Origin of the sequence: Empedobacter sp. GD03797, from assembly GCF_029842105.1 — a bacterium.
Classification (GTDB): Bacteria; Bacteroidota; Bacteroidia; order Flavobacteriales; family Weeksellaceae; genus Empedobacter; species Empedobacter falsenii_C.
In genome coordinates this window covers 1-57671 of sequence record NZ_JAOCFS010000015.1, presented here as the reverse complement: position 1 = coordinate 57671, position 57671 = coordinate 1, and the positions used below count along the sequence as shown (strand labels likewise).

The window sequence follows — 57671 nt, the reverse complement described above, 5'->3', positions numbered from 1 at the left end:
AATAATCGGACGACGATCGACAACAGTTGGACGAATTGACGCATGTTGCTCCACAACTTCAAAATGATCTTTGAAAAAATTCTGAACACCTTCAACCAAATATTTCTTAGCTTCTTCAGTATTTTCATAATTCACATGATCGCGATCGTAAGTTGCACCTACAAAATATTGATTATTTTCTAAAGGCATCAAAAATTCTTTTCCTTTCACAACTGCTTCGGGTAAATTGGCATCAATTTCAATTTTCAACACTTCGCCTTTTACACCAATTACAGGTAAATTTTTGAAATATGGATTGCTCAAAATATTATAACCTTCAGCAAAAATTATTTTAGTTGCCTCGATATTTTTATAGCTCGTTTGATTATCATTTAATTTTAACTCATTGAAATCAAAAGTCTCATCAAGAAACAAATCATTTTCAACTAAATAATCTTTAAAATCAGCCAGAAGATTTGTCAAATCGACACGACCTGTGTGCAAAACTTCGCCAGAACCAATCGGAGAATTGATTGAAGAAAAATCATTCAGTTGTTCTGTATCTGTTGCTAAATAATCAATCAAATCTGGATGAGTTGTCGCTTTTTTCAACCACGTTTTTTTCTCTTGTTCGTCATTAAAAATTCTATAAACTGGAAAATTGTAGATATATTTTTTGTTTAATAATTGTTCAAAATCACCAAAAACCTCGCGTAATCTTTCGATTTGTTTTGTCGCATTCCAAACAATTGAAAATCGTTTTAGCACTACAGGATTAAAAATTCCAGCAGCAATTGCCGATGCTTTGTGAAAATGATTATCAATTACCACAAAAGATTTATTTTCTTTCAACAATTTCATCGCCATACAACTCCCTGCAACACCTTGACCAACGATGATATATTCTACTTTTTTCAATTTCTAAAATTTGCTTACAAAGGTAAATAATGTTTCGGTTTTACTTATCTTTATTCTTAAAATCAACCGTTTTATGCAAATATTTTATACCATAATTTCTTGCCTTATTCTCCTTTCCGTCATTATTCCATTCATTAAACATACACATTGGACGGTTAGAGTTTTTGATTATCCACGATTTCAAAAATTTGCTTTGGTAATTGCTACTTGCATTTTATTCATTTTTGTACCTAAAACTTCAATTACAATAAGTCTATTTATTTGCTTAGTTTTTACGGCGATTTATTTGCTTTGGGTCATTATTCCTTATTCTCCTTTTGGTAAAAAAATGATTGAACAAGTAACCTTTAAACCAAATGAAAAACCGTTTGATTTACTTGTTTATAATGTTTTGCAAGACAATACGAAATATCAAAATTTGGTTGAATTAATTAAGAAAAGAAATCCTGATATCGTTTTTTTATTGGAAACAAACAACGAATGGATGGAACAAATAAAAGAGGCTACAAACGATTTTGAGTACAAAATAGAAGTTCCGTTAGAAAATACTTATGGATTATTGTTTTACTCTAAATTACCTATAAAATATCAAGAAATTAATTATTTAATCAGCACAGAAATTCCTTCTATCATTGCTGATATCGAATATAATAATCAAATTGTGCGTTTGTATGGTTTACATCCAACTCCGCCAGTTCCGCAAGAAAATGAAGAAAGTGCTGAACGCGATGCTGAGATTTTAACAATTGGCAAACAAGCGAAAGAATATGGAAAAGCGTGTATTGTTTTTGGCGATTTGAATGATGTTGCGTGGAGCAGAACAACACGTTTATTTTTGAAAACTTCGCAACTTTTAGATCCTCGTCGTGGTCGTGGAATGTTCAATACTTTTCATGCGCATCATTGGTTCTTACGTTGGCCTTTGGATCATTATTTTTTGAGTTCGCAGTTTCGATTAATTGATATGATACGAGAACCAAATATTGGTTCGGATCATTTTCCTATCAGTATTCAAGTTGTTTTACGTAGTGATGATGATTCGGGAGAAATGAAATTGGACCGTGAAGAAAAGGCAGAAGTTGAGGAAAAAATAGAGGAAGGAATTGAAAAAGGAGACGCGAATTAGATTTTAGAAAGTTAAATTCTTATAAATACAATACAAAAAAATCCAGTCAAATGACTGGATTTTATTTATTTTAATTCTATCATAACCATTCCAAATAATTCGCCTCTTCTTCCGTAAAGAGCTTCGATTGTTTTATCTTTTTTATACTCAAAAGATTTTAATTGACCTACAGAAATATCATTCAAATCTTTCAATTTCATCGATTCAAATTTACCAGAGTTTCTTTTTATCTGCACACTAAGCTCATCAGTGTTTATCAATAGTTTCTCTCCTTCAAAAGTATTTAATGAATTAATGTAAATGCTCTCTACAAACTCTTTTAAAGTTTTTCTATCTGAGCTTTCATCTAATTTTGTTGTTGTTTTTTTAATAGAGTTCGTTAAAACTTTTTGTTGTCCAAAACTATTAATTGATATTATTAGTAATGATAATAATAAAATATTTTTCATGGCTTTTATTTAATTTGAACTAAAGTTTAAACAAAAAATCCAGTCAAATGACTGGATTCTTTGTTTTGTATTCTGATTAGTAATTCCACATATCAGCTTCTGACTGAATGATAGAATTTCTAATTTTGTGATGTTCTTCTAATTGACCTTTCGCATCATTTGGAATGTAATCATCAATCATTTTCGTTCCATACATTGTTTGAGCTTTGTAAATAATAGAACTAAATCTACGTGCATTTAACATCTCATCATATGTAATTGCCGAATTTGAATTACTTGGATTGAATACCGTTGCATTCACCAAAACATTACGAGCATCTGGATACCAAATCCAGAACAAATCTACGAAAGCTCCGTCAGCAAACTCTGTTCCTAACGATTGCGCATCAGGTCCCATAATTGCTAAACCTAACAAACGATATTTTAATTCTCCTAAACGACGGTCGATGTACCATAGACCTTTCGTTTTTACCATTTTGATATCGTCAGATTTAATTTTATAATTAAAAATAGCAGCTTCGTCAGGAGTTTCTCCAGCAGCTTTCATATCGTAGTAATACTGTTGTGTATCTTTCTTCTCATTACGAGCCATAATTTGCTCATAACTCATTTTAGTTTGAAAGTACTCATCGTCGTAAACTTCTCTAATCTTTTTGCTACGAACTCCGTCAACCAATACATCGTATAATGATTTAGAATTTTGCACTAACTCATCACCAGATCTATAATAAGGTTGATTTAGACGCTCATTCAAATCAATTACTTCCCATACAACTTTCGACCATAAAACATCTTTATCTTCGATAAAGCCATATTTCATAGGATCTTGAGCCGTACTTACTGTATCTCCAGCTTCATCAACTCTTGTTTTATTTTCGCGGTCTTTTCTTAACTGTTCTGGCGAAACAGCATTAAGAACATTTTGCGCCATTGTAAGAGTTGAGAAAAAACTCATTAAACCAAACAAAAGATACTTCATATTTTAAATTTTTACTTTTTAAATTATTGTACTTGAATTGCGATAGATGATGCTTCTCCAGTTGCTCCAGAATTTGTACGATATTTAATATCGAACACACCAATAATATCACCTTTTTTCGCTTTCGAAATAACTCCAGCCGCTCCTGACATTTTATTTCCAGAAACACGAGCCGTTGCCTGACCAGGAACTTTTACATTGAAAGATGTTACTTCACCCGAAATTGGGAATAAGAAATCTGGCCAATCTACGCGAATTGTTTGTGCTGCAATTCCATTATCTGGAATAGCTGGACTTGTATTTCCTAAGATTACACCACGTGCTGGTGGAACTGGTTTGATACGGAACGTTTCTTTTACTGACAATGTTTTTCCTGAGCTTGCTCTCGCAGATGCAGTAAACACTACTTCGCTTCCTCCTCCAGGAGTATAATTCCATTTATTAGCTCCAGCAGAAGAAGGACTTCCAGAAGAAGCGCTCAAACTAACTGGTCCATTCGCTCCGTTAATTGTAGCAGAAATAGGGTTAGTTACTCCACGGTAAACTACACGTAAATTATCTGCAACAATAGAACCTCCTGTTGGATCATTCTGAATAACTTCTTTAAACTTAACATCCGATGTTTGCGCTACAACTTGGTAAGTTGATGGTGCAATCGCTACCGTTTTCGTTTGTCCATTAGACACATATGTGATGTTACCTGTTAATTGGTGCATACCAACTGATGATGTATTCAACTTAATAGATGCTTTACCATCAACAACAGCTGCAGAACCAACACTTGTAGAAACAGAACCTTTGATTGAATTATCGTAAGCTCCTAAAACTACATTAAGAACAGCTTCATCACCAACTTTCACAACACCTGGCGATAAGAATAAACCTTGGAAAGCATCCAACTCGATTTTTTCTTCTAATTTACCAGATAATAACGCTCTTACTAAGTTACCTTCTTCTGTACGTGCATCCATTTGCATTTTAGATAAATTCGTTAATGAGGCAACCATTGGTTGATCATAGAATTTCTCTTGCATCCAGCTTTGATTTTTCGTTTTTGGAGTTGTTCCAAAAAATTCGTTGATACGAGCTTCAGCATTTTTAGCATCTGGACTTTGCTTAGCGAAAGTCATTAAGAAATTTCTGAAACCATCAATTTTGTTTGTAAACTCTTGTGCTTTCTCATTTCCTTTATCACCTCCTTTTCCTTTAAAAAATAAAGAAACAACAGGCTCTGTATTAGACAATGCATTGTAATCTGTATCTTCTGATCCTGAAACAAAATCAGCACCAGCTAATTCTTTTTTCAATCCATCGATATAAGCAACAAAATCATTTGTTTGCTTTTTAACTTCTGCAGCATCTGCTTGAGTTTTTGCATAAGTTGGGTCGTCCTTCGCTTTTAGATCAATTTGACCATAGAAGGTATCGTTATTTGTTTTCGTTAAAGTCGTTGTTGACTCTAAAGAAGTATTTATCGTTTCGAAAGATCTCAACACCTCACGATCCACGTTCAAAGCCATCATTGCAATGAACACGAGATACATCAGGTTGATCATCTTCTGACGTCCGGTTAGTCTACCACCTCCTGCCATAATAATTTATAGAATTAATGAATAATTAGTTTAATTTATCGTACAATGATTAGTTGTTTTTCATTGCAGAAAGCATACCTCCGTATACTTTGTTTAATGCATTAATGTTAGCAGAAAGCTCTTGCATTTCTTTCAAGAATTGCTCTGAACTACCTGAAGATTTTTGCATTTCTTCGATAAATTGTTTATTTAATTCTACTTGTTTTTGGCTATTTACGATTTGCTCAGCATATACAGCGTTTAATTGGCTGATGTTAGTTGATGCTTTCGCAATTTCGTTGCTATATTGTTCTGTTGAAGCGACAGCAGATGTTGTTGTGTTTAATTCGTTAACAGCTGAACCAAATTTATCTAAAGAACCACGTAATCTTTCGAAAACTTCTTTATCTAATTTAGCATCTGCTAATACTTTGTCTAATTCTGCAGTTAAATTATTTCCTGCAGTTGCAACAGCAGCAGTTTTTCTTTGTACTGGCTCTCCACTTAATAATTCTGGATAAGCTTTTTCCCATTCGTAGCTTCCTTCTGGTTTATCGAAGAATGCTGAATATAAGAAGACGATTGCTTCAGCTACTAAACCTACTGTTAAGATTAAATTGGCTGATATTGGTCCTATATTCGTATGTGTAATTTTACATAATGCCCCGATAATTACTACTGCGGCAAAGAAATTATACAAAAAATTTGTAAGACGTTCTTGTTTTGAAGCTTGTACTGCCATAAGAGTGCTTTTTATTAAATTATTTTTTTAATAGGTTATTTGGTTTTTCTAAAATTTACTTTTGATCCTTCTGGGAATGATTGTACTGTACGGAATCCGATGAAACTTCTTGCAGAATCTTTGTGTTCCCAATCGCGAGATGATACCATCAATAAGTATCCAACATCTTTCCAAGATCCTCCTCTTACACTTCTGTTTACTTCTCCAGACATTGTAATTGACGGATTAAGTGATGAAGACATTGTGTAAGATGATCTGTTGTAAGGAGAGCTTGTCCACTCAGCTACGTTACCAGCCATATCATACAATCCGTATCCATTCGCTTTGAATGTTTTTACAGGAGCTGTATACATATAACCTGTTTTCTTACCATCGTTGATTTCTAAATAATCTCCACGTTTTGGCTTGAAATTCGCTAAATAACATCCTCTATCATCAGTTAAGTATGGACCTCCCCAAGGATAAGGTGCATTTTCTAATCCACCTTTCGCAGCGTATTCCCACTCAATTTCTGTTGGTAAACGGTAGCTAATTACTTTTACTTGACTTCCTCTTTTCTTTTTATTATTCAATGCTGTGTTATGATATCTCGTACGGAAATCACAAAAAGCAGTTGCTTGATTCCAGTTAACACCTACAACAGGATAATTTGCGTAAGCTTTGTGCCAAAAATAATCTTGGTGCATTGGATCGTTGTAAGAATAGTTAAAATCTCTTACCCAAACAGTTGTATCAGGATAGATATTTAAACTAAATTCTTTACGAAAATCTACACGGAAAGTCCCTTTCTTCTTTGCTGCAGCAGTTTGGTCAACTGTTACATAAGAGTAGTTTAATTTACGCGTGTCAATACGTCTTTCTCCATTCATACGCTCTTCTGGTGGATAATATAATCCTTCCATAACCTCAGCATAATCTACATCTGGATATTTGTATTTATCCCACTCCAAGCGCTGTTTCCAATTTAATTTCTTTGCATCTAATGATTGACCATCACGACCTGTATTACTATTTTTTAAATATTCGTCATATGGCGTTCCTTCTCCATCAGCAGATCCTGAAACGTAAGCATAAGCTCCAATTCCATCTCCGTCAGCCGAAGGATTCATTGGATCAAAACCTAAAGTTTCTGCCTTGTTTGCCAAAGCAGTACGAGCGATAGAATCTTTTACGTAATTTACAAAAATCTGATACTCAGAGTTTGTAATCTCTGTGTCATCCATAAAGAAACCTGTAACAGTAACCGTTTTTACTGGAGCATCATTTGTTTTTGTAAAATCGTAATCGGTTTGTCCTAAAACAAACGATCCACTCGGAATCGGAACCATTCCCTTTGGACGAACTGGCGTCCAAGCCGAAGATGTTTTCGAAACTATTTGTCCATCATTTCTATCACTACTCCCTCTGTTCTTCAACATTTTACATGATGATAAAGAAAGAGATAGCAACAATGCACTTACCAAAATTCTATTCATTCTGTTATAGATTTATTTTTATACAGGTTTTATACTTTTAGTTCTCAATTAATAAGGCTACAAATTAAGGCAATTTATTAATTGATTTTTAAAATTGTTCTTTATTTTTTAATAAAATTTTTTGAAATATTTCCACCACCTATTTGGTATTTCACCATTAAGTGCTTGTTCATAATCTTTTTCTGAACATGAAATAATTTCAAATTTTCGCTCTCCATCAAGGGTGTTATCAACTTCTATCCACAATTGATTGGTTAATATATTTCGATAAAAAATATAATTGTATCCTTCTGTAGGAACAAAAATTTTCTCAAAATATTGTGTATCATCAAAACTTTTTATCTCTGGACGATGATTTTTTCCATCAATAAAATACCAAATCATCTGCGAAATTAATAGATGATCTAATTTTTTATAATTTTCGATATAATCACAAACGTAAAGTGAAGTCAATTTATTGCTGAAACCTAAATATCTTGTCAACGCACAAATTTCGCGCGAAGTAAATCCATTTGGCGTCATATTTTTTGAAGAAGAGAAATCCGAACCTTGCAAACTCGATAAATTAAGCAAAGCTGCATTAGCATCTCGAGAATAAGGTTCTATTTCTTTTACATTTTCAGAAATCACACCCAAACGAACAGCATCAAAATTTAACTGATCCAACAAATCTAATTTTTCTTGCGCCACGAAATATGTTTGAAAACCAATATTCGTATAATCCAATAAATTGAAAGGCTCATTCGAAATAATTTTTGTTAAATAATTATTTTCTGTTGTTTGCGCTTCATCTTTACCTAATCGTAATTTATGATCGATTGTTAAGTAATAAACTTTATCAACAATTTCGTCATACGCACGATATTGTTGATAACCTAAACTTGGATTCCCTCCCAAAATAACAACAACATATCCATCACGAATTAATCCGTTTGTAACTTCTCTAAAAACTTTTTCGGTTTCGTGTTTATCATCATAATAAACAACATCACCAAAATCGTACAAATCGATCGACCAATTTCCCATTTGCAATTCGTACAATTGTGTACGAACAAGGCTAAAATCTACATCTTCAATCAAATCTTTTTGTTTCGAACGAGATTCTGTCACACCAATAATCGCGATTTTATCGTTCGATTTTTCATCGATTTCGATCACATCTTCGCGAAATTTTATTGTTTGTCCTAACGCAAAAGAATTACAAGATTTAGCAAAATCTTGTAATTCTTCAGAAACGGGTTTTAAAAAGTCTTTGTACATTACTTTTTAGTCGTTGTTTTTTTAGTTGTCGTTTTCTTCGCAGTTGTCTTTTTTGCTGGCGCTTTTTTAGCCGCTGCTTTCTTTTTAGGTTTCGCAGCTTCTATTAATTTTTCAACCTCAGCCAAAGTCAACGCTTCTGGATTCGTCTCTTTCGATAACTCAACTTTTACTTTTCCTTGAATCAAATTATAACGTCCCCAACGCGCTTTCTCCAAACGAATTTCCTGTTCTGGCCATTCACGAACAACACGTTCAGATTCTTTACGTTTTTTATCTTCAATCAATTCGATAATATCAGCTTGAGATAAATGATCGAAATCGTATTTTTTCGGAACATTAATAAACCATTCATTCCATTTGATAAATGGTCCAAAACGTCCTTTTCCTTTTGTTACATCATACCCTTCGTATTGTGCAATCGGTGCATCAGCTTTTAATTTTTCTTCAATTAATTCTACTGCGCGATCAAATGATAAATCCATTGGATCTTCCTCTTTCGGAATCGAAATATATTTATCATCAAATTTCACATAAGGTCCAAAACGTCCAATATTCACCTCAACTTCGTGCGCTTTATACTCACCTAAAGTTTTTGGTAATTCGAACAATTTCATTGCCTCTTCTAAGGTAATATTATGAATAGATTGATGTTTTTGTAGACTTGCAAAACGAGGTTTTTCTTCATCTTCTGCTTCACCAATCTGAATCATTGGTCCAAAACGTCCAATACGCGCATGCACTTTTTTACCCGAAACAGGATCAATTCCCAATTCGCGTTCTCCAGTTGCACGATCTGCATTTTCTTGAACATCTTCTACAACATGATGAAATTTCGTGTAAAATTCATCAATCATTTTTGTCCAATTCAATTTACCTTCTGCAATATCATCAAAACTATTTTCGACACGCGCCGTAAAATCATAATCCATCACATTCGTAAAATAATCAACCAAGAAATCATTTACCACGATTCCGATATCAGTTGGCATTAATTTACGACGATCAGCACCAAAAATTTCTTTTTGTTGTACTTTTTTGATTTGATTATCGATTAACGTTAAGGTATTATATTTTCGTTCTTGACCATCCAATTCACCAACTTCCACATAACCTCTATTTTGGATTGTAGAAATCGTTGGCGCATAAGTTGACGGACGACCAATTCCTAATTCTTCTAATTTTTTTACCAAAGATGCCTCTGTATAACGAGCTGCAGGACGAGAAAAACGTTCAGTACCGTTTATTTCATCTGCTTTCAATTGCTCATTTACTTTTACACTTGGCAATAATACTTTATCATCATCTGCATCTTCGTCGTCAAACGATTCTTGGTATACTTTTAAGAAACCATCAAACACAATTATTTCTCCTTTCGCTTGAAAAATAAAGTTGTTTTTGTTGTTATCAATATCAATGATAGTTCGCTCCAGTTCAGCATTTGACATTTGCGAAGCAACTGTACGTTTCCAAATTAATTCGTACAATTTACGCATTGAATCGTCTGCATTAATCGAATGATTTTCGAAATGCGTTGGACGAATCGCCTCGTGCGCTTCTTGTGCAGATGAATTTTTATTTTTGTATTTTCTTATCTCAACATATTTGTTTCCGTAAGCAGATTCTATCTCAGCTTTTACCGCTGTTAAAGCGTCATCAGACAAATTCACACTATCCGTTCTCATATATGTAATATGTCCAGATTCGTATAATTGTTGTGCAACACGCATCGTTCTCGAAACTGAAAAACCTAATTTGCGAGATGCTTCTTGTTGCAAAGTTGATGTTGTAAACGGCGCAGAAGGTGTACGTTTTGCAGGTTTCTTTTGTAAATCATTTACTTTAAAATCTGCTCCAACACACGTTTCTAAGAAATCTTCGGCTTCTTTTAACGTTGAAAATTCTTTTGTTAAAACTGCTTTTAATGTTCTTCCTTCATTCGTTTCGAAAATTGCAATGAATTTATATGATGAAACTGGAACAAAATTTTGAATTTCTTTTTCACGTTCAACAATTAATCGAACAGAAACTGATTGAACACGACCTGCAGATAAACCTGGTTTGATTTTCTTCCATAAAATTGGCGACATTTCGAAACCAACTAATCTATCCAAAACACGACGAGCTTGTTGCGCATCAACCAAATTTTCATCAATCTGACGTGGATTTTCTACCGCACGTTGAATCGCTTTTTTCGTAATTTCATTAAAAACAATACGTTTTGTATCCTTTTTTTCTAATCCAAGAACGTGATACAAATGCCAAGAAATTGCTTCTCCTTCGCGGTCCTCATCGGATGCTAACCAAATTGTTTGGGCTTTCGAAGACAATTTTTTTAGTTTACTTACAACTTCCTTTTTATCAGGTGTCACTTCGTATATTGGCTTATAATGATTCTCGATTTCGATTCCCATTCCTTTCTTTGGTAAATCGACCACGTGACCAAAACTTGATTCCACGATAAAATCATCACCTAAAAAACCTTGAATGGTTTTAGCTTTTGCTGGGGACTCAACAATAACGAGATTTTTAGACATATTGTTTTCTTAAAAAATTTCTGCAAAATTAATAACAAAAAAATGAAGCAGCCAAAAATGATTTTCAACTGCTCCGTATTTTTATCTATTTCATGTAAGGATTATCCTTGTAAATATCTGTTCCGATTTGGTCTATTTCTGATTGTTCGTCGTCAAAGCCAATAACTTCTTTATATAGGCAATACAATGCAATATAAACTAGTGGTATTGCAACAACCAATCCAACGACACAAGCTAAAAATCCCAAAACAATTACGCAAAATGTTAATAATCCGAAGACAAAAATACTTCCAAAATTTTTGAAAGAAACACTAATACTTGAAGTAATAGCTTCCCCTACTGTTGCCTTTGCAAACAAGACAAACGGAACTGATAATACAGTTGCCAGTTGAAAAACAAGCCCTGGAATTAAACATAAAACGAATCCTATACTTGCTACTATTTGAATTACTAAATAAGTCAAAAATATATTCATGAAATTACCATTAGAATAATGTTCAAAAATATCATTCATTCCTACTGTTTCACTTTTTTCAAATTTACGAGCCATTGTCACAATACTAAATAATATTGGAGCCGCCGCCGCATAAACTACAATACTCACTAAATTAGATACGAAGAACAATGGTGCTGTAAAAGTTTCGATATAATAATCTTCTAAATCATTAACATCAGAAATAGCCACTGCAGCTGGAGCATAAATAAGTTGCGAAACAAAAGACATTATCAAAACAACTACACCATACAATAACAACGCTACAATAGAATAAGCTGCTATACCCGAAAATATTTCCCAAGCACGACTAAACAAGGCGCCAGTCTCAACTTTAAAACCTTGTTGTTTGATTTCTTCTACACGTTGTTTTACATAATTATCCATAGTTTACTTTTTTAGATTTCCTCAAATCTACAAAATGTTAATAAAATGCAAAAGAAAATTTTACTGCCAATATGTCACATAGTTTTATTATTTTTGCACGATAAAATATCCATTTTAGAATGCATACAGAAGAAAAACATATAGATGAAGCAAGACAAGGAGAGGCTTTGATGACTGCTCCTACTCGTAATGCAACAAAGAAATTATTCTTAGAAAGTTACGGATGTCAAATGAATTTCTCGGATAGTGAAATTGTTGCATCTATTCTAAATAACGAAGGTTACCAAACCACTCAAAAAGTTGACGAAGCAGATTTAATTCTTTTAAATACTTGTTCTATTCGTGAAAAAGCGGAACAAACAGTTCGTAAACGTTTAGGAACATTAAACGCGATCAAAAAACAAAATCCAAGTCTTAAAATTGGTGTTTTAGGTTGTATGGCTGAACGTTTGAAACATAAATTCTTAGAAGAAGAACATTTAGTTGATATCGTTGTTGGACCTGATGCTTACCGCGATTTACCAAACTTAATCAACGATGTAGAAGATGGTCGTGATGCGGTAAATGTACAATTATCAAAAGAAGAAACTTACGCAGAAATTTCTCCTGTTCGTTTAGGAGGAAATGGCGTTACAGCTTTTGTTACCATTACTCGTGGTTGTGATAACATGTGTACGTTCTGTGTCGTTCCTTTTACACGTGGTCGTGAGCGTTCTCGTGATCCGCATTCAATTTTGAATGAATGTAAAGAATTAGCAGAATCTGGTTATAAAGAAATTACACTTTTAGGTCAAAATGTCGATTCATATTTATGGTACGGTGGAGGACCAAAAAAGGATTTCAAAAATGCAACTGATATTCAGAAAGCAACTGCTGTAGATTTTGCGCAATTATTAGACATGGTTGCTACGCAATTTCCTAATATTCGTTTACGTTTTTCAACTTCTAATCCACAAGATATGGAAGAAGGCGTATTACAAATGATGGCGAAACACAAAAATATTTGTAAATACATTCACTTACCTGTTCAATCGGGTTCTACGACTGTTTTAGAGCGTATGAATCGTCAACATACTCGTGAAGAATATTTCGAATTAATTGATAAAATTCGTCGTATCGTTCCAGATTGTGCTTTATCTCACGATATGATTGCAGGTTTCTGTGGCGAAACAGAAGAAGAACACAAAGATACATTATCGTTAATGGAATATGTGAAATATGATTTCGGTTATATGTTCGCTTATTCTGAGCGTCCTGGAACACCAGCGCACAAAAAAATGCCTGATGACGTTTTACCAGAAGATAAAAAACGTCGTTTACAAGAAATCATCGAAATGCAACAAAAACATTCTGCAGAGCGTATGAATAGTTATGTTGGAAAAACTCATGAAGTTTTGATTGAAGGTAACTCTAAACGTGACGAAAATTTCTGGTACGGACGTAATACACAAAATGCAGTTTTAGTTTTCCCAAAAGTGGAAGGAACTAAAGTTGGTGATTTTGTAAACGTAAAAGCAAATAGCTGTACAACAGCTACTTTGATTGGTGAAATGATTGAAGATTAATTTTTTCAACTTGTTATACTGAACTGATTTCAGTATCATTTTTCAAATCAAAAAACTGATGAGATTGAAAATTTCAATTTCAAAAACCTAAAAAATTAAAAAATGGATTCTTTACAAACTATCAAACAACGTTTTGGAATCATTGGAAATAATGTAGCCTTGAATCGCGCTTTAGAAAAGGCAATTCAGGTTGCACCTACCGACATTTCTGTTCTTGTTATCGGAGAAAGTGGTGTTGGTAAAGAATTTATTCCGAAAATTATTCATAATCAATCAGCACGCAAACACAACAATTATATTGCGGTGAACTGTGGTGCGATTCCAGAAGGAACAATAGATTCTGAATTATTTGGACACGAAAAAGGTGCTTTTACAGGTGCAACACAAACACGTAAAGGTTATTTTGAAGTAGCGGATGGCGGAACAATTTTCTTAGATGAAGTTGGTGAATTACCTTTAGCAACACAAGTGCGTTTATTACGCATTTTGGAGTCGGGCGAATTTATGAAAGTTGGTTCTTCAGAACTTCAAAAAACAAATGTTCGTGTTGTTGCTGCAACGAATGTAAAATTATTAGAAGCTGTTGAAAAAGGTAAATTTCGTGAAGATTTATATTATCGATTAAATACAGTTCAAATTGATATTCCAGCTTTGCGTGAGCGTAAAGAAGATATTAATTTATTGTTCCGAAAATTTGCTTCAGATTTTGCAAATAAATATCGAATGCCTCATATTGAGCTTTCTCCAGAAGCACAAAACTATATTGCAAATTATCCTTGGCCAGGAAATGTTCGTCAATTGAGAAATTTTGCTGAACAAGTTTCTGTTGTTGAAAAAGACCGTGTGATTTCCTTAGAAAAAATCATGGAATTATTACCTAATAATTCAACAATGTTAATGGTTACAAATAAATCGAAAGATGGAAGTTCTTCTGATTTTATGGAACGTGAATTATTGTTCAAGGTTTTATTGGACATGAAAAAAGATTTGAACGATTTGCGTGCTTTAACATTAGATTTGATCAAACACAAAGATGTAGAAGATTTTAATGGCAATACGCAAGAATTGATTCAGCGTGTTTATCAAGATCAAAACGAACCAGAAGAAGATTTTGTACCAAGTCAATATAATTTGGTTCCAACGAAATCTGCTCCAATCACACCAAGTTATCAACAACCGCAATACGATTATTCGAACGATGTTTATGATGTAAGTCCAATCGAAGAACCAGAGTCACTTTCGTTGCAAGACAACGAAAAAGAAATGATAAAATTGGCGTTAGAAAAACACAAAGGAAAACGTAAAATGGCGGCTGACGAATTGGGAATTTCTGAGCGTACATTGTACCGAAAAATCAAACAATATCATTTGTAATATGAACAAAATAAAACTATTCATTCTTAGTATTTTTGCTATTTTTAGTTTAACAGGATGTATAAAATATTCACTTTCGGGAGCTGCAATTCAACCAGATTGGAACACAATTTATGTGGCAACTTTCCCGAATTACGCACCTCAACAAAATCCTACTTTAAGTCAAGATTTAACGATTGCAATTCAAGATATTTTTAGAAGTAGAACGAAGTTGAAGTTAAATTCTAACGAAAATTCTGACTTAATTATCGAAGGTGAAATTACGGGATATGATGTTGTTCCAGAAGCTATTCAATCAAATGATATTGCAGCAAAAAACCGTTTGACGATTTATGTAAAAGTTCGATATATCAACAATAAAGACGAATCAAAAAGTTATGACAGAACATTTTCTGCTTTCCAATTATATGACGGAAATGCAATGTTAAGCGCTGTAGAATCGTCAATTGTTCCATTAATTATTGATGATATTCGCGACCAAGTTTTTGCGTCTATTGCGATGGATTGGTAAAAAAATAACCTTATATTTGAGCAATGACCAGAATTGAATATTTAGTAGCACATCCGTACGAAGTTGAGAAATCGGACATTCCACTTCTTAAAAAAGAGGTAGAAAAATATCCGTATTTCTACACATTGCGCGCTTTATTACTTTATGGTTTAAAAAAGGAAAATCATCCTTCTTTTGAGGATTATTTGAACAAAACTTCAATTCACAGTAGCAATCGTGTCGATTTGTATCATTACATCAATTCAGAACCAATTCAAAAAGAAATTCAAACAAAAACTGAAACTATTTCTCCTGAAATGGAAGAAGAAATAATGGAAGAATTAGTTGAAAACGAAATTATTTCTGAACCAATTTTAGAAAATTCTACTTCTGAAATCATCGAAAACAATAACGAAACAGTTGAAGTTATTGATGAAATCATTGAAGAAAAAGAAGAAGAATTAAACCAAGAAATTGAAGTTGTTTCTGAAACTAATTCAGAAGAAATCAATGAAGATATTGTAGACGAAATGATCGAAAATGATACAGAAGAATCTGAATTGAGAACAGATCATGTTGTTGATATTATTTCGGATGAAGAATTGAACGAAGTTGCTGAAATCACGAATAAAGTTGTGGTAGAAAATAATTCGAAAGAAGAAAATTTAACTTCTGAGAATGATATCGAAAATGCTGTTCAACAAACTTCTGGAATTGAAATTATTGAATCTGAACCTCAGCAGGTAATTGAAACAATTGAAGATAATCAGGAAGAAGAAATTATAGAAGGATTGTCTGAAAATGCGGAGGTAATTGAAGAATCTGAACCTGAAACGATTGAAGAAAAAGTAGAAATCATTGAAAATAATTCGGATGATTCGACGTTCTCTTTTTCGGATTGGTTGAAGAAAGTTCCTTCTCAATCAAAAACTCAACAAGAGATTGAGGAAGAGCAAGAAATTGCAGAAAGAGAAATAAAATACAAGTTGATTGATGACTTTTTGGAAAAAAATCCGAAAATCGTTCCGATGAAAAAAACGGATATTACACCAGTCAACACACCATCAAATTTCGTTCAGAATACGGAAGAATATTCGGATTTGATGACCGAAACTTTGGCTCAAATTTATATTGAGCAAAAAAAATATGATAAGGCAATTAAAGCTTATAAGATATTAATTTTGAAATATCCAGAAAAAAATAGTTTATTTGCAAATCGAATTAAAGAAATTGAAAATTTAAAAAACTCTAAATAATAAAATGGGACTATTTCAGTTTTTCATGATTATTATCATGATTTTATGTGTATTATTAGTACTAATCGTATTATCTCAAAACCCTAAAGGAGGAGGATTATCTTCTACTTTCGGAGGTGGCGGAGGAAGCCAAATGTTTGGAGTTCAAAGAACAAATAAATTCTTAGACAACACAACTTGGGGATTATTTATCGCTGTAATCGTATTGATTATTGGAGCAAGTGCTTCGCATGAAAATCCAAATGCGATAAAACCAATTAAGCCAAATGTTACGGCACCGGCTAATAATTTACCAACGCAACCTGCTGCAAACGGAGCAAGTCAAAATCAATTACCAGCTCAACCAGCGAAGTAATTTTGATAAGAAAATAAATCAAAAAACGCGAATCATCGAATGATTCGCGTTTTTTAATGCCTTATATTGAATATTTATTCATAATTTAGTCCTAAACACTGAATATGAAACACTATTACTTCTTTATACTATTAATATCTTTATTTTTTATCGGATGCGGTCAACAAAAAGTTTTAAAAACTATTTCTATGAATGAATTAAATATTTTTAGAACTGCATTTGATGGAAAAGGATGTAAAAATGAAGTAAAAGTTTTTACAAATATGAAAGATTTTGATGAATTTCAAACGTCATTAATTATTCCAGGACAACGAAATGCTCCATTAGAAATAATTGACTTCTCAAATAAAAATATTGCAGTTATTTGTAAAGAAGATATTGATCGTTACGAAATCTCTGAATTAACTAGTTCTTCTAAAAAAAACATTTTAAAACTACATCAATATAAAGATGAAGCTGATAAATCTATCAACTTATTTTTTATAGAAATACCTAAAGAAATTAATTATTTAACACTAGAATATTGAAATTTATGAAAACAAAATTTATTATCTTATCTCTTCTGATGGGAGGAAGTTCGGTTTTTGCGCAAAGTAATCATTGGCAAGAATTGAAAAATAAAAATTTTCAACCTACTAATTTAGTTGAAAGATCAACTGTTCCTAAAGAATTTACATTATTTAAATTAGATGTTACAAGTTTACTTAATGACTTAAATTCTATTGCCAACAAAGGGAATAATAATGCTCAGTTAGTAAACATTCCGAATGAAAATGGAGAAATAACAAAATATCTTGTTGAAGAAGCATCTATTATGGCGCCTAAATTACAAGAGAAATATAACACGATTAAATCTTATGTAGGGAAATCTGTTGATGGAAAAGCTACAATCCGTTTTAGTTATTCTCCTTATCACGGTTTTAGTGCAATGATACAGAAAGGTCACGATATTTCTTATATTGATGCTTATACAGAAGATTTGTCAACTTACATTTCTTATAGTAGAAAAAATGTTGATGATAATATTAATTTTTCTTGTCATACAGATGATGTATATCAACAGAAATTAATCAATCAAATCACAAATGATATACCTACGAATAAAACTGCTATTGATGGTAAAATGAGAAAATACCGTTTAGCTTTAGCGACAACTATAGAGTACTCTAGATACCATGTAAATAGAGCTGGATTATCATCTGGTACCAATGAAGAAAAACTAGCAGCTGTTATTTCAGCTATAAATGTAGCTATGACTCGTGTAAATGGTGTTTATGAAAAAGAGTTTGGTGTAACAATGGAACTAGTGGAAAATAATGATAAAATTATTTTTATTACAACAGATGAATACACCAACAATAGTGGAAGTGCTATGCTAAAAGAAAATCAAATTGTTTTAGACAGAGAAATAGGTGTAGATAATTATGATATTGGCCATGTTTTTTCTACTGGTGGTGGTGGAGTAGCTTACTTACAAAGTCCTTGTAGCACAATTAAAGCAGGAGGTGTAACTGGATTAGGAGCACCTATAAATGACCCTTTCTATATCGATTATGTAGCTCATGAAATGGGACACCAATTTGGAGCACCACATACTTTTAACAATTCTTGTAGTGGAAATCGCTCAGGCGCTACAGCAGTTGAACCTGGTAGTGGAAGTACCATTATGGCTTATGCTGGTATTTGTCCTCCTAATGTACAAAATAATAGTGACCCTTATTTTTCTACTGTAAGTGTTAGTAATATATATAATTTTGTTACTTCTACAAATGGAAGTTGTTCAGTAAATACTGATTCAGGAAACAATGAACCTATAATTGTTCTAGATAAATTATCATATAACATTCCTCACTCAACTGCTTTTGTTTTGGAAGCTACTGCCAGCGATCCTGACGGAGACGCAATAACATACAACTGGGAACAAACAGATACACAAATAGCTACGCAACCTCCTGTATCTACTAATAAAAATGGACCAACATTTCGATCTCTTAATCCAACTACAGTAGGATACAGATACTTCCCTAATTTACAATCAATTGTTGATGGTAAATTAACTTTAGAGACAAATCCAGCTCCTATGAACTGGGAAGTTATTCCAAGCGTTGCTCGTACGCTAAAATTCTCTCTTTTAGTTAGAGATAACAATCCTAAAGGAGGTCAAACTGACCGTAAAAATGTTGTACTTGTTACAAAAGATTTCGGTCCATTCAAAGTGACTTCGCAAGCGACAACTGATTATTGGACTCAAAATTATCCAGCATCAATTACTTGGGATGTTGCGGGAACGGATGCAAATGGAATTGATACACAAAACGTAAAAATTTTATTATCGGTTGATGGTGGAAAAACATTTGATTATGTTTTAGCTGAATCAGTTCCAAATAATGGAAAATATGATTTTACAGTTCCAACAAATGTTACCTTGACAAAAGAAGCGCGCATTATGATTAAAGCGATTGATAATGTTTTCTTAGCTGTAAATGCTGCAAATTTTGAAATTTCTGATAAATTAGCAACTTCTGAGATCAATTCAAAAGATTTAGCGACAATTTCTCCAAATCCTTCAAATGGAATAATCAATTTAGATTTTACAAAATCATTTACAACAGGTAAAATTATGGTGACAGATTTAGCAGGAAGAACAGTTTATTCAAACACGTTAAATTCTTCGAAATCTCAACAAGTTAATTTATCTAATTTAGCAAATGGTGTTTACGTTGTTTCGATTGAAGCAGGTAACGAACAATTCACGAAAAAAGTGATTATTAAAAAATAATTATTCATAAAAATTACTTTAAATGCCAAGTTGTCTGACAGCTTGGCATTTTTATTTTTTCTCATTACAATTAACTTATCCATAATGGCAGAAATTGGCTATTGGCACGTTTTTCGTTGATTAAAAATCATCAATTTAGAAAAAATAAAAAATACAAATATGTCACAATTAAACATTAAACCATTAGCAGATAGAGTGGTTATTGAGCCTGCTCCAGCAGAAACTAAAACAGCTTCGGGAATTATTATCCCAGATTCAGCAAAAGAAAAACCACAAGAAGGAATTGTAGTTGCAGTTGGTAATGGTAAAAAAGATGAACCAATGACAGTTGCAGTTGGTGATAAAGTTCTTTATGGTAAATATTCAGGAACTGAATTAAAATTAGAAGGTAAAGATTACTTAATCATGCGTGAAGCTGATATTTTGGCAATCATCTAAAAATGTAAAATGTCTAATTGTACAAAGTAAAATGTATTATTAGATTTTTAATTTATTCAACATAACAAAACCAAGTACTTTGTACTTTTTACATCGTACATAATACAATAAACAAAAAATGGCAAAAGATATTAAATTCGATATTGAATCAAGAGACGCTTTAAAAAGAGGTGTTGATGCATTAGCAAATGCAGTTAAAGTAACATTAGGACCAAAAGGTCGTAACGTAGTTTTAGAAAAATCTTTCGGTGCTCCACATGTAACTAAAGACGGAGTTTCTGTAGCGAAAGAAATCGAATTGGAAGATCCAATCGAAAACTTAGGTGCGCAAATGGTAAAAGAAGTTGCTTCTAAAACAAACGACGTTGCTGGTGATGGTACGACAACTGCTACAGTTTTAGCTCAAGCTATCGTTCGCGAAGGTTTGAAAAACGTTGCTGCTGGTGCAAACCCAATGGACTTAAAACGTGGTATTGACAAAGCTGTTGCTGGAATCGTTGCTAACTTAAGAGAGCAATCTCAAGAAGTTGGTGATTCATCAGAAAAAATCAAACAAGTTGCTTCTATCTCTGCAAATAACGATGATACTATTGGAACATTAATCGCTGAAGCTTTTTCTAAAGTTGGAAAAGAAGGTGTTATCACTGTTGAAGAAGCGAAAGGAACAGAAACTTATGTTGACGTTGTAGAAGGAATGCAATTCGATCGTGGATATCAATCTCCTTACTTCGTTACAAATGCAGATAAAATGATTGCTGAATTAGAGAATCCTTACATCTTATTATGTGAGAAAAAAATCTCTAACTTACAAGAAATCTTACCTTTATTAGAGCCAGTTGCTCAATCAGGTCGTCCATTCTTAATCATTTCTGAAGAAGTTGAAGGTCAAGCTTTAGCTACTTTAGTTGTGAACCGTTTAAGAGGTTCTTTAAAAATCGCTGCTGTTAAAGCACCAGGATTCGGAGATCGCAGAAAAGCAATGTTACAAGATATCGCTATCTTAACAGGAGGAACTGTTATTTCTGAAGAGCAAGGAATTACTTTAGAAACTGCTACTTTAGAAATGTTAGGTACTGCAGAAAGAGTTGTTATCGACAAAGACAATACAACTATTGTTAACGGAGCTGGTGATGCAGAACAAATCAAATCTCGTGTTAACCAAATTAAAGCGCAAGTAGAAACAACTACTTCTGATTATGACCGCGAAAAATTACAAGAACGTTTAGCTAAATTGGCTGGAGGTGTTGCTGTATTATACGTTGGTGCTGCTTCTGAGGTTGAAATGAAAGAAATCAAAGACCGTGTTGATGATGCTTTACACGCAACTCGCGCTGCTGTAGAAGAAGGTATCGTTGCTGGTGGTGGTGTTGCTTTCGTTAGAGCTTTATCTAACTTAACAATTGACACAACAAATGCTGACGAAGCGACAGGTGTTAAAATTGTAACGCGTGCAGTTGAAGAACCATTACGCCAAATCGTTCACAACGCTGGTGGAGAAGGTTCTGTAGTTGTTGCTAAAGTAAAAGAAGGAAATGGAGATTTCGGATACAATGCAAAAACTGACGAATATGTAAACATGATCGAGGCTGGAGTTATTGATCCAACTAAAGTTGCTCGTGTTGCATTAGAAAACGCTGCTTCTGTTGCAGGTATGTTAATTACAACTGAAGCCGTTGTTACAGAAATTAAAAAAGATGAGCCAGCTATGCCACCAATGGGAGGTGGAATGCCAGGAATGATGTAATCATCAACTCATAAAAATATACAATAGAAAAAGCCATTCAGAAATCTGAATGGCTTTTTCATTAAGTCATAAATAATAAAAACTATATAATCGTCGATTTTCCCATCAATACATTTTCAAAATTGAAATATGAATGATGATCATGATCGCTCAATAATATCTTTGCAATATAATTTGCCACAACAGATGTCGAATAATCACTCGTTTCATCTAAATCTGAAGTTACAATCAAATTATTAATCGCATTTTCCACCGCATTTTCTATTGCTTTCGCACCTTCTTCTAATCCCAAATAACGCAACATCATTGCAGCACTCAAAATAGAAGCCATAGGATTTGCAATTCCTTTTCCTTTTGCTTGCGGATACGAACCATGAATAGGCTCGAACAATGCATTTTCTGTACCAATAGAAGCCGAAGGCAACAAACCTATACTTCCTCCAATTACACTTCCTTCATCCGAAATAATATCGCCAAACATATTCTCAGTCAAAATCACATCAAATTGTTTTGGATTGATAATTAATTGCATCGCTGCATTATCAACAAACAAGAAATCTAATTCAACTTCTGGATATTCTTGGCTAATATCCATCGCAACTTTTCTCCACAAACGAGACGTGTCCAACACATTTGCCTTGTCTACCAACGTTACTTTTTTGCGACGTTTCATTGCTTCCTGAAAAGCTAAATGTGTAATTTGTTCAATATCTTTTCTATTGTACGAACACGTATCATACGCATGCGAACCATCTTGCGCCGTAAATTTTTCTCCGAAATAAATTCCATTAATCAACTCACGAAAAATAACCATATCTGTTCCTTCGATGTGCGAACGTTTCAATGGACTTTTCCCCAACAAAGATTCGTAAGCCTTGATTGGACGGATATTTGCAAATAAACCAAGTTCCTTTCTCAGCTTTAACAAACCTTGTTCGGGACGAACTTTTGCGTTCGGATTATTGTCATATTTTGGATCTCCAATAGAACCAAACAAAACCGCATCTGCATCTTTACATGATTGCAACGTCGCATCTGGTAAAGGATTTCCAGTTTCGTCAATCGCAATTGCACCAATCAAAGCTTCCTCAAATTCGAAATTATATTTAAAAATTTGTTCAACGACTTTCAGAATTTTTATTGTTTCCGAAACGACTTCTGGTCCTATTCCATCGCCAGAAAGTACTGCAATTTTATGCGTTTTCATGTTGTAAAGATTTATGGTTTTGTTCGTAAGTTTCTATTTTATCTTTTTGACTGATTAAAAAATCGATATCATCATATCCATTTAATAAACAGATTTTTTTATAAGAATCAACATCAAAGTTGATGGTTTGATCTTGAATTTTTAAGATTTGATTTTCTAAATTAACTTCAAATTCAGTTGAAGAATTTTGATCGATGATTTCAAAGATTTGATTTAAAATTTCATCTGAAACAACGATTGGTAAAATTCCGTTATTCAATGCGTTTCCTTTAAAGATATCTGCAAAATAACTACTAATCACTACATCAAACCCATAATCTTTTATTGCCCAAGCTGCGTGTTCACGGCTGCTTCCACAACCAAAATTTTTTCCGACAACTAATATTTTCCCTACATATTTTGAATCATTCAGCGGAAAGTTATCAATTGATTGATTATCTTGATTAAATCGCCAATCTCTGAATAAATTATCTCCAAAACCTTCTCTACTAATTGCTTTCAAGAAACGAGCTGGAATAATTTGATCGGTATCTATATTTTCTATTTTAATCGGAACAGCCGATGATTTTAATTGATTGATTGAATCCATTTTGAGTAAATTTTAATTGATATCAACAATTTTTCCATGAATTGCAGCAGCAGCAGCAATCAAAGGACTTGCTAATAATGTACGAGAATTTGGACCTTGACGACCTTCAAAATTTCTATTCGAAGTCGAAACACAATATTTTCCTTCTGGAACTTTATCGTCATTCATCGCCAAACAAGCCGAACAACCTGGTTCGCGCAATCTGAATCCAGAAGCTTCAAAAATTTTATCCAAACCTTCTTCTATCGCTTGCTTTTCTACTTGTTTCGATCCTGGAACAATCCACGCTGTTACATTTTCATTGCGCTGTTTTCCTTTCACATAATTTGCCACTTCACGCAAATCTTCGATTCTTGCATTGGTACAACTTCCGATAAACACATAATCAATTGGATGATTGATGATTGATTGATTATCTTGGAAACCCATATATTTCAATGCTTTTTCAAACGATTCTTTTTCATTATCGCTTAACGAATCTTTTGATGGAATGATATCTTTCACCGAAATTCCCATTCCCGGATTCGTACCAAACGTAATCATTGGATAAATATCCGCCGCATCAAATTCTATTTCTTCATCAAAAATCGCATCAGCATCACTTGGTAAAGTTTTCCAATACGCTACTTTTTGCTCCCACTCTTCTCCTTTCGGGGCAAATGGTTTATCTTTTAAATAAGCAAAAGTTGTTTCGTCTGGTGCAATCATTCCGCCACGAGCGCCCATTTCAATCGACATATTACAAACTGTCATTCGACCTTCCATCGACATATTCTCGAAGACATCTCCAGCATATTCACAGAAAAAACCTGTTCCAGCATTTGTTCCAACTTTAGAAATGATATACAAAATCACATCTTTTGGTTGAACATTTGGATTCAGTTTTCCGTTGACTTTGATTCGCATCGATTTCGGTTTATTCATCAACAAACATTGACTTGCAAAAACCTGTGCAACTTGGCTTGTTCCAATTCCGAAAGCAATCGCTCCAAAAGCACCATGCGTAGACGTATGACTATCACCACAAACCATACTCATTCCCGGTTGTGTAACGCCCAATTCTGGCGCAATAATGTGAACAATTCCTTGATACGGATGACCTAAGCCATAAAATGTAATATTATTTTTTTCGCAATTAATTGCTAATTGTTCTAATTGTTGTTTTGATAATGGATCTCGAACTGGCTGATCTTGATTGATCGTTGGTACATTGTGATCCGCAGTTGCGACAATTTGATCTGGACGAAAAATTGGAATATTTCTCGCTTCTAATTCTGCAAAAGCTTGTGGACTTGTTACTTCGTGAATCAAATGTTTATCAATGTAAACAACTTGTGGTCCATTTTCTACTTGGCTGACAACATGGGCATCCCACACTTTATCGAATAATGTTCTCATGCGAATTTTCTTTGTGTTGATTGGTTAAACTGATGCATTAATCCAAGTAAATCTTCGCGAACAACTTCTTTCTTCAAATCTGCGATTTCTAAAAATTGTTCATATAAAATATCTAATTCATTTTTAGATGTGTCGAAACCGATATCTTTCAGACGATAAGCTAACGCCGAACGCCCGCTACGAGCTGTCAGAATAATAGAGGATTCATTTACACCAACATCTGCTGGATTGATAATTTCGTATGTTTCACGATTTTTAATCACACCATCTTGATGAATTCCAGAACTGTGCGCAAACGCATTTGATCCTACAATTGCTTTGTTTGGTTGCACCATCATTCCCATTGTTTCAGAAGTCAATTGACTTAATTCTGTTAACATTTGAGCATTGATATCTGTATAGAAATTTAATTCTTTGTGTTGTCTAAAAATCATCACAATTTCTTCTAAAGCTGTATTACCAGCGCGCTCACCAATTCCATTAATCGTACATTCTATTTGGCGTGCTCCATTTATTGCTCCTGCAACTGCATTCGCTGTCGCTAAACCTAAATCGTTATGATTGTGACAAGAAATAATCACATTATCAATTCCTTGAACATGGTCTTTCAAATATTTAATTTTATTTCCGTACTCAAAAGGTAAACAATAACCCGTTGTATCTGGAATATTAAGAACCGTCGCACCTGCTTTGATCACTTCTTCACAAACTTGAGAAAGAAAAGTATTATCCGTTCTTCCTGCATCTTCAGCATAAAACTCAACATCATCTACAAATGTTTTTGCATAAGCAACCGCTTCAACTGCACGTTCGATAATCGCTTCACGATTCGAATTAAATTTGTGAATAATATGAGAATCCGAAGTTCCAATTCCAGTATGAATCCTTGGTTTTACCGCACATTGTAAAGCTTTGGCTGCAGATTCTATATCTTTTTTGTTTGCGCGAGTTAAACCACAAACTGTGGCATTTTTCACTAATTTTGAAATTGCATTTACGGCTTCGAAATCTCCTGGACTTGAAATTGGAAAACCAGCCTCGATAATATCAACACCTAAATCATCCAATCGAGCCGCAATTTCTAACTTCTGTTTTTTGTTTAACTTACACCCCGGCACTTGCTCTCCATCTCTCAGTGTCGTATCAAAAATTTGAATCTTCTCAGCACTCATTGCAATTAGTTTTCTTTGTTATTGTGATGTAAAATTAAAATTGTACTAACTTTAATTTCTCAAATTGAAATAGGTTTTACAATTCTTAAAGCTAAAATATTTTAATCAATTATTTTATTTTCAATTAATTACACATAATTTAATTACAATGTCAAATCATAACAAAGACGCACTATTTAGTTTAATAAAGTCGCTTAATCGTTCCGAAAAACGTCAATTCAAGCTTTATGTAAATCGTTTGCAAATTAATGCAGATGCAAAATTTTTGTTATTATTTGAAGCGTTGGATAAGTTGGAAGAATATGATGAAACGTTAATTTTGAAGAAAAAAATTACCACGAAACAACAATTATCAAATCTAAAAGCGCATTTGTACAAACAAATTTTGTTTAGCTTGAGGATGAATCCTTCGCAACAGAATTCGCGTATGCAAATACGTGAACAATTTGATTTTGCTACAATTTTATACCAAAAAGGCTTGCACAAGCAAAGTCTAAAAATGTTGGACAAAGCCAAAACTCAAGCCTTAGATTTTGACGAAAAAGCCATTGCTTATGATATTTTAGAACTCGAAAAAATTATCGAATCGCAATTTATTACGCGAAGTATTTCTGGTCGTGCAGATCAATTGATTGAGCAATCAGAAGAGTTAAGTTTACAGAATTTACAAGCAAGTAAATTATCTAATTTATCACTGAAATTGTATAGTATTTTGCTCGAAAATGGATATGCAAAAGATGAAAAAGAAATTAAGAAAATTCAGAATTTCTTTGATTCGGAAACAAAAAATATTGATTTTAAGAAATTAAAATTTAAAGAGAAATTATGGTTTTATAAAGCGAATGTTTGGTTGTCGATGTTAACGCAAAATCTACATTCTGCCTATGAATTTTCTAAAAAATGGGTTGAGTTATTTTACGAGAAAAAAGAACGAATTCTTAGTCATCCTGTTTGGTTTATCAAAGGAAATTCATATTTATTGAAGATTTTATACCTGAAAAAAAATTCGGAAGAATTCAAATTTTGGTTTGATAAATTAGAATCTGTTTACGAGATTTTACCTCAAAATGATAATGTGGAAGCGCTTTGGTTTATCAATAAATTTAATAGTAAACTGAATTATTTTTTCATTAATCCGAAAGAAAATATTAGTCCATTTTTGATTAAAGATATTTTGCGCGAAATAAAATTGCATCAACATAAAATCGATAATCATCATATTTTGGTACTTTATCTAAAGATTGCTGCGTATTATTTTCTGAATAAAGATTGGGATAATTCATTCGAATATTGTCAAAAAATAATCAATAGTGAATCGACAATTCAAGAAGATTTACATTTTTATACCTTGGTTTTGATTATGATGAATTTGTATGATTCTGGCAACGATCAAGAATTGGATACGTATTCGTACAAAACGCATCAATTCTGTAAAAAGATGAAAAATAGTAACATTATTACACGAAAAATTAGTTTGTTTTTTATTGAATTGAATGATTTGTATCCACATGAAAAAGTGAAAGCTTTTCGAGAATTAGATGATTTCTTAAAAGATTCTGACAATGAAAATTTGTTGCGTAGAAATACCAATTATATCAATCTTAGACGTTGGATGGAAGATAAAATTTAGACTTAAATTATCTGCATAAAATAATTTTAAAAATTTAGTGTTTTACATATATTTATATCTAATCAACACTAAACATGATGTACCAAGATTACAAAGTTGGCGAACATAAGGCGAACAAAGGATTGCGCTTTTTGAATTTTATTATAGATTATGTATCAATCATTTTATTGACAATGTTATTTTTCGGTTTTATAGCAATTGTTATTGTAATCATTAATCCAGAAAGCGACATTATTTATCAATTAGAAAATATAAATCCTTTGATTGATAGAGTTATCACAGTCTTTTTTTATGTTTTATTGATTTTTTTATCAGAGTTTTTAACCAAAGGACGTTCTATTGGCAAATTAGTTACCGGAACAAAAGTTGTGATGATAGATGGTTCTACACCTACCACGAAAGATTATTTTATGAGAAGTCTTTGTAGAATAATTCCTTTTAAGTTTTATCTTTTTTAGGAGAAAATGGTTGGCACGATAAGATTTCTAAAACTACAGTTGTCAATAAAAAAGCTTTTGAATTAGATTTATCACAAGCAGACAACATCGAAAGTATCGGAAAAACAGAGTTTGAATAATTTTCTATAAAATAAAATCTATTCAAATTATCTCAAAACAATAATTTATGTAAAAAATCATTGTTTTTTCTGCGTATTATTTCGCAAAAAAGGCTATTTATTAATACCTTTGCAACGTAAATATATTTTTGAGAAATGGAAAAACAACCTCAAGAGGTAGTGTTAGTTGGTGCTGGTATCATGAGTGCTACTTTAAGCATACTTCTTAAAAAAATAAATCCGGCTATTAAGATTTCTGTTTTCGAAAAATTAGATAAGATTGGATTTGAAAGTTCTGATGCTTTCAATAATGCAGGTACTGGTCACTCTGCTTTTTGCGAATTGAATTATACGCCAATGGACAAAAATGGAGTGGTTAATATTGATAAAGCAATTAATATTGCAAAACAATTTGAAACTTCTAAAGAGTTTTGGTCTTACTTAGTCGAAAATAATTACGTTTCTTCTCCCGAAAAATTCTTACGTCCTACTCCACACATGTCTTTTGTTTGGGGCGATGACGATGTAAATTTCTTGAAAAAACGTTACGAAAAATTATCTCAACATCCTTTATTTAAGGATATGGAATATTCTGATGATGTTTCTAAAATCAAAGAATGGGCTCCATTAATTGTTGATGGTAGAAAAGGTAATGAAAAAGTCGCGGCAACGCATATGAACTTGGGAACTGATGTGAATTTTGGTGAATTAACGCGTCAAATTTTCAAAGGTTTACAAGACAAAAAAGAAATTACGTTAGAAACTGAACACGAAGTAAAAGACTTAACTCGTCTTAGCAACGGAAAATGGGCAGTTAAAGTAAAAGATTTAAAATCTGGAAATAACAAAGCACTTAATGCTGATTTCGTATTTATTGGTGCAGGTGGAGGAGCAATTTTATTGTTGCAAAAATCTGGAATTCCAGAATCGAAAAAATTTGGTGGTTTTCCAGTTGGTGGACAATGGTTAATTTGTCAAAACGAAGAAGTCATCAAAAAACATCATGCAAAAGTATATGGAAAAGCAAAAATTGGTGCACCACCAATGTCTGTTCCTCACTTAGATACACGTGTTATTGATGGAAAACAATCTTTATTATTTGGACCATTTGCAACATTCTCAACAAAATTCTTAAAATACGGATCTAATTGTGATTTATTCAAATCTGTAAACTTAGGAAACGTAGGATTTTTGATGAATTGTGGTTTAAACAATATCGATTTAACAAAATACTTGGTAGAACAAGTGATGTTGTCTAAAGCGAAAAAAGTAGAAGAATTACAAGAATATTTCCCAGAAGCGAAATTAGACGATTGGTTCGAACAAACTGCTGGACAACGTGTACAAGTAATCGAAAAACAAGACGGAAAAGGAGTTTTGAAATTTGGTACAGAAATCGTTACATCTCAAGATGGAACAATGTCTGCTTTATTAGGAGCATCTCCAGGAGCATCTACATCTGTTAGCGCAATGTTGAACTTGATGAAACAATGTTTCCCAGACTTGATGAAAAACAACTGGAACGAAGCGATCAAAGAAATGATTCCTTCTTACGGTGAAGATTTAGCACAAGCTGAATTAGTTGAAGCATCAAGAGCACGTACAACTAAAGTGCTTAAAATTTTAGATTAAGATTTTCTTACATCATATAATTATAAATCCTGATATTCATTTATCAGGATTTTTTTGTTTTAAGTAAATAATAACTTTTATAATTACTCAATATATATTTTAGATTGAGTTTCTATCGTTGTTAATTCACTAAAATTAAATTGTATATAGCCAGCCTCACCTTCTTTTTTATTCAAATTAAGTTTAGAACGCCCAATTTCTTGATTATTCATATCTTTTATTTTAACTAAAATATCGCCGTTAAAATCTTTATTGAAAATTAGATAAATTTCTAAAGTATTTGGATTTGTATTTAATATTTTCCCCATCTCAACTCCTTTATTTTTTAATGGATCTAAAATAAAAGCTTCATTTTTTAAAGTTTTTTCAACACCATCATAAGTTGATTTTCCAAAAGAAGTTGCAGAACGACCAGTAAGATCTCCTGTTTTTGAAGACACATTAACAATAAAATCATCTCCTTCGTTCACAATTTTATTATAAGTTTTTGTTACAGTAAGATAAATAGTAAAAATACTTAAAGCAATACACAAAAATAAACTAATAAAAATAGAGCTTTTATAGCCTTTTTGTTTCTTGATGAAAACCTTATAAATGCTAAAAAGCATAAATGCAAATAGTACAATTATTGCAACTATTAAAATGATTATTTTTACCATAGGTTGTTTGGTTTTAATTATTTATAAATCCTAAATCAATATAAAATTTTTATCTGATTTTACAAAATATCATTCATTTATCAGGATTTAATTTTTACACAAAACTTAAAAGCATAAAAAAAGGTTTAAGAATAAATTCTCAAACCTTTTAATTTTTTCTGAACATCTTAGTCTTTCTTGTCTTCGCTTTTGATAATTTCGTATTCAACTTGCATCACTCCTGTGTTGGTGTGACCAATTTCGCTGAATGCAGCTTGACTTAAGTCTAAAACTCTAGATTTAGCGTATGGACCTCTGTCGTTGATTTCTACAACCACAGATTTACCATTTCTGATATTCGTAACTTTTACTTTCGTACCAAATGGTAAAGACTTATGGGCAGCCGTTAGTTCGTGTTTGTCGTACGTTTCACCACTAGCTGTCTTGCGTCCGTGGAATTTGTCTCCATACCAAGAAACAACTCCTGTCGAGATTTTTCGAGCACTATTCTCGATAAGTTCTCCAACCAACTTTTCATCTTCAACTGATAATGTATCTTTTTTGATGGTATCATTATCAATATCGTTACTAAATCTTTTCTCAGAAGCTGGCATAATAATTGTATCATTATTACCAGAATCCTTAAAAATTTTACCATCAGCATTTGCTATTGGAAAAATCATTAACATTGCTATAAACGCTGTAATGCTTTTCGTCATCCTTTAGATATTTCTGATTTACTTTGCAAATTTAAGGGTATAAACAGCTTCTTGTTTAGAATTATTCTAATCGATTGATTTTTAATTCTAAAATCTCTTGTGCTTTGCGAATTTAGATGCCTACAGCGATTTGTTAATTTAATGTTAAAATAAACTTATAATCCCAATTTTTTTGGCAATTATTTGTTTAAATCGGATATGTTATTGATAATCAATAAATAATCATTTTGTATAATTTGAAGAAATTTATCAAATAAAGAAATAAAAAAGGTAAAGTTTACAAAACTTTACCTTTTCTTAATTTTTAAAGATCTAAAAATCAATTATAAACTAGCTAAAATGTCTTTTACTTTAGCTGAAATTAATTTTCCTTCCGCTTTACCAGCTAATTTAGATGAAGCAGCTCCCATTACTTTTCCCATATCTTTTGGAGAAGTAGCGCCAACCTCTGCAACAATTTCTGTAATTGCAGCTGTTAATTCTTCGTCTGATAATTGAGCAGGTAAAAATTGTTGAATAACTTCTGCTTGCGCCAATTCTTTTTCAGCTAATTCTGCACGGTCGTTTGCTTCGAATTGTTCAGCAGCTTCTTTACGTTGTTTTACTAATTTTTGTAATAAAGCAATTTCTTGATCTTCTGATAATTCTCCGTTAGCACCAGATGTTTTTGCTAATAATAATTCAGATTTTACAGCTCTTAAAGCTTCTAAAGCAACAGTATTTTTAGCTTTCATCGCTTCTTTTAACTGTGCCATTATTTGAGTTTCTAAATTCATTTGTTTTGCTTTTAGACTACAAATTTAAGACAAAAAAAGGCTCATCGCAAAAGCAATGAACCTTTTCTATAATAAGAATATTTTTTACGAGTGATCGTTTGTTAATCTACGTTATCGTGTAGAAAATTGTTTGGACGAATTTGTGTTTCGTTGTTACGATTCGTTCCGACAGAAAAATCAGAAGATTGATTATCATTACGATCAGATAAATTCAATCCTTGACGTTTGTAAGCAGGAATTGCTTCGTATTCGTCTACTTGAGAATTCGTCATCGTATTGTTGAATTTAAAATTAAATTGTTTCAAACGATTTCTTCTCTCTTCAATCATACTATTCAATTCAGGATCATTTGATTGCTCAATTGGCTGATTAAATGGGTCTACAGCAACTTGCACTTCTTCTGCTTGTGGTGCAGTTGATTGAGCTACATTAGACTGAATTGGTTCTACATTTCCATATCCTTCGTTCTTTGGAGCTTGGTATCCAGTATAATTATTTTGAGGATAATTTGACTGTTCTGAAGCTACAGGATTAGAATATGAATTATATGTTTGATTATTATTTACATTATTCGTTGGTTCTTGCGGACGATTAAAATCAGATTTTAAACGTGGTTCGAAATCATCATAAGAACGTCTTTCTTGTACTGGCTCATCTTCAATATCATCTAAAACATAACGCTTTGGAGAATTATTTTCTTCGAAAGATTCTTCTGGCGTATTGTGATAAGTTTGTTGTTGAAAACTTTGGTTAATATCTGCTTGACGATAATTATTTTGAGGAGCCTCTGGCGTTTGATTTTGTTGAGGCGTTTGTTGTGCTTGTTGAGAAGCATTAGAACGACCAAAGTCTAACGTCATTGGTTTTACACGATTCACAAAAGGTTGCTCAACTGATAATGTTTTATTTATTGGTTGTTCTTCCTCTAATGTGTGTACAATTTTTTGTTCCTCTTTTCCTGTATATGCTTGATCTTCTGTAGGAAAACCAGTTGCCACAACAGTTACAGAGATAGAATCTCCTAAATCTAAATCTTCACCAATACCCATGATAATATTTGCACTATTACCAGCTTCTTGTTGAATGTAATCATTGATAATACCGATTTCGTCCATTGTAATTTCGTTATTACCAGACAAAATCAATAACAATACGTTACGTGCTCCTGTAATTTTGTTGTTGTTTAACAATGGAGAATCTAAAGCAGAAGAAATTGCATCTTTCGCTTTGTTTTCACCAGAACCTTGAGCAGATCCCATGATTGCTGTACCAGAATTTTTAAGTACTGTACGCGCATCACGTAAATCGATGTTCATTGCATAGTGTTGTGTAATAACTTCTGCAATTCCTTTAGCTGCTGTTGTTAAAACCTCATCAGCTTTTGAGAAACCATTTTTGAAACCTAAGTTTCCATATAATTCACGTAATTTATCATTGTTAATAACAATCAATGAATCTACGTTTTGTCTTAATTTTTCGATACCTTTTTCGGCTTGTTCCAACCTCATTCTTCCTTCGAAAAAGAATGGCGCTGTAACAATCCCTACAGTTAAAATATCCATTTCTTTTGCAATACCAGCAATTACTGGTGCTGCACCGGTTCCTGTACCACCACCCATTCCGGCAGTAATAAAGACCATTTTAGTTCCTTCGTCTAAAACAGCTTTTACATCATCCATACTTTCGATAGCAGATTGCTCTCCTACCTCGGGATTTGCTCCAGCTCCTAAACCTTCTGTTATTGCTTGTCCTAATTGAATTCTTGTTGGTACTGGACTATTTGCTAATGCTTGAGAGTCCGTATTACAAATTACAAATTCTACACCTGCAATTCCTTGTTCAAACATGTAGTTTACGGCATTACTACCTCCACCACCTACTCCGATTACTTTGATAGCTTGAGATCGGCTCTTTGGTAAGTTGAACATAATATCTCCTGTTAACATATCACTCATATTCTTCTTATTAAATTGGTTCGTAATTTATTCTAGTTTATTCTTATTATTCAGTTTCGTTGATCATTTGGATAAATTTATCCGTCCATTTCGAAAAGAAATTTTTCTTTTCTGGTTTAGATTTAGCTTCTTTCTTTTCTCCAATTTCTTGATCCAAGAATTCGTCTACTACTTCTTCTCTTTTTGGTTTTTGGATAATTTCTTCCTCAACAACAATTTCAGCTTTTACAGTCTTTATTTGTTGTGTTGGTTGAATTCCAATTTCTAATTCTTCTTGGTTATTTAAATTATTAATAACTGGTTTTTCATAAATTTCGTGCTGATAATTCGCCGCTAATTCTTCTAAACCTTTCATTAATAATCCAACAGATGTTGCATATTCTGGTCCGCTAATTTCCTCAGCTTTTGCTCCGACAATATGTTCGTTAGAGTATCCAATTCTTACATCCATTCCTGTTACATATTCTGTAAGTTGACGAATGTGTTTCAATTTAGATCCACCACCTGTTAAAACGATTCCTGCAATCAATTTTTTGTTTTGATCTTCGCAACCGTAGTTTTTCAATTCCAAATATACTTGTTCCAAAATTTCCTGCACACGTGCATGAATAATTTGTGACAATCTTTTTAATGATATTTCTTTTGCTTCGCGTCCTTTTAAACCAGGAATCGATACAATTTCTGTTTCTTTATTTTCTCCTGGCCAAGCAGAACCAAATTTTTCTTTTAAAGCTTCGGCTTGCTTTCCAATAATAGAACATCCAACTTTAATGTCTTCTGTAATCACATTTCCTCCAAACGGAATAACAGATGTGTGACGAATAATATTATCCTTAAAAATTGCAATATCCGTTGTTCCACCACCTATATCAATCAATGCAACACCAGCTTCTTTTTCTTCTTCGCTAAGCGCAGCACTAGACGATGCAATTGGTTCTAAAGTAATACTTGCCAAACGTAAACCAGCAGCTTTTACACAACGTGCAATATTTCGGATAGATGAAACTTGCCCTACAACCACATGGAAATTAGCCTCTAAACGGCTTCCGTACATTCCGATTGGTTCGCGGATTTCGCCTTCGTTATCAACCTTAAATTCTTGAGGAAGAACATGGATAATTTCTTCTCCAGGTAACATGACCAATTTATATACTTGATTTGTTAATAACTTTAAATCATTATCATCAATCACGTCTTCTGAATTGGTACGAGTAATGTAATCGCTATGTTGTAAACTACGAATATGTTGTCCGGCAATACCAACAGTAACATCAGTAATTTTGACACCAGATGACCTTTCAGCCTTATCAATTGCTTCTTTTATCGAGTTGATGGTTTGTGTAATATTATTCACAACACCTCTGTGTACACCCAAGCTTTTTGCTTGTCCGTGTCCAAGAATCTCAATTTTTCCGTTTTCATTTTTTCGTCCGACAAGCGCTACAATCTTTGTAGTCCCTATGTCTAAGCCAACTGCAATCTTACTATTGTTCTCCATTTTTTATTCGTTTGGTTGCTACAACTTGGTTTACAAATTTCAAGCTCAATTTTTCATAATCTTCAGTTCCTATAAAATCAATGTATTGATTATAGAATAATTTTAGATTATGTAACTTCTGTTCAAAGTTGTTTAAAGTTCCTAATTCTATATAATAGTTTCCTGTGTTTACAATTAAATTAAAAGAACGTTGTCCCACTTTTTGAATGGCTATGATGTGATTTTTTAATAAATCGTCTGCTTTCAAAGCTTGAACAAATTTACTCAAATCCTCATATTCATTCGGTTTTACATCACCAGAAACTAAGATTACATCTGCTGAATTTAATTTAGATAAAGGCATTTTTCCGCCTTTTGTTGTCAAATAAAATTCATTTTTCAGCGTCTTTATTCTTGCTACTGCTGAGTTTGCTTTTATGTCAAGTCGTAAATGTCCGTTGATATCTTTACTTACTTGTACAGAATCTACAAAAGGACTCTCACTTACTTTTTGTTCGATTTCCTTAACATTCACATCTCGTAGAGATTGTTTCAGAATGTCTTTTCCATCTTTGTTGATAATTTCTCTTATCGATTCATCATTAATAAAATAATTATCAACTGGCTGAACAAACGCCACGTCAATTTTATTCACTGTACGCGAAGCATTCTTAATTACCGTAAAACTAATCAAACCGATTAGCAAGGCAACTCCAAAAATCACTTTTATGATTTTCAATTTACGCTTCACTTAACCACTCTTTTATTGGTTTAACAATTGTATCAATATTTCCTGCTCCAACAGTCAATAATACATCAAAATCTTGTTTTTTGATGTTTGCTAAACTATCTTCTAATGAAGATACTATTTTTTCATTTAAATTCACCTTTTCTAGCAACCAATTTGAAGTAATTCCTTCGATTGGTAACTCTCTGGCAGGATAAATGTCTAATAAAATCAAACTATCTAACTGCGATAAACTTTGTCCAAATTCTTCTGCGAAATCTCTTGTACGTGTAAATAAGTGAGGCTGAAATACTCCCAATACTTTTTTACCCGGATAAAGTTCACGAACTGAACGAATTGCTGCATTCAATTCTGTTGGGTGATGTGCATAATCGTCAATGTAAATTTTTCCATTTGCTTCGAAACGATTAAAACGTCTTTTAACTCCAACAAAAGTTGATAAAGCTTCTTTTATTTTATCATGAGGAACACCCATATAATCTGCAACAGCCAAAGCCGCAACCGCATTTTCCATATTGTGATGTCCTGGTAATAAAATTCCGACATCTGTTAATGAACCATTTGGCGTTTTTACATCAAACACATAATGTCCGTCAATAATTCTTACATTGTGCGCATCGTAATCTGCATCCAAATCCACTCCATATGTAAAAGCTCCTTCGAAAGGCAAACCTTTGTGAACAAATAATTTTTCTTCGACAATTGCTGCAAATTCTTGAAACGATTTTTTCACTTCATCACGTTCTCCATAAATATCCAAATGATCAGCATCATCACTTGTGATAATCGCTAATTTTGGAGAAAGACGTAAGAAAGAACGGTCAAATTCATCGGCTTCTGCAACTGTATATTTAGAACCATTTAAGATGATATTCGAATCGTAATTTTCTGCAATACCACCTAAAAAAGCTGTACATTCTACATTAGCAACTTTTAGAATATGTCCTAAAATAGACGAAGTCGTTGTTTTTCCGTGCGTTCCCGCAACACCAATATTGTATGTATGTTTGGTAATTTCACCTAACACTTCAGAACGCTTCATTACTTTAAAATCATTCACTAAAAAATAATTTAGTTCTGAATGATCTTTTGGTACCGCTGGCGTATAAATTACCAACGTATTTTCTGGATTAATTCCTGCTGGAATTAACTCGATGTTATCTTCGAAATGAATATCAATTCCTTCAGCAATCAATTCAGTTGTTAACTCGGTTTGTGTTTTATCATAACCAGCAACTTCTTTTCCGATTGACTTGAAGAAACGTTCCAAAGCACTCATTCCGATTCCTCCTGCACCGATGAAATAATAATATGTTTTATCTAAAATATTCATTATAATAAATTCAATAATATATCTACAATCTCTTTTGTCGCATTCGGTTTCCCTAATTGCTTAATGTTTTGAGATAATTTATTTTTTAATTCTTCATTGTTCGCCAAAGCAATTACTTCTTTGACTAAAATTTGTTTTGCATCTGCATCTTTCACCATAATCGCTGCATCCTTCTCAACCAATGCTTGTGCATTTTTGGTTTGATGATCTTCTGCTGCTGTTGGCAATGGAAGCAAAATAGTTGCTTTTCCAACAATACACAATTCCGAAATTGCCATTGCTCCTGCACGAGAAACAATCATATCCGAAGCTGCATACGCATCTTTCATGTTATAAATAAATTCGGTTACATGAATCGTTGGATATTTATCGCCAACCAAATTTTTGATTTTTTGATAATCTAACTTTCCTGTTTGCCAAATCAATTGAACGCCACTTGCAACAAATTCGTCAAGGTTTTCTAACCAAGCGTTGTTCATTGCTCTTGATCCTTGCGAACCTCCAACAGATAAAATAGTTGGTTTTTCTGGATCTAATCCAAAAGCTGAAATTGCTTCTGCCTTTGATGGTAAATTTTGAAAAATTTCGGCACGAATAGGATTTCCTGTATAATGCACTTTTTCTTGTGGAAACTGTGAAATTCCTTCGTAAGCTGTACAAATTGCACTCGCTTTATTTTTCAAAATTTTGTTGGTAACTCCCGGAAACGAATTTTGTTCTTGTAATAAAATCGGAACATTTTTGCTTCCTGCTACCCACAACATTGGTCCACTTGCATAACCTCCTGTACCAACAGCTAAATCTGGCTGAAAATCTTTGTAGATTTTTTTTGCAAGACTTAAGCTTTTTATCAATTTAAAAGGGAACTTTAAATTCGCTTTCATGTTACTTCTATCAAATCCAGAAATTGGCAAACCTTTTATGTCATATCCAACTTTTGGCACTTTTTCCATTTCCATTCTTCCTTCTGCTCCAACGAACAAAATTTGTGCATCTGGCAAACGTCTTTTAATTTCGTCTGCAATTGCAATGGCTGGATAAATATGTCCACCTGTTCCTCCGCCGCTTATTAAAACTTTAGGCGATGTCTTCGATGTATTCTTCACTTAATACTTTTCTATCTTGTTCTAATTCTTCTTGCGATTTAATCTGAGTACTTACACTCAAAATTATTCCGAACGAAATACATGTCATCCAAATGGATGTTCCTCCGTAACTAATCATTGGTAATGGTTGCCCCGTTACTGGAATTAAATTAACCGCTACCGCCATGTTTACCATTGCTTGTATAATAATTGGTAAGCCCACTGCAAACACAAGTAGCGTACCAAAAACGGTATGAATCTTTGATGCGATGATACAAATCCGTATTAAAATCAGAAGGAAAATTCCAATTAATAGAATTGCACCAATTGCACCATATTCTTCTACAATAATCGCGAAGATAAAATCGGATGATGACTGAGGTAAAGTTTGTTTGAAAACACTTTTTCCTGGTCCAGCCATTTCATTCAATCCTCTTGCAATTGCAGCTTTTGCGTGTAAAACTTGATAACTTTCTAATCCAGAATCATCATTAAATTTCTCGATACGTGACATCCATGTGTGCACACGAGAATTTGTTACTAAATCTGGTCGAGATAAAGCCATCCACACAAATCCGCCACCAAGAATAAAACCTACCGCAGCAATTGTAAATAAATATTTGAATGGAAATCCACCAATAATCAACAATATTCCACACATTCCAGCTAACATCAACGCTGTTGAACCATTAGAAGGAAAGATTAATCCTACAATTACAATAATTGGTAAGAATAATGGAACTGCTGTGTTTTTCCACGTATATTCTTTGTCTCTATTTTTTGTCAAATAACGAGCTATATAAATCAACAACGCTTGCGAAGCAATCATCGAGGGTTGAATACCAATTCCAGTTCCCGGAATCGTTAACCAACGTGCAGCATTTGCACCTCCAATGGTTTGTCCTTGTACGAGCGTTATTGCCAAAACTCCAGAAAGTATAACAACAGCTGTTAAAGCAAACAAACCAAACCAACGATAATCAATACGTTGTAATCCATAAATGATAAATAAACCAATTAATAAAATCACTGCGTGTTTACCTAAATGCCCAAAAATAGTACCCGATCCTACCGTATACACCAAGTTAGAACTTGCTGAATAAACAGGTAAAAACGAAAATAGTGCTAACAATAAAATGAAAGCCCAAAGCGGTTTATCGCCTTTAAAATATTTTTGTACGATGTTAGACATTGGTTGGTTGTGTTATTATAATTTGCGTACGTTTTCTTTAAATTGATCTCCACGATCTTCATAACCATTGAACAAATCGAAACTTGCACAAGCTGGTGACAGAAGAACCGTTTCTCCTTTTGTTGCTAATTTATATGATTGCTCTACACAATCTTTCATTGTATTTGTCTCAACAATTGTATCGATATATGGACTGAAAAAATCAACAATTTTTGCGTTATCAACACCCAAACAAACAATTGCTTTCACTTTCTTTTTCACGAAAGGTAAAACTTCGTTGTAATCGTTTCCTTTATCAGTTCCTCCAACAATCCAAACAACTGGCTTTGTCATACTTTCCAAAGCAAAATATGTTGCATTCACATTTGTTGCTTTAGAATCGTTGATAAAATCAATTCCTCCAATTGTCAAAACAGGCTCTAAACGATGTTCAACAGATTTGAAATCTGATAAACTCTTTTTTAAATCCTCATTATTGATATCAATAATTTTTGCAGCTACAGCCGCAGCCAATGAGTTAGAAACATTGTGTTTTCCAATTAATCCTAAATCATTCACTAACATTGTAAAATCACCATTCGAATCGTTCACACGGAACAATTCATTGTTTGCGTATGCTTCATTTGTTGCATCCATCATTGTGAACGGTTTGCGATGAGCACGAATATCAATCTGATCAATCATCTCCATTGTTTTTGGATCATCCAAATTGTAGATAAAATAATCGTTTTCATCTTGGTTTTCAGTAATTCTGAATTTAGCCTTTGCATACAAATCAAACTGATAATTGTATTGGTCTAAATGATCTGGTGTAATGTTCAGCAAAATCGCAACATACGGTTTGAAATCTGTTTTGATATCATCTAACTGAAAACTACTTACTTCTAATACATAATAATCGAAGTTGTCTTCTGCGACAGATTTTGCAAAACTTTTTCCGATGTTACCACCTAATCCTACATTTAATCCAGCTTGCTTTAGGATATGGAACATCAAACTTGTTGTTGTTGTTTTTCCATTAGATCCTGTAATCGCAATAATTTTTGCATCTGTATAACGAGACGCAAATTCAATTTCAGAAATAATTGAAATTCCTTTTTCTTCTAATTTCTGAATTAGCGCTGCTTTTTTTGGAATACCTGGACTTTTCATTACTTCATCGGCATTCAGAATTAATTCTTCTGTGTGCTGACCTTCTTCATAAGCAATTCCGTGCTCCTCCAAAAGTTGTTTATACTTGTCTTTTATTTGTCCCATGTCCGAAAGAAAAACATCAAAATTTTCTTTCTTCGCAAGAATAGCTGTTCCTACGCCACTTTCTCCTCCTCCTAAAACGACTAATCTTTTCATTTTTTATCTAATCTTTAAGGTAATAATACTAATTACCGCTAAAATGATTCCGATGATAATTGCACGCACCACGATTTTACTTTCGTGATAACCTAACTTCTGAAAATGGTGATGTAGAGGAGACATCAAAAAGATTCTACGACCTTCACCAAATTTCTTTTTCGTGTACTTGAAATAAGACACTTGTAACATTACTGATAAACTTTCTGCGAAAAATATTCCGCACAAAATTGGTAGTAACAATTCTTTACGAACGATAATTGCTAAAACAGCAATAATTCCTCCGATTGTTAAACTTCCTGTATCACCCATGAACACTTGAGCCGGATAAGTATTGTACCAAATAAATCCGATCAAACCTCCAAGGAAAGCTCCACAGAAAATCAAGACTTCTTCTGAACGCGGAATAAACATAATGTTCAGATAATCGGCAAACATTAAGTTTCCAGAAACGAAAACAAACATCGAGATTGCCGCCATAATTACAGCCGAACTACCTGCTGCTAAACCGTCGATTCCATCTGTTAAATTTGCTCCATTCGAAACTGCTGTAATGATAAAAATTACCGCAAAAATAAAAATCGCTGCAACCGCCCATGTTGGTCGATCTTGCGCATCCATCCAAAATAAAATATCAGAATAGTTAAATTCATTTCCTTTCACGAAAGGCATTGTTGTTTCCAACGTTTTTTCTTCAGGACCAAATTTTATTTGTCGGCTGTATTCTGTTTGTTCTGTTCCTACAGGCGTTTTTACTCTATTTTCTTGATGTTTTACGGTAACTGTTGGACTGAAATAAAGCATTAATCCAACTACAACTCCAAGACCAACTTGTCCTAAAATTTTAAATTTACCTTGTAAACCTTCTTTGTTTTTTCTAAAAACTTTGATGTAATCGTCTAAAAAACCAATCACACCTAACCAAATTGTTGAAACCAACAAAATGATAATGTAAATATTATCTAATCTCGCAAAAAGTAAAGTAGGAATTAATGTTGCCAAAATGATAATTAAACCACCCATTGTTGGCGTTCCTGCTTTTTCGATTTGTCCTTTTAAACCTAAATCACGAACAATTTCGCCCATTTGTTCTTTACGTAAATAACTGATGATTCGTTTTCCGTAAAACAAACTGATGAACATTGCCAATAAAATTGCCATTCCCGCGCGGAAAGACGTGTATTGAAACATACGCGCTCCTGGAAAATGGATACCTTCTAAATAATCAAATAAATAGTATAACATTCTTTATTTGTTCAATATTTTACTCAATTCTGATGCAACTTCTACATCAGAAAAATGTGTTCTTACTCCGTTAATTTCTTGATACGTCTCGTGACCTTTTCCCGCAATCAAAATAATATCTTTTGGTTCGGCCATTTTAAGTGCTGTTTTTATAGCTTCTTTTCGATCTGTAATCTTCAAGGTGCGATTATAAAATTGCGCTTTTACACCAACTTCCATCTCGCGAAGAATTTCTTCTGCATCTTCGGTTCTTGGATTATCTGATGTAAAAATGGCAAGATTAGATTTTTCGCTCGCGATATCCGCCATTTCTGGACGTTTTGTTTTATCACGATCTCCACCACAACCTACAACTGTTATTAGTTTTTCATTTTTGGTACGAATTCCTTCGATTGTATCCAATACATTTTCTAACGCATCAGGCGTATGTGCATAATCTACGATTACGATAATTCCTGATTCTGTTTTGAATGTTTGAAAACGACCATCAACATTTCCAAGTGTACTCAATGCTTTTAGAACTTCTAATTCATCTTGTCCTAAAATTGACGCCACACCAAAAACTAATAATAAATTATATGCATTGAATTGACCAATTAATGATGTCCAGAATTCTTTTCCATTGAATTCTAATTGCATTCCATCAAATTGGTGTTCAATAATTTTTCCTTTAAAATCTGCATCAGTTTTTAGTGCGTACAATTTTTTCGTAGCAACTGTATTCTGAAGCATTACTTTTCCGTTTTTATCATCTGCATTCGAAATCGCTGTAGACGTTTTTGGTAAATCGTCGAAGAATTTCTTTTTTGCTGCAAGATAATTTGCAAACGTTTTGTGATAATCTAAATGATCATGTGTGATATTCGTAAATCCAGCCACTTCGAAATGCAAACCAGCAATTCTATTTTGATGAATTCCGTGCGAAGAAACTTCCATAAAAGCAAATTCGCAACCTCTATCTACCGCTTCGCGAAACATTTTGTTCAATGTCAAAATATCTGGCGTTGTATGCGTAGACGGAATCACTTCACCATCAATCACAATTTTAATCGTCGAAATTAATGCACAAGCATAACCTAATTTTGTAAACAATTCGTACAACAAAGTTGTCGTTGTTGTTTTTCCATTCGTACCTGTAACTCCAACAAGTTTTAAATCTTTTGTTGGATTTCCATAAAAGTTAGAAGCTAAAATACCTAATGCAATCGTTGAATTCTCAACTTTCACATACGTTACTCCATCAACTAAATTTTCTGGCAAAACTTCGCAAACAATTGCTTTAGCACCTAAACCAATCGCTTTTTCTATATACTGATGACCGTCAACTGTAACTCCATTTACAGCGACAAAAACATCATCTTTTGATACTTTTCTTGAATCAAATTGAATATTATTGACTTCAACTTTTGTTGAACCAATCGTTTCTGAGATGGAAACTTTATATAATAAATCAACTAAATTTCTCATCCTTCCAACATTAAATAAATTGTCTCACCCTTCTTAAATCTTGTTCCCGCAGGAATGGATTGATTTGTTACTTTTCCAAACCCTGAATATTGTACATCTAATCCTAAATTTTCTAATACCGGAATTGCTTTAGATCCTGTATGACCAGTCACATTTGGTACTATATTTTTAGAATTACTAACATTAATATCATCTCCTTTTTTAAACTCTCTCACTGCGTTCTTTTTTACTAAATCGCGTGGCAAAGGTATGGGAGTTTTTGAATATACCCAATCGGCAATTTTCTTAAAAACCGGAGCAGTTACACTACCTCCATAAAACCCTTTGGCTGTATTTGGTTTGTGCACAACTACGATACAAGAATACTTTGGTTTTTCTGCTGGAAAATATCCTGCAAATGAAGCACGATATTGCATTCCTTTACCATCTCGCTTCCAATAATCAACACGAGCTGTACCAGTTTTACCAGCAATATCATAATTACTATTACTAATAATACGTCCCGTTCCTTGTTCTACTGCACCACGAAGCATTTCTTGCATTTGCTTTACATTTTCCAAAGACGTTAGTTGATCTACTAAAACAACAGGTTCGAAAACTTTATCAGGTTCACCTTTACGCGTGATTTTATCCATAAATAATGGCTTCAACATTTTACCATTATTTGCCACGGCATTGTAGAAAGTCACAATTTGAATTGGAGTTAACTGTAAACCATATCCATAACCCATTACAGGCAACGTAATATTACTCCAAGATTTACTATCTGGACGGTGCATAATTGGACTTCCTTCTCCAAGAATATCTACTCCAAGAGGCGAAGTCATATGCCATTTATCCATTTTTTTGAAGAAAGCTTTCGGGTTTTCTCCGTAATATTTATTTATAATTTTAGCTGTACCAATGTTAGACGATTTTTTCATCACGCCATCTACAGTCAATGTTCCATAACCGTGTGTATCTGTAATCGTACGACCATAGAATTTATAACTTCCACCTCCCGTTTCTACTGTCGAATTTTTATTGATAAAACCATCATCCATTGCAGCTAGCAACGAAACCGTTTTGAAAGTAGATCCTGGCTCTGCAGCTTCACCAACCGCATAGTTATAATCGTCGATATATGTTCCATCTTTTTTGCGAGATAAATTCACAATTGCACGAACTTTCCCTGTCTGAACTTCCATCACAACAACACTTCCGTGTTGCGCTTCAAATTCAGAAAGTTGTTTGTACAAAGCATCATAAGCAACCATTTGTAAATCGGCATCTATTGTTGTGTAAACAGATGAACCTGCTTGAGGCTCTTGCTCCCAACTTTTCATTGGTTTCCATTTTCCACGTCCCATAAATTGCTCCCAACGACGACCTTCAATACCGCTTAATAAGTCAGAATAAGCTCCTTCTAATCCAACTTTTCCACGTTGATCATCGTAACCAATTGTACGAACACCAATATCTTGAACAATTAATTCTCGTTTTGATTCAGTTTCATGAATAAACCCACCTTTGTTTTGACCTTTGTTGAAGATTGGAAATTTTTTGATGCGCTGATATTGCTCATAATCCAAATCTTTCACCAACATCATGTAACGATTTTTCTTTTTACGTTCTGTAGAAAATTTGTCGTAAAAATAAGAGGGAGATTTTGTAAACATCTTACCTAAAGAATCGGCAAGATTGTGCATTTCTGTTTTGAATAATTCATCTTTGATCACCGTCAAATCCACATAAACATTGTGTTTTGTAACAGTTGTAGCCATTAATGCGCCATTAGAAGCATATAAATTACCACGTTCCGCCGTAACGGTATCTAATCTAAAGTTATTCTTTTCAGCAAAACGCTCTAATTCAACCCCTTCTACAATATTAATTCGAAACATAAAAACAATAATAAAGATGGCCCAAATCGCAAGCGCGCCGGCAAATACCCATCCTTTGATGACAATATTGTTTTTATTTTTCGCTGACTTCGTCATAAACTTTGTCTACTATATAATAAGGTTGTTTATCTGGAATTTTCAAACCATACACTGCTGTACGCTCCAAAATTTCCGTTTCTAATTGCATACGCATCAAATCGCGATGCTTATCTGTATATTGAGATTTTAAATCTTCTACTTTATCTTGCAATTCAGCGATTCGAACCACTTTTCGATCAACTAAATGCGAACTCGAAATACTCAAAAAAGCCAAACCTACCAGATACAACATAAACTTCCAGTTTTGTTCTGAGCCAGTTTTAATTAAAAACTCACCTCTCAACAAACCTGTAAAAGTTTTTTTCTCTGGTAATATTTTTTTCTTTTTTGCCATTCCTATTTATTAATCCTCATTACGAACCGCAATACGCATTTTCGCACTACGCGCTCTTGGATTTTCATTAATTTCTTCTTGCGTTGGCACAATCACCTTTGATTGTAAAGGTTTGAAAGGCGCCGACCAATTTCCAAAAACATCACGTTCAGGCTCTCCTTCAAACATTCCGTTTTTCATGTAGCGTTTTGTTAAGCGATCTTCTAACGAATGATACGAAATAATCACCAAGCGACCACCTGGCTTTATCACTTCTCCACATTGCGTCAACATCTCTTTCAATGCAGCCATTTCATCATTTGCTTCAATACGTAATGCTTGAAACATTTGAGCGAAAAATTTATTTTCTTTCATTTTTGGAATGAATGAAAAAATTTGCTTCAACTCATCAATTGTATTAATTTGTTTATCCGCTCTTGCTTTTACAACTTCTCTCGCTAAACGATACGAACCTTGCAATTCCCCAAAATCATAAAAAACACGCGCAAGATCTTCTTCTTCGTATTCGTTAATAATTGTTTTGGCAGATAATTTTGCATTCTGATTCATTCGCATATCCAATTCTCCATCAAAGCGAGTTGAAAAGCCTCGTTCTGGTGTATCAAACTGATGAGAAGAAACTCCCAAATCACCCAAAACACCGTCAACTTGCTTTATTCCACGAAATCTTAAATTATTTTTCAAGAATCTAAAATTTTGCTCAACTAACTCAAATCGATTATCATCAATTTTATTACGAACCGCATCTACATCTTGATCAAATGAAAATAATTTCCCATTTTGATCCAAACGACTTAATATTTCACGTGAGTGTCCTCCACCCCCGAACGTACAATCTACATATATACCTGATTCGTTAATAATTAACGCATCAACACTATCTTTTAATAATACTGGATTATGATATTCACTCATCTTCTCCTAAATTTCCCATTACATCTTCTGCCAAAGAAGCAAAATCTAAATCATCTACATTAATCGACTCTTCATATTTGTCTTTATCCCAAATCTCGATCATGTTTACAGAAGAATTCAGAACGACTTCTTTATTAATTTCTGCAAATTTCACTAAATCTTTTGAAATCTGTAGCCTTCCATTTGCATCAACTTCGACAATTTTTAATCCAGCCGTAAAAATTCTAATAAAATCATTGTTTTTCTTCACAAATCGATTCAATTTATTCAAATCATTCATCACTTTTTCCCATTCTTTCATTGGATGCAGTTCTAAACAATTTTGAAACACAGATCTTTTCAACACAAAGCCATCTTCCAAACATTCAGCAAGTTGTTTCTTCAAACCCGCTGGTATTGGGAGCCTACCCTTTGTATCTACCTTACACTCATATGTTCCAATTAATGAATTCATGATAGAATTTTTTCAAAAATAAAGAAAATATTACCACAAATTACCATTTTTTACCACTTTTATTGAAATAGTTATCAACAATTTAAAATTTAGTATCAGATAGTTATGTTTTTTCTAACGCAAACCCTATGTATAAAATGAGAAATAATGTTTATATAGACCTTGTTTTGATAAGTGATTAATATGGATTGTTAAAGTTTTTCATATAAACCACGAAATAAAAAATATAATTAATTAAATTTGTCGACTTAATATCGAGTAAATGTTTTTTAGCTTAAAGAAAAAAGATAAGTTCTCTTACATAGAAGAAGGAGAGGGACAACCAATTGTTTTGCTTCATGGATTAATGGGTGAACTTAGCAATTTCAGCTCACTTACAAATTATTATGCACAAAGAGGATATAAGGTTTTCGCACCAGAATTGCCATTATATTCTTTATCTGTCATCAATACTAATATCAAAAATATTGCAAAACATGTTGCAAATTTTATTGAAGAAGTCGTTAAAGAACCAGCTATTTTAGTTGGAAATTCTTTAGGAGGACATATTGGTTTGATGGTTTGTCACAGACATCCAGAATATGTAAAAGCACTTTGTTTAACAGGAAGTTCTGGTTTGTACGAAAAATCTTTTGGAGAAACTTACCCAAAACGTGGTAATTACGAATATGTAGAACGTAAAACGCGTGAAGTTTTTTACGATCCTGCTATCGCTACAAAAGAAATTGTAGATGATGTTTTTGACACTGTAAATGACAGAAATAAAGCTATCAAAACTTTATATATCGCAAGAGACGCAATCAAATCTAACATGAAAGATGATTTAAAAGACATCAAAATGCCTGTTTGTTTGATTTGGGGAAAACAAGATAATGTAACTCCACCAGAAGTTGCAATAGAATTTGAAGAAGAATTACCAGACGCTTCTTTATTTTGGATTGATAAATGTGGGCACGCTCCAATGATGGAACACCCTGAATTATTCAACGAAATTTTATACAAATGGCTAATCGAAAAACAATTAGATCCAGCCACTAAAGCATAATTATGATTAAAAAAGCTGAATTCGTAAAAAGTTCGCAAAAATATACAGATTGTCCAGATCCTTTCAAACCAGAATATGCATTTATTGGGCGTTCTAATGTTGGAAAATCGTCATTAATCAATATGTTAGCAGATAAAAAAGCATTAGCTAAAACTTCTGCAACTCCAGGTAAAACTCAATTGATTAATACATTCGAAATGGACGACACTTGGTATTTAGCCGATTTACCAGGTTATGGTTTTGCTAAAGCACCAAAAGGTGTTCGCGGTGGTTTCAATAAAATGATTTATGATTACATTGAGTTTCGCAAGAACTTGGTGAATGTTTTTTTATTGATTGATTCTCGACACACGCCTCAAAAAATAGATTTACAGTTTATGGAATGGTTAGGAAACAAACAAATTCCATTTGCAATTGTGTTTACAAAATTAGATAAACTAACGAGTACACAAATGCAAAAAAACTTGAATCACTACAAAAACGAGTTGTTAAAAACTTGGGAAGAATTACCAAAAATATTTACAAGTTCGGCTTCGAGTAAAATTGGTAAATTAGAAATCTTAGGCTATATTGATAGTTTGAACGAACATCTTGTAGACGAATTCAAGAAAGAACAATACAAAAAAGAATATTAAAAAAGTCGGAACGTTGTTCCGACTTTTTTGTTTATCACTCTCCTAATTCAGCAGATTTTGTTTTCAAATCATTCATACAAGGTTCAATCACTTTCATTAATCGTTCTTGTAATTCTGGCGATGGATTTTTCATTTGCATCATTTCTGCGTATGTAAACTCATCCAACATTTTATCTGTCGAACAATCACAATATTTTGTAATTAATTCTTTTTTTGCCGCAGATATCCCTGGTGTTATTGCCGCTTGTTCACAAGCCGTCATCGCTTGCGCTTTTTCCTCTGCATTATTCTTATCGCCTTTAGCATTACAGCTAAAAATTGTTAATCCAAAGATTAATCCTAAAATAATTTTCTTCATAGGTAATAGATTTTAATCTTGTTAAGATAATGATTATTAATTATTTCACAAAATCATTCACAGCTTCAACATAACCTGGCAAACCTTTTCCTGAAATAATTTTTAGACAACTTTCGCCCGTTACACTATTTTTTCTGAAATCTTCGCGCGCATAAATATCCGAAATATGAACTTCTATCACTTTCGTCGTAATCGCTTTTATCGCATCTGCAATCGCATACGAATAATGCGTATACGCACCAGCATTCAAGATAATTCCGTCATATTTAAAACCTATTTCGTGCAATTTATCAATAATATCTCCTTCGTGATTTGATTGAAAATAATGCAACGAAACTTCTGGAAATTGCTTTCTCAATTCATGTTCAAAAAAATCTTCGAAAGTTTGTGTTCCATAAATTTCTGGTTCGCGAACGCCAAGTAAATTTAAATTAGGTCCGTTTATAATTTGTATTTGTTTCATTTTCTTTATTTTATAAATATAAATCTCTTTTTTAGATCGAAAAAGTTTAATTTTTTCTTTTTTTTAATCAATTTTTTACTTTTTATTAAGTTTTGGCACAAACCTTGTATATATACAATTACCAACCTATTATCATATAAACCAATCTAAACCAAAAAAATCAACCAAACCTTAAAATCTCAGTTAAACTTGATTAACTGAGATTTTTATTTTTAGTATCCATACTTACCTTTCCACTTTTGATTCAGCGATTGTTTATCCACTTGTTCTCGCTTATTATTTCCTGGCTCATAAAAAGTCGTCCCCGAAATTTCATTTGGTAAAAATTCTTGTTCAGCAAAATTTCCTGGAAAATCGTGCGAATATTTATATTCTTTTCCATAATCCAAATCTTTCATCAACTTAGTTGGTGCATTTCGTAAATGCAACGGAACAGGTAAATCCCCTGTTTGTTTCACAACTTGTTGCGCTTTACCAATCGCTAAATAAGTTGCATTACTTTTTGGAGAATTTGCTAAATAAACCGCACATTGACTCAATAAAATACGAGATTCTGGATAACCAATCACCGAAACAGCTTGAAATGTATTATTCGCCAAAATCATCGCTGTTGGATTTGCATTTCCCACATCTTCGGAAGCTGAAATCAACATTCTTCGCGCAATAAATTTCAAATCTTCACCACCTTCAATCATTCGAGCTAACCAATAAACCGCTCCATTTGGATCTGAACCACGAATCGATTTGATAAAAGCTGAAATAATATCATAATGTTGTTCACCCGTTTTATCATAACGCGCTAAATTTTGCTGAATACGTTCATGCACAATTTCATCGTTGATGATGATTTTATCAGTTGGAGAAAAACTATTAATTACCAACTCCAAACCATTCAATAATTTTCTTGCATCACCTCCCGAATATCTTAATAATGCATTTGTTTCAACTAATTCAATATTTAATTTAGATAAAACTGTATCTTTTTTTGTAGCTCGTTCAATCAAATCGACTAAATCTTCTTTTTCGAGATGTTTCAACACATAAACTTGCGCACGTGAAAGCAAAGCTGGCACAACTTCGAAACTTGGATTTTCGGTTGTCGCTCCAATCAAAGTCACCAAACCAGTTTCTACCGCTCCCAACAAACTGTCTTGCTGTGATTTATTGAAACGATGAATTTCATCTATAAATAAAATCGGATTTTTCGTTCCCGAAAACAAATTTTGATTCTTTGCTTTTTCAATTACTTCACGCACTTCTTTCACACCAGAATTTATGGCGCTCAACGTATAAAATGGTCGATCAGTTAATTCGGAAATCAATTGAGCTAGTGTCGTTTTTCCTGTCCCTGGCGGTCCCCAAAAAATCATCGAAGCAATCATATCATGTTGCAACATCATTTTTATTGGTCCGTTTTCGCCCACCAAATGCTTTTGATTAATGTATTCTTCAAGCGTTTTTGGACGCATTCTTTCAGCTAAAGGCGCATTCATAAAATCTTGTTTAGATTTCAAAGTTAGGGAATGTTTTGTCAAAATGAATGATTTTTTGGGCGACATATTTTGGCATTTAGATTTATTTTCTTTGTGTTAGAATAAAAATTAAAATGATGAAGAAAGCGTTAGAATGTGCTTTAATTTTAACAAGAAAGCACCAACTTTTGGGTGATAAAATTGCTTTATCAACTGATTATTTGAAAAAGATTGAACTAAAAGATAAACAATCAGAAATCAATAAACAAATGATTGAGTTTTTGGTCGAATTGCAAGAATTTGTAGAATTTATCAGAGTAAATCAAGAACTTAGATTGATGTATGTTGAATTGGTGAATTATTATTTCACACAAATTCATCATCAAATTAATTTTTATGAAATAGAATTGGACCGTTTAGAATTTGAATCAAAATTCTCAATCAATATGATTAATCAATTTAATCAAAACGAAAAAAATAATGAAATAAATTCGGTTCAAGAAAAACTAAATTTATATTACACGATTATTAATTCGTAGAAAAACGTTTTCGGCATAATTTTTTATTGTAAATTCGACTTAATATTTAGAATTTGAAATGAAAAAATTAACTATGTTTTTTAGCTTAATGATTTTATCGTTAAGTTTTGCATTTGGTCAACAAACTGAAAAACCAAAAATTTATAGTGAAGAAGCAAATCCGAAAGTAGATATCGCGAATGCGGTGCAAAAAGCTTCTGCTGAAAAGAAACACGTTTTATTGCAAATTGGAGGTAATTGGTGTGCTTGGTGTGTGATGTTTGATAAATTGACAAAAGAAAATCAAGAAGTAAAAGATTATATTGCGAATAATTATGAAGTGGTTCATGTAAATTATTCTCCAAAAAATAAAAACGAAGAAACGTTAGCTGCATTGAAACACCCAGAGCGTTTTGGATTTCCTGTTTTTGTAATTTTAGATGAGAAAGGAAATTTAATTCACACACAAAACTCAGCTTATCTTGAAAGCAAAGAAGTGAAAGGACATGATCCGAAAGTTGTGTTAGAGTTTTTACAAAACTGGTCTTACAAAGCATTAGATCCAGCGAGTTATACTAAAAAATAATATGCGTTAAGCACGTATCGTATAGAGAATCAATCAGCAAAAGCATAAACTTTTTAGATTGATTCTTTTTTATTTCGGTTATTGATTAACTTTGTGAGATGAACAAAATTTTGGTTACACCATTTATTCTGTTGGTAAGATTTTATCAATTAGCGATTTCTCCTTGGATGGGAAGCAATTGTAGATATCAACCAACTTGCTCTTCTTATATGATAGAGGCGCTAAAAGAACATGGTTTGCTAAAAGGTTTGTGGCTCGGAACAAAAAGAATTGGTCGCTGTCATCCTTGGGGAGGACATGGATACGACCCTGTACCTAAAAAGAAAAATTAATGATTAACTTAATTTCGTTTATCGATTGGAATCCAAAACCTTATTTATTTGAAATAGCAGGATTCAAAGTACATATTTACAGTTTATGTTGGATAGTTGCCTTTGTAGTAGGCTGGTATTTGATGTCAAATATTTTCAAGAAAGAAAATCAGAAAAAAGAATTACTTGACCCTTTATTCCTTTACACATTTATTGGAGCAATTGTAGGTGCAAGACTCGGAGAATATATTTTTTATGATCCTGCTGCGTTTATTGAACGACCAATCGAAGTTTTCTTACCTGTACAACACTCACCAGGACAAAGTGCTTTCTTTGGATTATTACAAGATTACGAATTTGTAGGATTTAGTGGACTTGCAAGTCACGGAGCTGCATTAGGTGTAATTTTAACTTCCTATTTATTTAGTAGAAAATATTTGCATCGTAATGTATTGTGGTTGTTAGACCGTATTGCTGTTGTTGTTCCTTTTGGTGGAGCTGCGGTTCGAATTGGAAACTTTTACAACTCAGAAATTGTAGGAAAAGCATCAGAATTGCCTTGGGCAGTAAAATTTCATCAACAAAGTTTGGGTTATGGAGAAGTAATTCCTCGCCATCCAGCTCAAATTTATGAAGCGATAGGGTATGTTATCTTAGGAATTATCATGCTTTATTTATACAACAAAACAGATAAGAGAAAATATTTAGGAGCCTTGTTAGGCGTATTCTTATTTTTATTATTTTTAATACGATTTGTTGTTGAGTTCTATAAAGAAAATCAAGGTGAAGAAGCAGTTGCTCAAATGTTGAATATAGGATTAAACAACGGTCAAATCTTAAGTATTCCTTTTATGTTAATCGGTTTATACTTATTTATCTCTTCTAAAAATAGATTAGATACCAATCAACCTTAGAATTATTATAAACTTAGAAATAAATTTAAACTTATGGGATTTTTTAAAGAATTTAAAGAGTTTGCTGTAAAAGGCAACGTAGTAGATTTAGCTGTCGGTGTTGTTATTGGTGGTGCATTTGGTAAAATTGTTACTTCTTTAGTTGAAGATATCATTACACCAGCACTTTTAAATCCAGCTTTGAAAGCCATTCATGCTGAAAATTTAGCAGCATTAGTAATTCCAGGAACAGCCATAAAATATGGTAGCTTTTTAGCTGCTGCTATTTCTTTTACTGTTGTTGCATTTGCTTTATTCGTAATGATTAAAGGAATTAACAAGTTGAAAAAAGAAGCTCCTGCTGAAGAAGCTGCTCCTGCTGGACCAACACAAGAAGAATTATTGGCTGAAATTCGTGATTTGTTGAAAAACAAATAATTCGTTTTTCGAACAATTAATAAAACAAAAAAGGATCGCAATTGCGATCCTTTTTTTTATTGATTACTTCAAACTACTAAGAAGCTGATTGCATTTGCATTTCTTCTCCACCTCCCATTTCTTCTCCACTTGAACGTTGTTGTTTACCACGTTGCTCTTTCTCATTTGTATTTTTGAAACGATACGTAAATGAAAGGTTAATAGAACGTTTCATCCAACGCATACTTTGATAGTTTTCTGATTCTTCGTAGAAAGTTGTTTGCTCTCTTTTACGAGAATTGAATACATCACGAACATTTAATGTTAAAGAAGCTCTCTTTTTCAATAAATCTTTTGATAAAGATAAATCCATTGATAAGTTATCTTCTGTTTTTTGTTGAGCAGTTTTCATTCCTCCCATATAATTACCTGCGATTTGTAATTTAAAATCACTTGGTAAAATAAAGTTTGATGATAAACGTCCACGAGAACTAAATCCATCTCCTTTGAAACTTTGTGTAAATTCTTTCGACTCTGTAACTCCTGTATCTGGATTTAAATAATCTGAAATTATTGCTGAGTAAGAACCTGTTCTATTGTATCCAAATAAGTTGACATTAAACATTAAATTCCACCATTTGAAAGGACGATAAGTAGCAGTTAAATCTAAACCATAACGGTCTTCATTTCCTGCATTAACTGGCATCGTTTCAAATGCTTGATTATATGGTTTTAAAGGATTTCCTGATTCGATATAATTATATGTTTGGAAATCATTAATCACATCCGTTGTTCTTTGGTAGAATAAACTTGGTGTCACCATCAATTTACCAACTGTTGCGATATACGATAATTCGAATGAATTAGTATATGTTGGATTAAGATCTGGATTACCACGACGAACATCTAATGCATTTACACTAGAAAAATATGGCATTAACATGAATCCCATTGGACGACGAACACGACGAGAGTAGCTTAATTGCATCTCATTTTTATCTGTCAATTTATAATTCAATGTTAATGTTGGGAATAAATCTGTATATTTTTTTGAAATTGTAGTTCCTTCTGAATGATTTGCAATTTCCATATCAGAACTTTCTACACGTAAACCTGCAAAGTATTGGAATTTTTCTCCAATTGCATTTCCATATTGAACATATCCAGCGTAAACATTTTGTTGATTGTCAATATCAGCCAAGAAAGCTTTATTTGGAGTTTCTGTTCCGTCCGTATTAATTGTATTATTTCCACTATTTGTTTTCGTATCGCTCAAATCAACACGAGCACCTAATTCAAATTTCCCTTTTTCTCCAATTGGACGAACATAATCTGCTGTAAAAACTGCAGAATTTTGAGTCTCTAAACTATATGTTCTTTCATTTCCTGTCAATGCATCACTTGCATTTAAATTACGAATAATTCCATTTTCGTCTTCTTTTTGGTACGAGTAACGTCCTGTAAAAGTAAACTCATGTCCTTTTGTATCAAAAGCGTGTTTGTAGTTAAAATCCGCATCAAAACTTTTTTCTAACTCTTTTTCATTTTCGATACGAGCTGTTTTATCTGTTTGATTCCATAATGCATCATAATAATAGTATCTAACATCATTAATATTATTCCCATTATTATAACGATATCCTGCAGAAGCTCCTAATGTATTTTTATCATCTAAATAATATTCACCTCCTAAACGTGCATTATAGTTCCTACGAATTCTATTGTTGTTGGTATCTGTTTTTCTATAATCAGAAATAATTCCATTCGGATAGTTTGTTGTCAAAGCATTTCCTTCCCCTTCTCTATCCATATAACGTGTACCTAAAGTAGTATAGATGTTATATTTTTTTGTTTTGTAGTTTAAGTTGACGTTTCCTCCAACCATTTTAGGAATACCTCCATTTAACGTTACAGAACCATTAAAACCTGTATTTGTTCCCTTTTTAAGGATGATATTAATAATTCCCGCAGAACCAGAAGCTTCATAACGTGCAGAAGGATTTGTCACCAATTCGATACGCTCAACATTTTCAGCCGGAATATTTTTTAACGCTTCTGCTACATCAGAAACACCTAACATTCCCGAAGGTTTTCCATCAATCAAAAACTTTACATTATCATTTCCTCTCAACGAAACATTTCCTTCCGCATCAACAGAAACCGATGGTACATTTGCTAAAGCATCAGATAGTGTTTGACCTTGCGACATTGGATCATTCGCCATATCATACACTTTCTTGTCCAATTCTACTTTATAAATAGGCTTTTCCGCTGTAACAACCGCTGCTCCCAACGAAACTGTTTGCGTCGTTTTTACAGTAAAAGTTCCTAAATCTAAGGCAGATTCTAAATTAACTTGTTTTTCTATTACATCGTATCCCAATGGCTCAATCACAATAACATATTGTCCAGCCTTTGCTTCTACTGTAAACTCTCCTTTTGCATCCGTTGCCGCTTCTGCCACAACTCCATCTTCCGAGCTTTCAAGCGATATTGTAGTGTATTCTACAGGTTTGTTTTCACTTGATAAGACTTTCCCTTTAATTTTTAAAAGCTCTTGCGCATTCAATCCTGCACAAACACAAATAAAAATCAAAGCAAATAAACTTCTTAACCTCATTTGTTTAATTTTTCGTTTTGTAGTTTTATAATTTTACAACTTGTTTGACAATCCTTTTTGGAAAAGGTTTAATCGATTTCAAAAATAATTTCAAAAAATATTGGTCGATAATTCGTCTCAAATGTTACATCTTTTAAAAGATTTCATCATAACCGAAAAATTTTAACATTTATCGTTTTAAACCTTTTTATTTTTTTAAAGTCTTAAGAGTAAATAAAACAAAAAAGTTGATAATTATGAGAACGGCATTTTATAAATATGTAGGATTAGGATTAATTGCTTTCACTTTAACAACTGCTTCAGCGCAAGACAGAAATGAAGGATCAAGAGAGCAGAAATTACAACAATTAAAAAAAGATTTGAACTTGACAGATGCTCAAGTCATCAAAATCAAACAAATTGAGGATAGCTACAAAGACGAAAAAATTGAATTGAAACGAAAAATGAAAGAAGTTCGTCAAAAAGAGTTTAATGAAATCAATGCTGTTTTTACACCAGAACAAAAAGCAACATTGAAAGAATTGCACGCCAAAAAACATCAAAATAAAAAAGGAGCTAATTAATAGCTCCTTTTTTATTTTAATA

At 32.9% G+C, this 57671-nt stretch carries 55 protein-coding genes (1 of these 55 running past the window's edge); 21 read left to right on the top strand and 34 right to left on the bottom strand.

Features of this window, described 5'->3' with window-relative positions:
- Window positions 1–897: the 5' portion of an FAD-binding oxidoreductase gene (locus N5D90_RS10815; protein WP_280062437.1), read on the bottom strand. It extends 162 nt beyond the left edge of the window; 897 of the gene's 1059 nt are visible here — the first part of the coding sequence; the start codon lies at window positions 895–897; the stop codon falls past the left edge of the window.
- A gap of 40 nt (window positions 898–937) precedes the next feature.
- A complete protein-coding gene (locus N5D90_RS10810) occupies window positions 938–1081 on the bottom strand; it encodes a hypothetical protein (RefSeq protein WP_260392493.1) in 144 nt (47 codons plus the stop codon).
- A 144-nt stretch (window positions 1082–1225) separates the two neighbouring features.
- Here N5D90_RS10810 and N5D90_RS10805 point away from each other — a divergent pair, with 144 nt between their 5' ends.
- A complete protein-coding gene (locus tag N5D90_RS10805; protein WP_260392494.1) occupies window positions 1226–2023 on the top strand; it encodes an endonuclease/exonuclease/phosphatase family protein in 798 nt (265 codons plus the stop codon).
- A 65-nt stretch (window positions 2024–2088) separates the two neighbouring features.
- On the opposite strand, the gene N5D90_RS10800 is transcribed toward N5D90_RS10805, so the two are convergent.
- The 8 genes from N5D90_RS10800 to N5D90_RS10765 form a co-directional block, all read right to left on the bottom strand.
- Entirely contained in the window at window positions 2089–2472 is a 384-nt protein-coding gene (locus tag N5D90_RS10800) for a hypothetical protein (RefSeq protein ID WP_115001695.1), read from the bottom strand.
- Window positions 2473–2548: 76 nt separating this feature from the next.
- Window positions 2549–3451: a gliding motility protein GldN gene (gene gldN / locus N5D90_RS10795; protein ID WP_038332933.1), complete on the bottom strand. Its 903-nt coding sequence runs from the start codon at window positions 3449–3451 to the stop codon at window positions 2549–2551.
- A gap of 23 nt (window positions 3452–3474) precedes the next feature.
- Window positions 3475–5043: a GldM family protein gene (locus N5D90_RS10790; protein WP_280062436.1), complete on the bottom strand. Its 1569-nt coding sequence runs from the start codon at window positions 5041–5043 to the stop codon at window positions 3475–3477.
- A gap of 49 nt (window positions 5044–5092) precedes the next feature.
- A complete protein-coding gene (gldL, locus tag N5D90_RS10785; RefSeq protein ID WP_038332928.1) occupies window positions 5093–5764 on the bottom strand; it encodes a gliding motility protein GldL in 672 nt (223 codons plus the stop codon).
- A 35-nt stretch (window positions 5765–5799) separates the two neighbouring features.
- Window positions 5800–7239, bottom strand: a complete 1440-nt coding sequence (gene gldK, locus N5D90_RS10780) for a gliding motility lipoprotein GldK (protein WP_038332926.1) — start codon at window positions 7237–7239, stop codon at window positions 5800–5802.
- 108 nt (window positions 7240–7347) lie between these two features.
- A complete protein-coding gene (locus tag N5D90_RS10775; protein ID WP_280062435.1) occupies window positions 7348–8499 on the bottom strand; it encodes a hypothetical protein in 1152 nt (383 codons plus the stop codon).
- Window positions 8499–11033 carry a type I DNA topoisomerase gene (gene topA, locus N5D90_RS10770; RefSeq protein WP_280062434.1) on the bottom strand — a complete coding sequence of 845 codons (2535 nt, stop codon included), beginning with the start codon at window positions 11031–11033 and terminating at the stop codon, window positions 8499–8501. The genes N5D90_RS10775 and topA overlap by 1 nt, the downstream gene beginning before the upstream one ends.
- An 85-nt stretch (window positions 11034–11118) precedes the next feature.
- The gene (locus N5D90_RS10765; protein ID WP_115001703.1) at window positions 11119–11913 is read right to left on the bottom strand and encodes a hypothetical protein; all 795 of its coding nucleotides are present in this window, start codon (window positions 11911–11913) and stop codon (window positions 11119–11121) included.
- 119 nt (window positions 11914–12032) lie between these two features.
- Between N5D90_RS10765 and miaB the strand changes: the two genes are divergently transcribed.
- The 9 genes from miaB (at window position 12033) to groL (ending at window position 21914) form a co-directional block, all read left to right on the top strand.
- Window positions 12033–13478 carry a tRNA (N6-isopentenyl adenosine(37)-C2)-methylthiotransferase MiaB gene (gene miaB / locus N5D90_RS10760; RefSeq protein ID WP_280062433.1) on the top strand — a complete coding sequence of 482 codons (1446 nt, stop codon included), beginning with the start codon at window positions 12033–12035 and terminating at the stop codon, window positions 13476–13478.
- Window positions 13479–13580: 102 nt separating this feature from the next.
- The gene (locus N5D90_RS10755) at window positions 13581–14852 is read left to right on the top strand and encodes a sigma-54-dependent Fis family transcriptional regulator (protein ID WP_115001707.1); all 1272 of its coding nucleotides are present in this window, start codon (window positions 13581–13583) and stop codon (window positions 14850–14852) included.
- A 1-nt stretch (window position 14853) separates the two neighbouring features.
- The gene (locus N5D90_RS10750) at window positions 14854–15363 is read left to right on the top strand and encodes an LptE family protein (protein WP_115001709.1); all 510 of its coding nucleotides are present in this window, start codon (window positions 14854–14856) and stop codon (window positions 15361–15363) included.
- 23 nt (window positions 15364–15386) lie between these two features.
- A complete protein-coding gene (locus tag N5D90_RS10745; RefSeq protein WP_219034382.1) occupies window positions 15387–16598 on the top strand; it encodes a tetratricopeptide repeat protein in 1212 nt (403 codons plus the stop codon).
- Window positions 16599–16602: 4 nt separating this feature from the next.
- The gene (gene secG, locus N5D90_RS10740) at window positions 16603–16953 is read left to right on the top strand and encodes a preprotein translocase subunit SecG (protein ID WP_038332909.1); all 351 of its coding nucleotides are present in this window, start codon (window positions 16603–16605) and stop codon (window positions 16951–16953) included.
- Between the two features lie 188 nt (window positions 16954–17141).
- Entirely contained in the window at window positions 17142–17480 is a 339-nt protein-coding gene (locus N5D90_RS10735; protein ID WP_115001712.1) for a hypothetical protein, read from the top strand.
- Window positions 17481–17485: 5 nt separating this feature from the next.
- Window positions 17486–19732 (top strand): reprolysin-like metallopeptidase, encoded by a 2247-nt coding sequence (locus tag N5D90_RS10730; RefSeq protein ID WP_236688179.1) that lies wholly within the window; start codon window positions 17486–17488, stop codon window positions 19730–19732.
- A gap of 159 nt (window positions 19733–19891) precedes the next feature.
- On the top strand, window positions 19892–20170 hold the full coding sequence (gene groES / locus N5D90_RS10725; protein WP_019975019.1) for a co-chaperone GroES: 279 nt from the start codon (window positions 19892–19894) through the stop codon (window positions 20168–20170).
- A gap of 118 nt (window positions 20171–20288) precedes the next feature.
- Entirely contained in the window at window positions 20289–21914 is a 1626-nt protein-coding gene (gene groL / locus N5D90_RS10720) for a chaperonin GroEL (protein ID WP_038332902.1), read from the top strand.
- Window positions 21915–21996: 82 nt separating this feature from the next.
- Here the strand turns inward: groL and leuB are convergent, their stop codons facing one another.
- The 4 genes from leuB to N5D90_RS10700 are packed head-to-tail and all read right to left on the bottom strand — an operon-like array spanning window position 21997 to window position 26280.
- The gene (gene leuB / locus N5D90_RS10715; RefSeq protein ID WP_280062432.1) at window positions 21997–23121 is read right to left on the bottom strand and encodes a 3-isopropylmalate dehydrogenase; all 1125 of its coding nucleotides are present in this window, start codon (window positions 23119–23121) and stop codon (window positions 21997–21999) included.
- Entirely contained in the window at window positions 23108–23710 is a 603-nt protein-coding gene (gene leuD, locus N5D90_RS10710; protein WP_280062431.1) for a 3-isopropylmalate dehydratase small subunit, read from the bottom strand. The genes leuB and leuD overlap by 14 nt, the downstream gene beginning before the upstream one ends.
- Window positions 23711–23722: 12 nt before the next feature.
- Window positions 23723–25108, bottom strand: a complete 1386-nt coding sequence (gene leuC, locus N5D90_RS10705) for a 3-isopropylmalate dehydratase large subunit (protein WP_115001721.1) — start codon at window positions 25106–25108, stop codon at window positions 23723–23725.
- Entirely contained in the window at window positions 25105–26280 is a 1176-nt protein-coding gene (locus N5D90_RS10700; protein ID WP_280062430.1) for a 2-isopropylmalate synthase, read from the bottom strand. The genes leuC and N5D90_RS10700 overlap by 4 nt, the downstream gene beginning before the upstream one ends.
- A 148-nt stretch (window positions 26281–26428) precedes the next feature.
- On the opposite strand from N5D90_RS10700, the gene N5D90_RS10695 reads away from it, so the two are divergent.
- From N5D90_RS10695 to mqo, 3 genes are all read left to right on the top strand, one after another.
- A complete protein-coding gene (locus N5D90_RS10695) occupies window positions 26429–27910 on the top strand; it encodes a hypothetical protein (RefSeq protein WP_280062429.1) in 1482 nt (493 codons plus the stop codon).
- A 74-nt stretch (window positions 27911–27984) separates the two neighbouring features.
- Window positions 27985–28368 carry an RDD family protein gene (locus N5D90_RS10690; RefSeq protein WP_280062428.1) on the top strand — a complete coding sequence of 128 codons (384 nt, stop codon included), beginning with the start codon at window positions 27985–27987 and terminating at the stop codon, window positions 28366–28368.
- Window positions 28369–28622: 254 nt separating this feature from the next.
- A complete protein-coding gene (gene mqo / locus N5D90_RS10685; RefSeq protein ID WP_115001727.1) occupies window positions 28623–30098 on the top strand; it encodes a malate dehydrogenase (quinone) in 1476 nt (491 codons plus the stop codon).
- A gap of 83 nt (window positions 30099–30181) precedes the next feature.
- Here mqo and N5D90_RS10680 read toward each other — a convergent pair whose 3' ends face one another.
- The 16 genes from N5D90_RS10680 to mraZ form a co-directional block, all read right to left on the bottom strand.
- On the bottom strand, window positions 30182–30757 hold the full coding sequence (locus N5D90_RS10680) for a hypothetical protein (protein WP_280062427.1): 576 nt from the start codon (window positions 30755–30757) through the stop codon (window positions 30182–30184).
- A 167-nt stretch (window positions 30758–30924) separates the two neighbouring features.
- Window positions 30925–31455 (bottom strand): septal ring lytic transglycosylase RlpA family protein, encoded by a 531-nt coding sequence (locus tag N5D90_RS10675; RefSeq protein ID WP_125349637.1) that lies wholly within the window; start codon window positions 31453–31455, stop codon window positions 30925–30927.
- A 323-nt stretch (window positions 31456–31778) separates the two neighbouring features.
- Window positions 31779–32231 (bottom strand): GatB/YqeY domain-containing protein, encoded by a 453-nt coding sequence (locus N5D90_RS10670; RefSeq protein ID WP_038332853.1) that lies wholly within the window; start codon window positions 32229–32231, stop codon window positions 31779–31781.
- Between the two features lie 101 nt (window positions 32232–32332).
- Complete coding sequence (ftsZ, locus tag N5D90_RS10665) at window positions 32333–34177, bottom strand: cell division protein FtsZ (protein WP_084106861.1); 1845 nt, start codon at window positions 34175–34177, stop codon at window positions 32333–32335.
- A 55-nt stretch (window positions 34178–34232) separates the two neighbouring features.
- A complete protein-coding gene (ftsA, locus tag N5D90_RS10660) occupies window positions 34233–35684 on the bottom strand; it encodes a cell division protein FtsA (RefSeq protein ID WP_280062426.1) in 1452 nt (483 codons plus the stop codon).
- A complete protein-coding gene (locus tag N5D90_RS10655; protein ID WP_280035426.1) occupies window positions 35671–36402 on the bottom strand; it encodes a cell division protein FtsQ/DivIB in 732 nt (243 codons plus the stop codon). Before N5D90_RS10655 ends, ftsA begins: the two co-directional genes overlap by 14 nt.
- A 1-nt stretch (window position 36403) precedes the next feature.
- Entirely contained in the window at window positions 36404–37744 is a 1341-nt protein-coding gene (gene murC, locus N5D90_RS10650) for a UDP-N-acetylmuramate--L-alanine ligase (RefSeq protein WP_280062425.1), read from the bottom strand.
- Complete coding sequence (gene murG / locus N5D90_RS10645) at window positions 37744–38850, bottom strand: undecaprenyldiphospho-muramoylpentapeptide beta-N-acetylglucosaminyltransferase (RefSeq protein WP_038332836.1); 1107 nt, start codon at window positions 38848–38850, stop codon at window positions 37744–37746. The genes murC and murG overlap by 1 nt, the downstream gene beginning before the upstream one ends.
- The gene (locus tag N5D90_RS10640) at window positions 38822–40021 is read right to left on the bottom strand and encodes an FtsW/RodA/SpoVE family cell cycle protein (protein WP_038332831.1); all 1200 of its coding nucleotides are present in this window, start codon (window positions 40019–40021) and stop codon (window positions 38822–38824) included. The genes murG and N5D90_RS10640 overlap by 29 nt, the downstream gene beginning before the upstream one ends.
- A 15-nt stretch (window positions 40022–40036) precedes the next feature.
- Window positions 40037–41371: a UDP-N-acetylmuramoyl-L-alanine--D-glutamate ligase gene (murD, locus tag N5D90_RS10635; protein WP_115001742.1), complete on the bottom strand. Its 1335-nt coding sequence runs from the start codon at window positions 41369–41371 to the stop codon at window positions 40037–40039.
- A 3-nt stretch (window positions 41372–41374) separates the two neighbouring features.
- Window positions 41375–42616 (bottom strand): phospho-N-acetylmuramoyl-pentapeptide-transferase, encoded by a 1242-nt coding sequence (gene mraY / locus N5D90_RS10630; protein WP_125349644.1) that lies wholly within the window; start codon window positions 42614–42616, stop codon window positions 41375–41377.
- Between the two features lie 3 nt (window positions 42617–42619).
- Window positions 42620–44083, bottom strand: coding sequence for a UDP-N-acetylmuramoyl-L-alanyl-D-glutamate--2,6-diaminopimelate ligase (locus N5D90_RS10625; protein ID WP_280062424.1), 1464 nt, complete (start codon window positions 44081–44083; stop codon window positions 42620–42622).
- Entirely contained in the window at window positions 44080–46062 is a 1983-nt protein-coding gene (locus N5D90_RS10620; protein ID WP_280045229.1) for a penicillin-binding protein, read from the bottom strand. Before N5D90_RS10620 ends, N5D90_RS10625 begins: the two co-directional genes overlap by 4 nt.
- The gene (locus N5D90_RS10615) at window positions 46040–46399 is read right to left on the bottom strand and encodes an FtsL-like putative cell division protein (RefSeq protein ID WP_052217625.1); all 360 of its coding nucleotides are present in this window, start codon (window positions 46397–46399) and stop codon (window positions 46040–46042) included. The genes N5D90_RS10620 and N5D90_RS10615 overlap by 23 nt, the downstream gene beginning before the upstream one ends.
- Before the next feature lie 9 nt (window positions 46400–46408).
- Entirely contained in the window at window positions 46409–47314 is a 906-nt protein-coding gene (gene rsmH, locus N5D90_RS10610) for a 16S rRNA (cytosine(1402)-N(4))-methyltransferase RsmH (RefSeq protein ID WP_125349647.1), read from the bottom strand.
- Window positions 47307–47768, bottom strand: coding sequence for a division/cell wall cluster transcriptional repressor MraZ (gene mraZ, locus N5D90_RS10605; protein WP_038332815.1), 462 nt, complete (start codon window positions 47766–47768; stop codon window positions 47307–47309). The genes rsmH and mraZ overlap by 8 nt, the downstream gene beginning before the upstream one ends.
- Before the next feature lie 262 nt (window positions 47769–48030).
- Here mraZ and N5D90_RS10600 point away from each other — a divergent pair, with 262 nt between their 5' ends.
- Together N5D90_RS10600 and yihA are read left to right on the top strand one after the other, a co-directional pair.
- Window positions 48031–48813: an alpha/beta fold hydrolase gene (locus N5D90_RS10600; protein WP_038332809.1), complete on the top strand. Its 783-nt coding sequence runs from the start codon at window positions 48031–48033 to the stop codon at window positions 48811–48813.
- A 2-nt stretch (window positions 48814–48815) separates the two neighbouring features.
- Complete coding sequence (yihA, locus tag N5D90_RS10595) at window positions 48816–49448, top strand: ribosome biogenesis GTP-binding protein YihA/YsxC (protein WP_084106860.1); 633 nt, start codon at window positions 48816–48818, stop codon at window positions 49446–49448.
- A 34-nt stretch (window positions 49449–49482) separates the two neighbouring features.
- Here the strand turns inward: yihA and N5D90_RS10590 are convergent, their stop codons facing one another.
- From N5D90_RS10590 to N5D90_RS10580, 3 genes are all read right to left on the bottom strand, one after another.
- Entirely contained in the window at window positions 49483–49806 is a 324-nt protein-coding gene (locus tag N5D90_RS10590) for a hypothetical protein (protein WP_280049294.1), read from the bottom strand.
- 40 nt (window positions 49807–49846) lie between these two features.
- Window positions 49847–50269, bottom strand: a complete 423-nt coding sequence (locus N5D90_RS10585) for a type II 3-dehydroquinate dehydratase (protein ID WP_125349650.1) — start codon at window positions 50267–50269, stop codon at window positions 49847–49849.
- A gap of 212 nt (window positions 50270–50481) precedes the next feature.
- Entirely contained in the window at window positions 50482–51762 is a 1281-nt protein-coding gene (locus N5D90_RS10580) for a replication-associated recombination protein A (RefSeq protein ID WP_221855377.1), read from the bottom strand.
- A gap of 116 nt (window positions 51763–51878) precedes the next feature.
- Here N5D90_RS10580 and N5D90_RS10575 point away from each other — a divergent pair, with 116 nt between their 5' ends.
- From N5D90_RS10575 to mscL, 5 genes are all read left to right on the top strand, one after another.
- Window positions 51879–52280, top strand: a complete 402-nt coding sequence (locus N5D90_RS10575; RefSeq protein ID WP_125349651.1) for a hypothetical protein — start codon at window positions 51879–51881, stop codon at window positions 52278–52280.
- A 73-nt stretch (window positions 52281–52353) separates the two neighbouring features.
- Window positions 52354–52845 carry a thioredoxin family protein gene (locus N5D90_RS10570; protein WP_260391981.1) on the top strand — a complete coding sequence of 164 codons (492 nt, stop codon included), beginning with the start codon at window positions 52354–52356 and terminating at the stop codon, window positions 52843–52845.
- A 98-nt stretch (window positions 52846–52943) separates the two neighbouring features.
- Window positions 52944–53177 (top strand): membrane protein insertion efficiency factor YidD, encoded by a 234-nt coding sequence (gene yidD / locus N5D90_RS10565; protein ID WP_125349653.1) that lies wholly within the window; start codon window positions 52944–52946, stop codon window positions 53175–53177.
- Window positions 53177–54070: a prolipoprotein diacylglyceryl transferase gene (gene lgt, locus N5D90_RS10560; RefSeq protein WP_280062423.1), complete on the top strand. Its 894-nt coding sequence runs from the start codon at window positions 53177–53179 to the stop codon at window positions 54068–54070. The genes yidD and lgt overlap by 1 nt, the downstream gene beginning before the upstream one ends.
- Window positions 54071–54103: 33 nt before the next feature.
- Complete coding sequence (gene mscL / locus N5D90_RS10555) at window positions 54104–54487, top strand: large conductance mechanosensitive channel protein MscL (protein WP_038332787.1); 384 nt, start codon at window positions 54104–54106, stop codon at window positions 54485–54487.
- Between the two features lie 76 nt (window positions 54488–54563).
- Here the strand turns inward: mscL and N5D90_RS10550 are convergent, their stop codons facing one another.
- On the bottom strand, window positions 54564–57086 hold the full coding sequence (locus N5D90_RS10550; RefSeq protein WP_280062422.1) for an outer membrane beta-barrel family protein: 2523 nt from the start codon (window positions 57084–57086) through the stop codon (window positions 54564–54566).
- A 236-nt stretch (window positions 57087–57322) separates the two neighbouring features.
- Here N5D90_RS10550 and N5D90_RS10545 point away from each other — a divergent pair, with 236 nt between their 5' ends.
- Window positions 57323–57649 carry a hypothetical protein gene (locus N5D90_RS10545; RefSeq protein ID WP_280062421.1) on the top strand — a complete coding sequence of 109 codons (327 nt, stop codon included), beginning with the start codon at window positions 57323–57325 and terminating at the stop codon, window positions 57647–57649.
- The last annotated feature ends 22 nt before the right edge of the window (window positions 57650–57671 follow it).

What these genes read in the sequence shown, in the direction of transcription:
- N5D90_RS10805 (WP_260392494.1), top strand. Translation starts at nt 1,226, where the DNA reads ATGATTGAACAAGTAACCTTTAAACCAAATGAAAAACCGTTTGATTTA.
- N5D90_RS10800 (WP_115001695.1), bottom strand. Translation starts at nt 2,472, where the DNA reads ATGAAAAATATTTTATTATTATCATTACTAATAATATCAATTAATAGT.
- gldN (WP_038332933.1), bottom strand. Translation starts at nt 3,451, where the DNA reads ATGAAGTATCTTTTGTTTGGTTTAATGAGTTTTTTCTCAACTCTTACA.
- N5D90_RS10790 (WP_280062436.1), bottom strand. Translation starts at nt 5,043, where the DNA reads ATGGCAGGAGGTGGTAGACTAACCGGACGTCAGAAGATGATCAACCTG.
- gldL (WP_038332928.1), bottom strand. Translation starts at nt 5,764, where the DNA reads ATGGCAGTACAAGCTTCAAAACAAGAACGTCTTACAAATTTTTTGTAT.
- gldK (WP_038332926.1), bottom strand. Translation starts at nt 7,239, where the DNA reads ATGAATAGAATTTTGGTAAGTGCATTGTTGCTATCTCTTTCTTTATCA.
- N5D90_RS10775 (WP_280062435.1), bottom strand. Translation starts at nt 8,499, where the DNA reads ATGTACAAAGACTTTTTAAAACCCGTTTCTGAAGAATTACAAGATTTT.
- topA (WP_280062434.1), bottom strand. Translation starts at nt 11,033, where the DNA reads ATGTCTAAAAATCTCGTTATTGTTGAGTCCCCAGCAAAAGCTAAAACC.
- N5D90_RS10765 (WP_115001703.1), bottom strand. Translation starts at nt 11,913, where the DNA reads ATGGATAATTATGTAAAACAACGTGTAGAAGAAATCAAACAACAAGGT.
- miaB (WP_280062433.1), top strand. Translation starts at nt 12,033, where the DNA reads ATGCATACAGAAGAAAAACATATAGATGAAGCAAGACAAGGAGAGGCT.
- N5D90_RS10755 (WP_115001707.1), top strand. Translation starts at nt 13,581, where the DNA reads ATGGATTCTTTACAAACTATCAAACAACGTTTTGGAATCATTGGAAAT.
- N5D90_RS10750 (WP_115001709.1), top strand. Translation starts at nt 14,854, where the DNA reads ATGAACAAAATAAAACTATTCATTCTTAGTATTTTTGCTATTTTTAGT.
- N5D90_RS10745 (WP_219034382.1), top strand. Translation starts at nt 15,387, where the DNA reads ATGACCAGAATTGAATATTTAGTAGCACATCCGTACGAAGTTGAGAAA.
- secG (WP_038332909.1), top strand. Translation starts at nt 16,603, where the DNA reads ATGGGACTATTTCAGTTTTTCATGATTATTATCATGATTTTATGTGTA.
- N5D90_RS10735 (WP_115001712.1), top strand. Translation starts at nt 17,142, where the DNA reads ATGAATGAATTAAATATTTTTAGAACTGCATTTGATGGAAAAGGATGT.
- N5D90_RS10730 (WP_236688179.1), top strand. Translation starts at nt 17,486, where the DNA reads ATGAAAACAAAATTTATTATCTTATCTCTTCTGATGGGAGGAAGTTCG.
- groES (WP_019975019.1), top strand. Translation starts at nt 19,892, where the DNA reads ATGTCACAATTAAACATTAAACCATTAGCAGATAGAGTGGTTATTGAG.
- groL (WP_038332902.1), top strand. Translation starts at nt 20,289, where the DNA reads ATGGCAAAAGATATTAAATTCGATATTGAATCAAGAGACGCTTTAAAA.
- leuB (WP_280062432.1), bottom strand. Translation starts at nt 23,121, where the DNA reads ATGAAAACGCATAAAATTGCAGTACTTTCTGGCGATGGAATAGGACCA.
- leuD (WP_280062431.1), bottom strand. Translation starts at nt 23,710, where the DNA reads ATGGATTCAATCAATCAATTAAAATCATCGGCTGTTCCGATTAAAATA.
- leuC (WP_115001721.1), bottom strand. Translation starts at nt 25,108, where the DNA reads ATGAGAACATTATTCGATAAAGTGTGGGATGCCCATGTTGTCAGCCAA.
- N5D90_RS10700 (WP_280062430.1), bottom strand. Translation starts at nt 26,280, where the DNA reads ATGAGTGCTGAGAAGATTCAAATTTTTGATACGACACTGAGAGATGGA.
- N5D90_RS10695 (WP_280062429.1), top strand. Translation starts at nt 26,429, where the DNA reads ATGTCAAATCATAACAAAGACGCACTATTTAGTTTAATAAAGTCGCTT.
- N5D90_RS10690 (WP_280062428.1), top strand. Translation starts at nt 27,985, where the DNA reads ATGATGTACCAAGATTACAAAGTTGGCGAACATAAGGCGAACAAAGGA.
- mqo (WP_115001727.1), top strand. Translation starts at nt 28,623, where the DNA reads ATGGAAAAACAACCTCAAGAGGTAGTGTTAGTTGGTGCTGGTATCATG.
- N5D90_RS10680 (WP_280062427.1), bottom strand. Translation starts at nt 30,757, where the DNA reads ATGGTAAAAATAATCATTTTAATAGTTGCAATAATTGTACTATTTGCA.
- N5D90_RS10675 (WP_125349637.1), bottom strand. Translation starts at nt 31,455, where the DNA reads ATGACGAAAAGCATTACAGCGTTTATAGCAATGTTAATGATTTTTCCA.
- N5D90_RS10670 (WP_038332853.1), bottom strand. Translation starts at nt 32,231, where the DNA reads ATGAATTTAGAAACTCAAATAATGGCACAGTTAAAAGAAGCGATGAAA.
- ftsZ (WP_084106861.1), bottom strand. Translation starts at nt 34,177, where the DNA reads ATGTTAACAGGAGATATTATGTTCAACTTACCAAAGAGCCGATCTCAA.
- ftsA (WP_280062426.1), bottom strand. Translation starts at nt 35,684, where the DNA reads ATGGAGAACAATAGTAAGATTGCAGTTGGCTTAGACATAGGGACTACA.
- murC (WP_280062425.1), bottom strand. Translation starts at nt 37,744, where the DNA reads ATGAATATTTTAGATAAAACATATTATTATTTCATCGGTGCAGGAGGA.
- N5D90_RS10640 (WP_038332831.1), bottom strand. Translation starts at nt 40,021, where the DNA reads ATGTCTAACATCGTACAAAAATATTTTAAAGGCGATAAACCGCTTTGG.
- murD (WP_115001742.1), bottom strand. Translation starts at nt 41,371, where the DNA reads ATGAAAAGATTAGTCGTTTTAGGAGGAGGAGAAAGTGGCGTAGGAACA.
- mraY (WP_125349644.1), bottom strand. Translation starts at nt 42,616, where the DNA reads ATGTTATACTATTTATTTGATTATTTAGAAGGTATCCATTTTCCAGGA.
- N5D90_RS10625 (WP_280062424.1), bottom strand. Translation starts at nt 44,083, where the DNA reads ATGAGAAATTTAGTTGATTTATTATATAAAGTTTCCATCTCAGAAACG.
- N5D90_RS10620 (WP_280045229.1), bottom strand. Translation starts at nt 46,062, where the DNA reads ATGACGAAGTCAGCGAAAAATAAAAACAATATTGTCATCAAAGGATGG.
- N5D90_RS10615 (WP_052217625.1), bottom strand. Translation starts at nt 46,399, where the DNA reads ATGGCAAAAAAGAAAAAAATATTACCAGAGAAAAAAACTTTTACAGGT.
- rsmH (WP_125349647.1), bottom strand. Translation starts at nt 47,314, where the DNA reads ATGAGTGAATATCATAATCCAGTATTATTAAAAGATAGTGTTGATGCG.
- mraZ (WP_038332815.1), bottom strand. Translation starts at nt 47,768, where the DNA reads ATGAATTCATTAATTGGAACATATGAGTGTAAGGTAGATACAAAGGGT.
- N5D90_RS10600 (WP_038332809.1), top strand. Translation starts at nt 48,031, where the DNA reads ATGTTTTTTAGCTTAAAGAAAAAAGATAAGTTCTCTTACATAGAAGAA.
- yihA (WP_084106860.1), top strand. Translation starts at nt 48,816, where the DNA reads ATGATTAAAAAAGCTGAATTCGTAAAAAGTTCGCAAAAATATACAGAT.
- N5D90_RS10590 (WP_280049294.1), bottom strand. Translation starts at nt 49,806, where the DNA reads ATGAAGAAAATTATTTTAGGATTAATCTTTGGATTAACAATTTTTAGC.
- N5D90_RS10585 (WP_125349650.1), bottom strand. Translation starts at nt 50,269, where the DNA reads ATGAAACAAATACAAATTATAAACGGACCTAATTTAAATTTACTTGGC.
- N5D90_RS10580 (WP_221855377.1), bottom strand. Translation starts at nt 51,762, where the DNA reads ATGAATGCGCCTTTAGCTGAAAGAATGCGTCCAAAAACGCTTGAAGAA.
- N5D90_RS10575 (WP_125349651.1), top strand. Translation starts at nt 51,879, where the DNA reads ATGAAGAAAGCGTTAGAATGTGCTTTAATTTTAACAAGAAAGCACCAA.
- N5D90_RS10570 (WP_260391981.1), top strand. Translation starts at nt 52,354, where the DNA reads ATGTTTTTTAGCTTAATGATTTTATCGTTAAGTTTTGCATTTGGTCAA.
- yidD (WP_125349653.1), top strand. Translation starts at nt 52,944, where the DNA reads ATGAACAAAATTTTGGTTACACCATTTATTCTGTTGGTAAGATTTTAT.
- lgt (WP_280062423.1), top strand. Translation starts at nt 53,177, where the DNA reads ATGATTAACTTAATTTCGTTTATCGATTGGAATCCAAAACCTTATTTA.
- mscL (WP_038332787.1), top strand. Translation starts at nt 54,104, where the DNA reads ATGGGATTTTTTAAAGAATTTAAAGAGTTTGCTGTAAAAGGCAACGTA.
- N5D90_RS10550 (WP_280062422.1), bottom strand. Translation starts at nt 57,086, where the DNA reads ATGAGGTTAAGAAGTTTATTTGCTTTGATTTTTATTTGTGTTTGTGCA.
- N5D90_RS10545 (WP_280062421.1), top strand. Translation starts at nt 57,323, where the DNA reads ATGAGAACGGCATTTTATAAATATGTAGGATTAGGATTAATTGCTTTC.